At 72.2% G+C, this 57,671-nt stretch carries 45 protein-coding genes and 1 riboswitch (1 of these 46 running past the window's edge); of the genes, 20 read left to right on the forward strand and 25 right to left on the reverse strand.

Annotation, left to right across the window (positions count from 1 at the left end; genetic code table 11):
* On the reverse strand, positions 1 to 783 hold a 783-nt coding region (locus ACGFQC_RS32335), incomplete at its 3' end, for a maltotransferase domain-containing protein (protein ID WP_393289048.1).
* Positions 784 to 1,756: 973 nt separating this feature from the next.
* Between ACGFQC_RS32335 and ACGFQC_RS32340 the strand changes: the two genes are divergently transcribed.
* Positions 1,757 to 4,375, forward strand: a complete 2,619-nt coding sequence (locus ACGFQC_RS32340) for a glycosyltransferase family 1 protein (RefSeq protein ID WP_363091791.1) — start codon at positions 1,757 to 1,759, stop codon at positions 4,373 to 4,375.
* A 142-nt stretch (positions 4,376 to 4,517) separates the two neighbouring features.
* On the opposite strand, the gene ACGFQC_RS32345 is transcribed toward ACGFQC_RS32340, so the two are convergent.
* The 4 genes from ACGFQC_RS32345 to ACGFQC_RS32360 form a co-directional block, all read right to left on the reverse strand.
* Positions 4,518 to 5,126: a YdeI/OmpD-associated family protein gene (locus ACGFQC_RS32345; protein WP_363091792.1), complete on the reverse strand. Its 609-nt coding sequence runs from the start codon at positions 5,124 to 5,126 to the stop codon at positions 4,518 to 4,520.
* Between the two features lie 328 nt (positions 5,127 to 5,454).
* A complete protein-coding gene (locus tag ACGFQC_RS32350) occupies positions 5,455 to 6,060 on the reverse strand; it encodes an SMI1/KNR4 family protein (protein ID WP_363091793.1) in 606 nt (201 codons plus the stop codon).
* Positions 6,061 to 6,259: 199 nt separating this feature from the next.
* Positions 6,260 to 6,454 (reverse strand): DUF397 domain-containing protein, encoded by a 195-nt coding sequence (locus ACGFQC_RS32355; protein WP_363091794.1) that lies wholly within the window; start codon positions 6,452 to 6,454, stop codon positions 6,260 to 6,262.
* An 11-nt stretch (positions 6,455 to 6,465) separates the two neighbouring features.
* On the reverse strand, positions 6,466 to 7,320 hold the full coding sequence (locus tag ACGFQC_RS32360; protein ID WP_363091795.1) for a helix-turn-helix transcriptional regulator: 855 nt from the start codon (positions 7,318 to 7,320) through the stop codon (positions 6,466 to 6,468).
* Positions 7,321 to 7,546: 226 nt separating this feature from the next.
* Between ACGFQC_RS32360 and ACGFQC_RS32365 the strand changes: the two genes are divergently transcribed.
* Both ACGFQC_RS32365 and ACGFQC_RS32370 read left to right on the forward strand, forming a co-directional pair.
* Entirely contained in the window at positions 7,547 to 8,014 is a 468-nt protein-coding gene (locus ACGFQC_RS32365; protein ID WP_363091796.1) for an ATP-binding protein, read from the forward strand.
* A gap of 165 nt (positions 8,015 to 8,179) precedes the next feature.
* On the forward strand, positions 8,180 to 9,778 hold the full coding sequence (locus ACGFQC_RS32370; RefSeq protein WP_363091797.1) for an alpha-1,2-mannosidase: 1,599 nt from the start codon (positions 8,180 to 8,182) through the stop codon (positions 9,776 to 9,778).
* 51 nt (positions 9,779 to 9,829) lie between these two features.
* Here the strand turns inward: ACGFQC_RS32370 and ACGFQC_RS32375 are convergent, their stop codons facing one another.
* Positions 9,830 to 10,072, reverse strand: coding sequence for a type II toxin-antitoxin system VapB family antitoxin (locus ACGFQC_RS32375; protein ID WP_363091798.1), 243 nt, complete (start codon positions 10,070 to 10,072; stop codon positions 9,830 to 9,832).
* Positions 10,073 to 10,357: 285 nt separating this feature from the next.
* Here ACGFQC_RS32375 and ACGFQC_RS32380 point away from each other — a divergent pair, with 285 nt between their 5' ends.
* On the forward strand, positions 10,358 to 10,591 hold the full coding sequence (locus tag ACGFQC_RS32380; protein WP_363091800.1) for a hypothetical protein: 234 nt from the start codon (positions 10,358 to 10,360) through the stop codon (positions 10,589 to 10,591).
* Positions 10,592 to 10,667: 76 nt separating this feature from the next.
* Positions 10,668 to 11,462 carry a DUF2637 domain-containing protein gene (locus tag ACGFQC_RS32385; RefSeq protein WP_363091801.1) on the forward strand — a complete coding sequence of 265 codons (795 nt, stop codon included), beginning with the start codon at positions 10,668 to 10,670 and terminating at the stop codon, positions 11,460 to 11,462.
* A gap of 110 nt (positions 11,463 to 11,572) precedes the next feature.
* Here the strand turns inward: ACGFQC_RS32385 and ACGFQC_RS32390 are convergent, their stop codons facing one another.
* From ACGFQC_RS32390 to ACGFQC_RS32440, 11 genes are all read right to left on the reverse strand, one after another.
* Positions 11,573 to 12,088 (reverse strand): DUF1990 domain-containing protein, encoded by a 516-nt coding sequence (locus tag ACGFQC_RS32390; protein ID WP_363091802.1) that lies wholly within the window; start codon positions 12,086 to 12,088, stop codon positions 11,573 to 11,575.
* A 70-nt stretch (positions 12,089 to 12,158) separates the two neighbouring features.
* Positions 12,159 to 13,823, reverse strand: a complete 1,665-nt coding sequence (locus tag ACGFQC_RS32395; RefSeq protein WP_363091803.1) for a M4 family metallopeptidase — start codon at positions 13,821 to 13,823, stop codon at positions 12,159 to 12,161.
* Between the two features lie 319 nt (positions 13,824 to 14,142).
* A complete protein-coding gene (locus tag ACGFQC_RS32400) occupies positions 14,143 to 16,188 on the reverse strand; it encodes a M4 family metallopeptidase (RefSeq protein ID WP_363091804.1) in 2,046 nt (681 codons plus the stop codon).
* Positions 16,189 to 16,458: 270 nt separating this feature from the next.
* Positions 16,459 to 18,345 (reverse strand): ABC transporter ATP-binding protein, encoded by a 1,887-nt coding sequence (locus tag ACGFQC_RS32405; RefSeq protein ID WP_363091805.1) that lies wholly within the window; start codon positions 18,343 to 18,345, stop codon positions 16,459 to 16,461.
* Entirely contained in the window at positions 18,342 to 20,108 is a 1,767-nt protein-coding gene (locus ACGFQC_RS32410) for an ABC transporter ATP-binding protein (protein WP_363091885.1), read from the reverse strand. Before ACGFQC_RS32410 ends, ACGFQC_RS32405 begins: the two co-directional genes overlap by 4 nt.
* Positions 20,109 to 20,254: 146 nt before the next feature.
* Complete coding sequence (locus ACGFQC_RS32415) at positions 20,255 to 22,114, reverse strand: ABC transporter ATP-binding protein (protein ID WP_363091806.1); 1,860 nt, start codon at positions 22,112 to 22,114, stop codon at positions 20,255 to 20,257.
* On the reverse strand, positions 22,111 to 24,036 hold the full coding sequence (locus ACGFQC_RS32420) for an ABC transporter ATP-binding protein (RefSeq protein WP_363091807.1): 1,926 nt from the start codon (positions 24,034 to 24,036) through the stop codon (positions 22,111 to 22,113). The genes ACGFQC_RS32415 and ACGFQC_RS32420 overlap by 4 nt, the downstream gene beginning before the upstream one ends.
* A gap of 418 nt (positions 24,037 to 24,454) precedes the next feature.
* On the reverse strand, positions 24,455 to 24,958 hold the full coding sequence (locus ACGFQC_RS32425) for an ATP-binding protein (RefSeq protein ID WP_363091808.1): 504 nt from the start codon (positions 24,956 to 24,958) through the stop codon (positions 24,455 to 24,457).
* Between the two features lie 372 nt (positions 24,959 to 25,330).
* Positions 25,331 to 26,098 carry an enoyl-CoA hydratase-related protein gene (locus ACGFQC_RS32430; protein ID WP_363091809.1) on the reverse strand — a complete coding sequence of 256 codons (768 nt, stop codon included), beginning with the start codon at positions 26,096 to 26,098 and terminating at the stop codon, positions 25,331 to 25,333.
* Positions 26,099 to 26,273: 175 nt separating this feature from the next.
* Positions 26,274 to 27,518 carry an Ig-like domain-containing protein gene (locus ACGFQC_RS32435; protein WP_363091810.1) on the reverse strand — a complete coding sequence of 415 codons (1,245 nt, stop codon included), beginning with the start codon at positions 27,516 to 27,518 and terminating at the stop codon, positions 26,274 to 26,276.
* Positions 27,519 to 27,685: 167 nt separating this feature from the next.
* Entirely contained in the window at positions 27,686 to 28,930 is a 1,245-nt protein-coding gene (locus tag ACGFQC_RS32440) for an Ig-like domain-containing protein (RefSeq protein WP_363091811.1), read from the reverse strand.
* Positions 28,931 to 29,082: 152 nt separating this feature from the next.
* Between ACGFQC_RS32440 and glgX the strand changes: the two genes are divergently transcribed.
* The 3 genes from glgX to ACGFQC_RS32455 all read left to right on the forward strand — a co-directional run bounded on the left by glgX (position 29,083) and on the right by ACGFQC_RS32455 (position 32,549).
* A complete protein-coding gene (gene glgX / locus ACGFQC_RS32445; RefSeq protein ID WP_363091812.1) occupies positions 29,083 to 31,317 on the forward strand; it encodes a glycogen debranching protein GlgX in 2,235 nt (744 codons plus the stop codon).
* 196 nt (positions 31,318 to 31,513) lie between these two features.
* The gene (locus ACGFQC_RS32450) at positions 31,514 to 31,726 is read left to right on the forward strand and encodes an EF-hand domain-containing protein (RefSeq protein WP_363091813.1); all 213 of its coding nucleotides are present in this window, start codon (positions 31,514 to 31,516) and stop codon (positions 31,724 to 31,726) included.
* Positions 31,727 to 31,865: 139 nt separating this feature from the next.
* Positions 31,866 to 32,549 carry an NAD(P)-binding domain-containing protein gene (locus ACGFQC_RS32455; protein ID WP_363091886.1) on the forward strand — a complete coding sequence of 228 codons (684 nt, stop codon included), beginning with the start codon at positions 31,866 to 31,868 and terminating at the stop codon, positions 32,547 to 32,549.
* A gap of 5 nt (positions 32,550 to 32,554) precedes the next feature.
* Here the strand turns inward: ACGFQC_RS32455 and ACGFQC_RS32460 are convergent, their stop codons facing one another.
* The 5 genes from ACGFQC_RS32460 to gcvT form a co-directional block, all read right to left on the reverse strand.
* Complete coding sequence (locus ACGFQC_RS32460) at positions 32,555 to 33,112, reverse strand: glycoside hydrolase family 25 protein (protein WP_363091814.1); 558 nt, start codon at positions 33,110 to 33,112, stop codon at positions 32,555 to 32,557.
* Between the two features lie 104 nt (positions 33,113 to 33,216).
* Entirely contained in the window at positions 33,217 to 34,584 is a 1,368-nt protein-coding gene (locus ACGFQC_RS32465) for an L-serine ammonia-lyase (RefSeq protein ID WP_363091815.1), read from the reverse strand.
* Between the two features lie 103 nt (positions 34,585 to 34,687).
* Positions 34,688 to 35,950 carry a serine hydroxymethyltransferase gene (gene glyA, locus ACGFQC_RS32470; RefSeq protein WP_363091816.1) on the reverse strand — a complete coding sequence of 421 codons (1,263 nt, stop codon included), beginning with the start codon at positions 35,948 to 35,950 and terminating at the stop codon, positions 34,688 to 34,690.
* Between the two features lie 15 nt (positions 35,951 to 35,965).
* A complete protein-coding gene (gene gcvH, locus ACGFQC_RS32475) occupies positions 35,966 to 36,343 on the reverse strand; it encodes a glycine cleavage system protein GcvH (RefSeq protein ID WP_363091817.1) in 378 nt (125 codons plus the stop codon).
* A 134-nt stretch (positions 36,344 to 36,477) separates the two neighbouring features.
* On the reverse strand, positions 36,478 to 37,596 hold the full coding sequence (gene gcvT / locus ACGFQC_RS32480; RefSeq protein WP_363091818.1) for a glycine cleavage system aminomethyltransferase GcvT: 1,119 nt from the start codon (positions 37,594 to 37,596) through the stop codon (positions 36,478 to 36,480).
* A gap of 190 nt (positions 37,597 to 37,786) precedes the next feature.
* Positions 37,787 to 37,886, reverse strand: a riboswitch (glycine riboswitch).
* Between the two features lie 176 nt (positions 37,887 to 38,062).
* Between gcvT and ACGFQC_RS32485 the strand changes: the two genes are divergently transcribed.
* The 9 genes from ACGFQC_RS32485 (at position 38,063) to ACGFQC_RS32525 (ending at position 48,601) form a co-directional block, all read left to right on the forward strand.
* On the forward strand, positions 38,063 to 38,749 hold the full coding sequence (locus ACGFQC_RS32485; protein ID WP_363091819.1) for an AAA family ATPase: 687 nt from the start codon (positions 38,063 to 38,065) through the stop codon (positions 38,747 to 38,749).
* Between the two features lie 537 nt (positions 38,750 to 39,286).
* Positions 39,287 to 40,081, forward strand: a complete 795-nt coding sequence (locus ACGFQC_RS32490; protein WP_363091820.1) for an enhanced serine sensitivity protein SseB — start codon at positions 39,287 to 39,289, stop codon at positions 40,079 to 40,081.
* 178 nt (positions 40,082 to 40,259) lie between these two features.
* Positions 40,260 to 41,060: an enhanced serine sensitivity protein SseB C-terminal domain-containing protein gene (locus ACGFQC_RS32495; RefSeq protein ID WP_363091821.1), complete on the forward strand. Its 801-nt coding sequence runs from the start codon at positions 40,260 to 40,262 to the stop codon at positions 41,058 to 41,060.
* A gap of 315 nt (positions 41,061 to 41,375) precedes the next feature.
* Positions 41,376 to 42,383 carry an ABC transporter permease gene (locus ACGFQC_RS32500; RefSeq protein ID WP_363091822.1) on the forward strand — a complete coding sequence of 336 codons (1,008 nt, stop codon included), beginning with the start codon at positions 41,376 to 41,378 and terminating at the stop codon, positions 42,381 to 42,383.
* Between the two features lie 68 nt (positions 42,384 to 42,451).
* Complete coding sequence (locus ACGFQC_RS32505; RefSeq protein WP_363091823.1) at positions 42,452 to 44,251, forward strand: ABC transporter substrate-binding protein; 1,800 nt, start codon at positions 42,452 to 42,454, stop codon at positions 44,249 to 44,251.
* A 110-nt stretch (positions 44,252 to 44,361) separates the two neighbouring features.
* Positions 44,362 to 45,360 carry an ABC transporter permease gene (locus ACGFQC_RS32510; RefSeq protein ID WP_363091824.1) on the forward strand — a complete coding sequence of 333 codons (999 nt, stop codon included), beginning with the start codon at positions 44,362 to 44,364 and terminating at the stop codon, positions 45,358 to 45,360.
* Positions 45,357 to 46,454 carry an ABC transporter ATP-binding protein gene (locus tag ACGFQC_RS32515; protein WP_363091825.1) on the forward strand — a complete coding sequence of 366 codons (1,098 nt, stop codon included), beginning with the start codon at positions 45,357 to 45,359 and terminating at the stop codon, positions 46,452 to 46,454. The genes ACGFQC_RS32510 and ACGFQC_RS32515 overlap by 4 nt, the downstream gene beginning before the upstream one ends.
* Positions 46,451 to 47,872, forward strand: coding sequence for an ABC transporter ATP-binding protein (locus ACGFQC_RS32520; protein ID WP_393289057.1), 1,422 nt, complete (start codon positions 46,451 to 46,453; stop codon positions 47,870 to 47,872). The genes ACGFQC_RS32515 and ACGFQC_RS32520 overlap by 4 nt, the downstream gene beginning before the upstream one ends.
* Positions 47,873 to 47,944: 72 nt before the next feature.
* Positions 47,945 to 48,601, forward strand: coding sequence for a trimeric intracellular cation channel family protein (locus tag ACGFQC_RS32525; protein ID WP_363091826.1), 657 nt, complete (start codon positions 47,945 to 47,947; stop codon positions 48,599 to 48,601).
* Positions 48,602 to 49,145: 544 nt separating this feature from the next.
* On the opposite strand, the gene ACGFQC_RS32530 is transcribed toward ACGFQC_RS32525, so the two are convergent.
* Together ACGFQC_RS32530 and ACGFQC_RS32535 are read right to left on the reverse strand one after the other, a co-directional pair.
* Positions 49,146 to 49,622 carry a hypothetical protein gene (locus ACGFQC_RS32530; protein ID WP_363091827.1) on the reverse strand — a complete coding sequence of 159 codons (477 nt, stop codon included), beginning with the start codon at positions 49,620 to 49,622 and terminating at the stop codon, positions 49,146 to 49,148.
* Positions 49,619 to 50,851, reverse strand: a complete 1,233-nt coding sequence (locus tag ACGFQC_RS32535) for an FAD-dependent monooxygenase (protein ID WP_363091828.1) — start codon at positions 50,849 to 50,851, stop codon at positions 49,619 to 49,621. Before ACGFQC_RS32535 ends, ACGFQC_RS32530 begins: the two co-directional genes overlap by 4 nt.
* A gap of 81 nt (positions 50,852 to 50,932) precedes the next feature.
* Between ACGFQC_RS32535 and ACGFQC_RS32540 the strand changes: the two genes are divergently transcribed.
* Positions 50,933 to 51,532: a TetR family transcriptional regulator gene (locus ACGFQC_RS32540; RefSeq protein WP_363091829.1), complete on the forward strand. Its 600-nt coding sequence runs from the start codon at positions 50,933 to 50,935 to the stop codon at positions 51,530 to 51,532.
* Positions 51,533 to 51,693: 161 nt separating this feature from the next.
* Positions 51,694 to 52,551 carry a thioesterase family protein gene (locus ACGFQC_RS32545; protein WP_363091830.1) on the forward strand — a complete coding sequence of 286 codons (858 nt, stop codon included), beginning with the start codon at positions 51,694 to 51,696 and terminating at the stop codon, positions 52,549 to 52,551.
* Positions 52,552 to 53,586: 1,035 nt separating this feature from the next.
* Here ACGFQC_RS32545 and ACGFQC_RS32550 read toward each other — a convergent pair.
* On the reverse strand, positions 53,587 to 57,477 hold the full coding sequence (locus tag ACGFQC_RS32550; RefSeq protein ID WP_363091831.1) for a HEAT repeat domain-containing protein: 3,891 nt from the start codon (positions 57,475 to 57,477) through the stop codon (positions 53,587 to 53,589).
* A gap of 180 nt (positions 57,478 to 57,657) precedes the next feature.
* Between ACGFQC_RS32550 and ACGFQC_RS32555 the strand changes: the two genes are divergently transcribed.
* Positions 57,658 to 57,671, forward strand: the beginning of a protein-coding gene (locus ACGFQC_RS32555; RefSeq protein ID WP_363091832.1) for a hypothetical protein. 154 nt of this gene lie beyond the right edge of the window; 14 of the gene's 168 nt are visible here — the first part of the coding sequence; it begins with the start codon at positions 57,658 to 57,660; its stop codon lies beyond the right edge, outside the window.

Here is a 57,671-nt window from a genome sequence, read left to right on the forward strand (position 1 = left end):
CGTGCCGTGCGGCCGCTCCGGGGTCCCCTCCGAACGCGGGAAGAACTCGTACCAGGAGCCGTACAGCGCCCGCTCCCGCTCCACCAGCAGGGGCAGCGTCTCGGACTCGGTGACCAGCTCCCGCACCGGATGGCGGGCCAGGACCACGTCCACCTCGGGCGCCAGCGCCGCCGCCAGCCGGGAGGCCGCCGGACGGGCCTCGTCGCGCAGGGCGTCGACCGCGGCGAGCAGGACGTCCCGCTTCGCCCTGACGTCGGCGTCCGCCTCGGGCACCCCGGCGGCGGCGCGCTCGTACAGCCGGGCGCCCTCCTCCAGGACCAGGCCGGTGTCGATGCCCGCGGGGATCTTGATGCGCGCGTGGTGCCGCCAGGTGCTGACCGGGTCGCCCCAGGCCTCCACGGTGTACGTCCAGCGGCCGGGCTCGTCCGGGGTGACGTCGGCGCCCCAGCGGTCGGTGCCGGGGGCCAGCTCGCGCATCGGCGTCCAGGGACCGGGGCGGCCGTCGGGACCGCGCAGCACGACGTTGGCGGCGACGGCGTCGTGGCCCTCGCGGAACACGGTGGCCGAGACCTGGAAGGTCTCTCCGGTGACCGCCTTGGCGGGGCGGCGACCGCGCTGGACGACCGGCCGGACGTCGAGGACGGGTATGCGCCCCACGGCCGTCCCGTCACCCGCGGAGGATCGCTCCGGGGCCGGCGGTCCGGCGGCGGCGGGTCGCACGGGGGGTGGTGCCGCGGTGCGAGGGGGTGTCGGGGGTGCTGACGAGTGGTGCGTGGCGGGCATGACCGCTCCTGTCCGCATCAACGAGGGTGGGCGGATGGATGTGGGGAGGTGGGTCCTGCGACATGCGTGCTGGGTGGTGCCGGGCGGTGCGGGGGCGCGCCGGGAACCGGGCGCGCCGGGGCGCGGTCCGGCAGCCGGGCGCCGGGGTCGGGCACGTCGCACGGCGTGCTCTCGTCGTACGGTGTGCTCTGGTCGTACGGGTCGTAAGGGTCGTACGGGTTCTGTACCGGAGGAGCCTTCCCACCCTATTCGGGTGAGCAATCCGGCAGGTTGCTAACTAGTCGCGCGCATGTATTCATGAAGTTTTGCCTCTTCCGTGGGGGCGGTTCCGGCGAGCGCGGCACTCGCCGGAGTTCGTCCGGTGAAGCGGGAATCCGGCCGGACACCTTGCCGTTCGTGACCCCTGCGACCGGGCCCTTTTCCACCGACGCGGGGGTGTCTCCGGGCGTGCGGCCGTAGACGGCGCGGCCGTGGCCGCGCCGTACGGTGGCGCCGCCGCCGTACGGGAACAGGTCGCGCGTCCCGTGTCGTGCCGTTCGTGTGCCCCGTCGCGCCGGTGAACACTCCGGGGCGTCCCGGGGGAACAGACCGAGGGCCGATCCATGGTCCGGGTTCCCCTCCTCGACTCGGTGCGTGGCGGCGGTGCCGGATGCGCCCCCGCAGCCTCTCGTGCGGCGCGAAGTGTCACAAGGTGGCCCGTGGGGGTGGAACCGGCCATAAAGGGGCGCACGCGGGGGCTCCGGGGCGCCCGCCAGGGCGGCAGCGGGGGCCGGGTGGGTCGACCGCGCCTACCCGGGGGCGTCCGGTGCCGACCCGGGGCGTCCGGCGTGGCGGGAAAAGACCCGTCGGCGGCCGAAAGCACGGGCCCGGCGGCGGCTGCCTCCAGCAAGTCCGGCACCGACGCCGGTACCGTCGTGAGAGACGTTGACGCACACTGCCGTGCGCCACTTCCTCACGCACGCCGAGGTGGAATGTGAAGGCGATCCGTCGATTCACTGTCCGACCCCTTCTCCCCGAACCCCTCCGGCCGCTCAGTGACCTCGCGCGCAACCTGCGCTGGTCATGGCACGCGGAAACCCGTGACCTCTTCCGGCAGGCCGACCCCGAACACTGGGCGGCCTCGGGCGGCGACCCCGTACGGCTGCTCGGAGCCGTGGACGCGGCACGCCTCCAGGAACTGGCCGGGGACGACCGCTTCCTGGGCCGGCTGGCCGCCGCCGCCGACGATCTGCACGCCTACCTGACCGGCGACCGCTGGTACCAGCAGCAGTCCGCCGGGCTGCCCGCCGCCGTCGCCTACTTCTCCCCGGAGTTCGGCGTCACGGCCGCCCTGCCCCAGTACTCCGGCGGCCTCGGCATCCTCGCCGGCGACCACCTCAAGGCCGCCAGCGACCTGGGCGTCCCCCTCATCGGGGTCGGGCTGCTCTACCGGCACGGCTACTTCCGCCAGACCCTCTCCCGCGACGGCTGGCAGCAGGAGCACTATCCCGTCCTCGACCCCAACGAACTGCCGGTGACCCAGCTGAAGGAGGAGGACGGCACCCCCGCCCAGGTCTCCCTCGCCCTCCCCGGCGGAAAACAACTGCACGCCAGGATCTGGCTGGCCCAGGTCGGCCGGGTGCCGCTGCTCATGCTCGACTCCGACACCGAGGACAACGACCCCGGCGAACGCGGGGTGACCGACCGGCTCTACGGCGGCGGCAGCGAGCACCGGCTGCTCCAGGAGATGCTGCTCGGCATAGGAGGTGTCCGTGCGGTCCGCGCGTACTGCCGGCTGACCGGGCACGCCCCGCCCGAGGTGTTCCACACCAACGAGGGGCACGCCGGGTTCCTCGGCCTGGAGCGGATCGCCGAGCTGTGCGACGAGGGGCTCGACTTCGACTCCGCCCTGGAGGCGGTCCGGGCCGGAACCGTCTTCACCACGCACACCCCCGTCCCGGCCGGCATCGACCGCTTCGACCGCGAACTGGTCGCCCGGCACTTCGGCCCCGGCGCCGAACTCCCGCGCATCGACGTCGGCCGCGTCCTCGCCCTGGGCAGGGAGACCTATCCGGGCGGCGGGTCCAACCTCTTCAACATGGCCGTCATGGGCCTGCGCCTCGCCCAGCGCGCCAACGGCGTCTCCCTCCTGCACGGCCAGGTCAGCCGGGAGATGTTCGCCGGCCTGTGGCCCGGCTTCGACCCGGAGGACGTGCCGATCACCTCCGTCACCAACGGCGTGCACGCCCCGACCTGGGTCGCGCCCGAGGTGCTGCGCCTCGGCGCCCGGCAGATCGGCGACCGGCGGGCCGAGGACGCGCTGAGCGTCGGCGGCTCCGACCGCTGGGACTCCGTCGCCGAGATCGCCGACGAGGAGATCTGGAACCTCCGCCGCGACCTGCGCGGGCAGCTCGTCGCGGAGGTACGGGACCGGCTCCGCGCCTCCTGGCGGCAGCGCGGCGCCGGCACGGCCGAGCTGGGCTGGATCGACGGCGTGCTCGACCCCGACGTCCTCACCATCGGGTTCGCCCGCCGCGTCCCGTCGTACAAACGGCTCACGCTGATGCTGCGGGACCGCGACCGGCTGACGGAGCTGCTCCTGCACCCCGAGCGGCCCGTCCAGATCGTCGTGGCCGGCAAGGCGCACCCGGCGGACGACGGCGGCAAACGCCTCATCCAGGAACTGGTGCGCTTCGCCGACGACCCGCGCGTGCGCCACCGCATCGTCTTCCTCCCCGACTACGGCATGGCCATGGCGCAGAAGCTGTACCCCGGCTGCGACATCTGGCTGAACAACCCGCTGCGCCCGCTGGAGGCCTGCGGCACGTCCGGCATGAAAGCGGCCCTCAACGGCTGCCTCAACCTCTCCGTCCTGGACGGCTGGTGGGACGAGTGGTTCCGGCCCGACTTCGGCTGGGCCATCCCCACCGCGGACGGCTCCGGCACCGACACCGACCACCGCGACGACATCGAGGCGGCGGCGCTGTACGACCTGCTGGAGCAGCGCGTCACCCCGCGCTTCTACGAGCGCGGCGCGGGCGGGCTGCCCGACCGCTGGATCGAGATGGTCCGCCAGACCATCACCCACCTCGGCCCCAAGGTGCTGGCCGGCCGCATGGTCCGCGAGTACGTCGAACGGCTCTACACCCCCGCCGCCCAGGCCCACCGGGCCCTGGACCCCGACGCGGCCCGCGACCTCGCCGCCTGGAAGGCGAAGGTGCGCGCGGCCTGGCCCTCGGTCACCGTCGACCACGTCGAGACCTCCGCGGCCACCCCGACCGCCGAACTCGGCACGACCCTCGCCCTGCGGGTCCGCCTGCGCCTGGGCGACCTCACCCCCGACGACGTGGAGGTCCAGGCCGTCTCCGGCCGCGTAGACGCGGAGGACCGCATCACGGACGGCACGGCCGTCCCCCTGAAACCGGTGGGCGGCCCCGACCTGGAGGGCAACTGGCTCTACGAGGGCCCCCTCTCCCTCGACCGCACGGGCCCCTACGGCTACACGGTCCGCATCCTCCCCGACCACCCGCTGACCGCCTCGGGCGCGGAACTGGGCCTGGTGACGGTGCCTTCGGAGGAACTGGTGGAGGGGGCGGGGGTGTTGATGCGGTAGAGGGCTCCCGGTTCCTCGTCTCTTCGTCGCCGGGGCTCGGGGGAGTCCCGGCGACGTCCGTCTCGTGGAGGCGGACGGTTGCGGCGAGGGAGGCGGCTACGGGGACGCGGTCCGGTCCGTGGCTACGGGTACGGGTCGGCGGCTACGGGTACGGCTTCTCGCCCTTCGCCAGCATCGCCACGTACTTCTCGATCCGGCGCGCCCGGGTCTCGGCCCTCTTGGCGTCCTGGATCCGGTACAGGATCGCGTAGCGGTTCTGCCGGTCCAGTGCCTCGAAGAACTCCGCCGCGGCCGGGTCGGCGGCCAGGGCCACCGCGAGGTCGTCGGGCACCGTGGCGGTCCTCGCGCTGTCGTAGGCCGCCTCCCAGCGGCCGTCCGCCTTGGCGCGGTCGACCTCGGCCTGCCCCGGCGGACGCATCCGGCCCTGCTCGATCAGGGCGGTCGCCTTGTCCCGGTTGACCTTGGACCACCTGCTGCGCGGCCTGCGCGGGGTGAACCGCTGGAGCCACCACTGATCGTCGAACGCGGCCTTCTGACCGTCGATCCAGCCGTGGCACAGCGCCACGTCGAGCGCGGCCGCGTAGTCCAGCGCGACGATCCCGGGGCCCTTCTTGCGCAGCTTGAGCCAGATGCCGGGCGAGACGGCGTGGTTCTCATCGAGCCACGCCTCGAACGCCCCGGCGGATGCGAACACGACGATCTCCAAGTCCTGAGTCACCCCGGCAGCGAACCACACCCGGCCGGTCGACATGACGCATTCGGGCTACGCCGTAGTGCGTTCCGGGTATGGCCGTAGACCCCGGTCAGCCCGAAGCCGAACCGCTCCGCGTGCTCGATCAGCGCAGCAGAATCGCGGAGCAGGCCGAGGCGGGGGCGGCCCTGATCGTCACGCGGGACAGCCGGCCGGTCACGGGTGTCCCCGACCTCGACCTGCCCGCGGCCACGGACGAGGAGATCGGCGCGACCCTGCGCGGGTGGGGAGCGGCCTCGACGACTGACGCGTCACGGTGCGTCGGGCTTCGGTTCTCTTTGGAGGCCGACGTGTTCGAGGCTGTCCTCTGCCGATGGATATCGACGTCTCACATCCCGCGGTCTGGGCCGTACCAAGGCTCGCAGCGTTCGTCAGCAGACATCGGGAGGTGCCGCAGTTCCACAGGGCCTGGGGAGAAAGCCGAACTGTTGGGGCCGCTCATGTCTTCGCCGATCAGGTGGCGGTAGAGCCATTCGGCGAAGCTGATGTGGTGCTCCGTCCAGGTTTCGTCATAGGTGACCACGAGCCTGGTGGCGTCGGAGGCGGCGTCAAGGAAGATCGTCTCTCCTCGGTCGGTGCTCGCGATCGGCCAGAGGCCGTCGCGGGTGCCGAATCTCAACTCCTCGAGTCCGAAGAGCCGATGGGGGTCTTCGTCCGCGTCGAGGTCGAGCTCCTCCCAGGGCACCTCGGACCACGCCTGGATGGTGTCCCGCATCCACCGCCCCAGGTTCCAGCGCTCGGTCGCGGGGTGTGAGAGGTACAGGTGGCCGTTGAGTTTGATCGGGGCGTATGTGTCGACGATGGCCCGGTAGTCGGCCGGCAGTTGAATGCCGAGTTCGGTGTGGAGGCGGTCCCATGCCGATGGCTCGGCATAGCGGTTCGGGGCCGGTCCGAGCATGGCCATGGTGGCAGCCAGGTAGTCGATTACGGGCACCTCGTCAGGATGGGCCGGCGCTGGGCAGCACGCAGTGGCAGAGTGATCGTCCGAATCACCTTACGGATCATGCCGGACTGCGGTCCCCGCGGGTCGGGCCGCCGATATGCGACAAGTGAGCACGGCGGCAGCGATACCGGTCATGTGCGGAGCCATTGGCGAAGTACCCAACCGTGATCACGTCAGTTGAGACGACCTCTCACTGTCCGCGCAGCCCTGGTTGATTCTTGAGGCCGGATATCAGGGCACGCAGGCCGGGTGTCGTCGTGGTGAGGACGGTGTCCGGGGCGTCGCTCTCGCGGAGGTGGAGGGTTCCGGTGGGGGTGGCGGCGACGTAGACGCAGTTCGAGCCGTCTCCGCTGAAGGAGGACTTCTGCCAGTTGAGGTCTTGCATGGCTGTTCCTTTCACAAGGACTGAATGCGGTGGTGGATGAAGGAGCGTGACTCGGCTGCTGTCAGGGCGCAGGACTCCATGCGGTCGAGCACGGCTCGGTACTTGTCCAACTGCGCTGCCGCGTCGAGAAACTCGCAGGCGCCGTGGTGTGAGTCCAACTGGACCGTGTCGAGTTGGGGGACCGGTCCCTCCGCATAGTCGAAGGACTGGCCGGTCGTGGGGAAGTCGTTCGTCTCGAAGGGGATCACTCTGATCGTGACGTGGGGAAGTTCGCTCATGTCGATCAGGTGCTTCAGCTGCCCACGAGTGACGACGGGGCCGCCGAAACCCATGCGCAGGGCCGCCTCATGGATGACAGCTGTGTACGGGGGCGGGTTCTCCCTGTGCAGCACACCCTGGCGCTTCATGCGGTGGGTGAGGCGGTGCTCGATCTCGTACTGCCGCATGGGCGGGACCACGGCCTGGAAAAGGGCCCGGGCGTGGTCGGTGGTCTGGAGCAGCGCCGGGATGTGGAAGAGGAGAGCCACGCGCAGTGCGGTGGCGTGGTGCTCCAGTTCGGCCAGATCGACGAGTGCGACCGGCACGTGGTCGCGGTACTCCTCCCACCAACCGCGTGTGCGACGGCCCGTCATGGCGGCAAGGGCGTCGATCAGCCGCTCGTCGGAGCAGTCGTAACTGTGGGCCATGGCGCGGACCCGGTCGGCGCTCACCGGTGTGCGCCCTGTCTCGATCATGCTGATGCGCGCCTGGTTGACGCCGAGGAGTTGGGCGGCACCGGTGGTCGAGAGCCCGGTGCGCTCACGGAGTTTGCGCAGTTCCGCGCCCAGCCTCCGCTGACGGAGCATGGGGCTGTTGGTGGGCGGCACGGCGTCTCCTTCCTGACCGCAAAGCGGCGCTCCATCCCTCACACGAGTGAAGGTTAGAGAATTACTGTTCAGTTTGTTAGAGGTATCTAACCATCTGCTCTACCGTGGTTGTCGCCGCTCAACAGCCCCCGCCCATAAGCCGGAAGCGCACCCACCAGGCACTGCCACCGCCCGGCGCGGGCCATGAGCGAGTCGTTCGGTTCCCCTTTTCCTCGGAGGAGTTCTCATGGTCACCGTAGCCCCGCCCGACACCTGGGTGTACGCCCTTCGGCTGCCGCACGACCCCCGCGCCGCACGGGTCGCACGTATGACCGTGCGGGCGGTGCTCCGCGGGCACGGGAGGGAGGAAGTGCTTGAAGCCGTCGAGCTGTTGGCCTCCGAGCTGGTCGCCAACGCCTACCTGCACACCCGAGGGCCCGCCTCCCTGCGGATGACCGCCCTGAGCGACGGGCGGATCAGGGTCGGCGTGTGCGACAGCCACCCGTACATCCCCGCGCCCTTCGCCAAGCCGCCCGGGGACCGGGTGCCGCCCGCCGACGTGGACCGGGAGGGCGGGCGCGGGCTGTACCTCGTGCAGGAGTACGCGGACTGGTGGGGCGGGTGGCCGCTGGAGGGTGGCCGGCTCGGGCGGGGCGGGGGGAAGTTGCTGTGGTTCGAGGTCGGGGGAGGGGGCGGCCGCCGTCTCGGAGGCTGAGCGTCTTCGGTTACTGGAAGAGCAACTTCCCTGCATCGCAAGTGACTTGAGCGGAACGTTGTCAGTGGCCCTCGATACGTTCTGCATGCGTCGCGGCTTGCGCAGCCCCGCCGCGCACCTCGTGGCCGGTACGACCGGCACGCCCCGGACGACGTAGGGACACCCATGGAACCCGTATTCGCCGACTTCTCCACCGACCCGGCCCAGCTGTCGAACGCCCTGGTCGCCCACCACCGTTGCGGGATCGCACCCTCGCACCTCGCGCTGGGCGCCGGCGGGTACGTCAGGCTGGACTTCACGGTGGGGGAGCGGGAGGAGATCGCCGAGGCCGTCGTCGCGGTGACCGTCGTCGGTACGGGCGCTCCGATGGACGTCCTGCTCAACGGCAAGGCCCTCGCCGAGGAGTTGGCCGTACCGGGGGACGGGGGGCACAGCGACCCGCGGGTCACCGTCCTCAGTGTGCCGGGGGAACTCCTGGCCGCAGGCGACAACCTGCTCGAGATACGCAACCCCGAGGGCGCGGAAGGACTGCTGCGGCTGCGGGCCGTGACCGTGGACCCCGCGCACGACCGGGAGCGGGCGGAGCGTGCCAGGGAGGCGCGGGCGGCCGGGCGGTCCGTCGTCGCCTACACCACCGAGGTCCGTGCCCCCGGCTCCGCCGTCTGGCAGACCGGCCCCCGGCTGCTCTTCCACGTCGACAGCATCCACAGCGGCGACAGCGGCGACCGGGCCCTGCCCGCGCACCTCGCCTGGCGCGGGGTGGACGGGTCGGAGGCGGCGATCGGGCTACGCGTGGACCTGTCCGGTTTCCTGGGCCACCGCACGACCGCCGACGGCGCGGTCACCGAGTACCGCGGCACCCTCGCCGACCGCCGGGCCTACCCCGAGGGCACGGCCGGGGCTCCCCTGCACCGGTTCTCCACCGAGGAGGGGCACGACGGCGCCTGGTCCCCTTCCGGCGAGCTGCGGCTGCTGCTCGACGACGGCGGGGCGCCCGTGGAGCGCGTGTCCTGGACTGACCGGCGGGGCACCACCGCCTCGGTCGTTCTCAGCTCCACCCACAAGCCCGGTGTGCGGGAACCCGCAGGCGAACTGCGGGACATCACCCGTACGGTCGTCGACGTCGAGGCGAGCGACGAGTTCGACGTGGTGGGCGAGGTCGCGGACAACCTGCTCACCAAGTCCTGGAGCAAGTGGCTGGCCAACGACGAGACCGCCGAGCTGGACTTCACCCTCGAACGCCCCGCCGCCGTCGCCGCGTACCGGCTGACCTCGGCGAACGACGCCCCCGAGCGGGACCCGCAGGACTGGGAGCTCCAGGGATCGCACGACGGGGGCCACTGGACGACCGTGGACTCCCGCACCGGCGAACGCTTCCGGCAGCGCCACGAGACGAAGGAGTACGCCGTCGCCTCACCCGCGTCCTACGCCCACTACCGCCTGAGCATCACCTGCAACCAGGGCTCCGACCAGACCCAGCTCTCCCGGGTCCAGTTCCTCGCGGGCGAAACCCCGGCCGCCGGGCCGACGCACGGTGCCGCCGACTTCACCGGCTACCGGGCGCCGAGCGGGGGCGACCCCGTCGGCTACCGGGGCACGCGCGTTCCCGGCCCCTGGTCCGACACTCCCGGCCGCGACGAGGACGAGGGAGCGGGGCAGGCCCTGCAGAAGCTGCTCGCCGGCGACCTCGGCGAGACGGCCCGCGGCCTGGACGACGCCGCCCGGCTCATCGGCAAGCTGGCGGCGTACCTGAAGAACTCCTGAGGCCGTGGCGGCCCGCCACGGACGGGCAGGGAGCGGTGTGCGGGGCGGTCATCAGCACGGCCACGCTCGACGGGCGGCACCACCACGGTACGTGCGCTTGTCGAGAAGGGCTTCGGCGTCGAGGCCGCCGTCCGCCACCAGATCCCGCAGGTCGTTGAGGGCGCGCAGGCGACGGTCGCGCGCCACTGTTTCGCGCAGGGCCGTGTTGATCGTGTCGCGCTTGGTCGTGGTCCCCAGTTCCTTGGCGGCCGCTTCCAGCGCTTCGTCGTCGAGGCCGATCACCGTACGGCTCATGGCCCTCCCCCCTGTATAGACGGGCGTATATCAACGTACCTGAGCGGATGTACACGGGTGGGTCGCGTCCGTCGCAGTCCACGGGGCGCCGTCGGCGCGGCGGTGTGTCCCGAGAGGTGTTCCGGGCCTTCGGTCGCAGGGCGGATGTCGCGCTTCCGCGGCCCCGATCCGCCGCCTCATGTTTTTTTCGGGCAAGTATCTGTTCCGACTCCGGGTATCCCGTTCGGGCGCACATTGCCCCCGAATGCAGCACACCGTCTCTCGCGTGGCGCTCGTTAGGTGGGCGTGACAGAGCAAGAAGAAGGCGGAGAACACGTCCTGCCGTCGGCAGTCGATGGTCGTATGTTCACCAGCGTCGGAGTGCGGTCCCGCACCTCCTCGGAACTGCTGGAAGACTTCCGGAAAACCATTGACGGTCTCGAAAGGGAATACCTGAGGGAGGCTCGGAGGATTCTCGGCGGCGAAACTTCCACGATTTTCATCCCATCAGGTTCTCGTGCGCTCGACATGACATTCTGAAAGAGGGCGCGGAGAACTTCAGATGGACAGGTTCGGCAATAACGGCCACTTTTACAATCAGCCCTACGTTCCGAGGGTGGGAGACGAGCCGAGGGGTCCGTACGACGGCATTCCCTTCCCGGCCCAGCAGTCCTGGGACAGCGCACCGCACACCGCCGCCCGGGACGGCGCACCGCACGCCACCGCCTGGGACAGCTCGTCGCACGCCACCGTCTGGGACGGCGTGCCGTACACCGCCGCCTGGGACAGTGCCCCGCACGCCACCGTCTGGGAGGGCGTGCCGCACACCGCCGTACTGGACGGCTGGGACCCGGACGAGGAGCTGGCCGCGATGCTGGCCCCGGCGCAGACCCAGCAGCCCTCTCCCGAGCCCCCGCCCCTGCCCCCGCCCCACCACAGGGGTGACCGGCGGCGGACGCGTCCGGAGCCGGACCTCCCGCCCGGTCGACGCGTCACCCACGCCACGGTCCTGATCGCCGCGATCTTCGTGTGCGCGGCGTGCCTGCTGGGCTGGTCGGTCGCCTACACCTACGGGCAGCTCCGCGTGATCGCCGAGGGCATGCTGCCCGACGCGGTGGCGCGGTGGTGGCCGCTCGCGGTGTACGGGCCGTGGTTCGTCGCGGCGCTGTCGATCCTGCGGGCCACGGTGCAGCACCGGCGCGCGCGCCGCTCCTGGAGCGTCCTCCTCACGGCCTCGGCCATGGCCGCGGCCTTGTGCGTCGGCCACTCCTCCCGCTCGCTCATGGCGTTCGTGATGTTCGGAATGCCGCCCGTCACCGCCCTGGTGTGCTTCTGGGAACTCATCGGCCAGGTCTCCTCCAAGCAGGGGGCCCGGCCGGGAGCGCATGCGCAGCGGAGTCCCGGGACGTGAGGAACTCCGCCGCCCGACCGGCCGGGCGGCGGCCGGTCACCGTGGTCCGGAACCGGTCGCCGTGGTCCGGGACCAGTGGGGACGGGGCGGCGGCCGACTGGGGACCGGCGTCACGCGTCCTCGCCGCCCGCCAGGCGGCGCAGCACCGTCCCGCACCTGCGCGCGTACGCCTGCTGCAGCTGCCGGGTCGCCGGGCCGCCCGCGCGGGCGTACCACTTGGCCGGGCGGCTGAAGGCCGTGACCGTCAGCCAGACCGTGCCGTCGCCCGTACGGTCGACGACGAAGGACTCCTCGCCGGACTCCGGGTGGCCGGGGAGCGTGCCGTAGGCCCAGCCGGCGCGGCGGCGTTCCTCGACCGTCCAGACGACGCGGCAGGGGGCCTTGACGACGCCCGCCAGGGTGACCGTGACGTCCACGCCCCGGGCCGCGCGGTCGGCGGTCGTCTCGACGCCGACGCCGAGGGCGCGGTGCACCTCCCAGGTGAGGACGGCCTCGGCGGCGCGGCGGAAGACCTCCTCGCCCTCCCCGAGACGCGTGCGCACGTGCAGGGCGTGGAAGCCGGGCGGGCAGAAGCCGGGCTCGCGGGTGGCGCCGACGTCCTCGTACGTGAAGTCCCCAACTGACATGGGACCCAAGAGTAGGGCGGCACCCGGGGAGTCTTCCTCCCGGGTGCCGCCCCGTCTCAGGAGTCCGTCGTCAGGCGACGTTGACGGCCGTCCAGGCGGCCGCGACCGCCTTGTACTCGGTGCTGGTGGAGCCGTACAGGGCCGACGCCGCGCTCAGGGTCGCCGTGCGGGCGCCCGCGTAGTTCGTGGTCGACGTCATGTACGTGGTCAGGGCCTTGTACCAGATCTGGGCGGCCTTGGCGCGGCCGATGCCGGTGACCGTGGAGCCGTTGTAGGTGGGGGAGTTGTAGCTGACCCCGTTGATCGTCTTCGCGCCGCTGCCCTCGGACAGGAGGTAGAAGAAGTGGTTGGCCGGGCCGGACGAGTAGTGCACGTCCAGGTTCTTCAGCGTCGACGACCAGTAGTTGGCCGAGGAGCCGTCCTTGCTCGGCTGGTCCATGTAGCGCAGCGGGGTGCCGTTGCCGTTGATGTTGATCTTCTCGCCGATGAGGTAGTCGCCGACGTCGGAGGAGTTCGCCGCGTAGAACTCGACGGCCGTGCCGAAGATGTCGGAGGTCGCCTCGTTCAGGCCGCCGGACTCGCCGGAGTAGTTCAGGCCCGCGGTGTTGGAGGTGACGCCGTGGGTCATCTCGTGGCCGGCCACGTCCAGCGAGGTCAGCGGCTTGGTGTTGCCCGAGCCGTCGCCGTACGTCATGCAGAAGCAGCTGTCGTCCCAGAACGCGTTGACGTACGCGTTGCCGTAGTGGACGCGGGAGTAGGCGGCGACGCCGTTGTTCTTGATGCCGTTGCGGCCGAAGGTGTTCTTGTAGAAGTCCCAGGTGGTCTGGGCGCCGTAGGCCGCGTCGACGGCGGCCGTCTGGTCCGTGGAGGAGCTGGAGGCGGCGCCGGTGCCCCAGGCGTCGTCCGCGTCGGTGAACAGCGTGCCCGCGGAACTGGTGGTGCTGCGGGCCTTGTTGTACGTCTTGTGACCGCCGCGCGTGGGGTCGTACAGCTGGTACGTCGAGCCCGACAGGTACGTGCCGAGGGTGACCGTGCCGGAGTAGAGGCTCTTGCCGGTGCCGGTCTCGATGCCCTGGTACTCGTACAGCTTCTCGCCGGTCGCCGCGTCGGTGATGACGTGCAGCTCGTTCGGGGTGCCGTCGTCCTGGAAGCCGCCGACGACGGTCTCGTAGGCCAGGACCGGCTTGCTGCCGTTGCCCGCCCAGATCACCTTGCGGGGTGCCTGCGAGGCCTCGGTGTCCTCGGAGCCCGCCGCCTTCGCCAGCGACAGCGCCTGGCTCTCGGCCTTGGCGGCGGCGACGGCCGGGCTGGTCGAGGCGACCTTGATGGTGGCCGTCGTCGCCTTGGTGACGCCCTTGTCCGCGCCGGTGGCCGACTCGTGGACGACCAGGTCGCCGCCGAGGACCGGCAGGCCCGCGTAGGTGCGCTCGTAGCGGGTGTGGACGGTGCCGTCGGCGTCCTTGACGACGTCCCGGACGACCAGCTTCTCCTGGGCGCCGAGGCCTATCTCCTGCGCGGTGGAGGGCGCGTCGGCCTGCTTGTCCTGGATCAGGGCGGTGCGGGCGGCGGGGGCCAGCGGGGTCGGGACGGCGAGGGGCTTGGCGGCCGTCACGTCCGCGGAGGTCTGGGCGGCGGCGCTGCCGGAGGTGAGTCCGGTGGTCACGAGGGCCCCGGCCGCGACGGCGGTGGCGACGGCCAGGGTGGTGCGCTGGTGACGCGCGTAGAGGGAGGACACACAAGCTCCTTGGATGTGGGGGTGCCCGGGCGGCGTGGGGGCCGGCCGTGACGGCTGTGAAGTCGTGCGGCGGGTGACAGGAAGATTGGCATCCAGGTCGCGTACATGTCATGACCCCGAAGTGATGTTGACCGAAAATCGACCAACCGGTGAACATTGCCGTTGTGTGAACGGGCGTGACCTGGGTCAAAGACCAACAGCAGGCGGGCAATCGGATGGCAAAAAGAGGACGCCGCCCCGGGGTCCGAAGCCCCGGAACGGCGTCCTGCGAGTGGGGGGTGGGCCGGTGTGCGGCCCCCTGTCACGGTGCGGCGGCGACCTACGGGAAGGTCAGGGACCAGCCGCTGATGTAGCCCGTGTCCGCGGACGCGTTGTCCTGGACCCGCAACGTCCAGACACCGTTCGCGACTTCGGAGGACGCGTTCACCGTGTAGGTGGTGTTGAGGTTGTCCGCGCTGCCGCCGGTGCCGTACGCCTTCAGCGTGTACACCGTGCCGTCGGGGGCGACCAGCTGCACCCGGAGGTCACCGACGTAGGTGTGGACGATGTCGACCGCCACGGCGAGGTTCGACGGCGCGTTGCCCGTCCGGCCGGAGACGGTGATCGGCGAGTTGACCGCCGCGCCGTTGTCCGGAATCGACACGTCGGTGGTGGACTCGAAGGAGGTGCCGCCACCGCCGCCACCGGGACGCGCGCCGACCGCGATGGCCGCCCACGCGTTCTGCACCGCCGTGTACTCGGCGCTCGTCGTGCCGTACAGCTCACCGGTCGCCGCGAGGGTGCCGGTGCGGGCGCCCGCGTAGTTGGTGGTCGAGGTGAACTTCGTGGTCAGCGCGCGGAACCAGATCTTCTCCGCCTTGTCCCGGCCGATGCCGGTGACCGGCAGCCCGTCCGAGGTGGGCGAGTTGTAGGTGACACCGTTGATGGTCTTGGTGCCGCTGCCCTCGCTCAGCAGGTAGAAGAAGTGGTTTGCCGGGCCCGAGGAGTAGTGCACGTCGATCGAGCCGATGCCGGAGTACCAGCTGTCCTTGGACGAGCCGTCCTTGCTCGGCTTGTCCATGTAGCGCAGCGGCGTGCCGTCGCCGTTGATGTTGATCTCCTCGCCGATGAGGTAGTCGCCGACGTCGGAGGAGTTGTTGGCGTAGAACTCGACGGTCGCGCCGAAGATGTCCGAGGTCGCCTCGTTCAGGCCGCCGGACTCGCCGCTGTAGTTGAGGCCGGCCGTGTTGGAGGTGAGCCCGTGGGTCATCTCGTGCGCGGCCACGTCGATCGATGTCAGCGGGTTGGCGTTGCCGGAGCCGTCGCCGTACGTCATGCAGAAGCAGCTGTCCGACCAGAACGCGTTCACGTAGTTGTTGCCGTAGTGGACGCGGGAGTACGCGCCGACCCCGTCGCCGCGGATGCCGGAACGCCCGTGCACGTTCTTGTAGTAGTCCCAGGTCAGCTGGGCGCCGTAGGCGGCGTCGGCGCCGGCCGACTCCAGGTTCGACGGGCTGCCGTTGCCCCAGACGTCGTCGGGGCCGGAGAAGAGCGTGCCGGTGCCGGAGGTGCCGCGGTTGAGGTTGTACGTCTTGTGGCTGCCGCGGGTGGCGTCGGTGAGGTTGTACGTCGACCCGGACTGCGTGCTGCCGATGGTGACCTGCCCGCTGTACACCGTGTTGCCGGTGCCGGTCTCGATGGCCTCCCACTCGTACAGCTTGGCGCCCGTGGTGGCGTCCGTGACGACGTGCAGCTCCTGCGGGGTGCCGTCGTGCTGGAACCCGCCCACGACCGTCTCGTAGGCCAGGGTCGGCGTGCCGTTCGCGGCCCAGATCACCTTGCGCGGCTCGCGGTTGACGTCGGGGCTCTTGGCGTCCTCCGCCTTCGCCGCCGACAGCGCCTGCGCCTCGGCCTTGGCCGCGGGCACCTTGGCCGTGGTGGTGGCCGGCTTGATGGCGGCGCGGGTCGCCTTGACGACGGACTCCGTCGCGCCGGCCGGGGTGGACTCGACGACCAGGTCGCCGCCGAGGACCGGCAGGCCCGCGTAGGTGCGCTCGTAGCGGGTGTGGACGGTGCCGTCGGCGTCCTTGACGACGTCCCGGACGACGAGCGCCTCCTTGGCGCCGAGGCCCAGTTCCTTGGCCTGCTGCGCCTTGCCGGCGTTCGCGTCGCGGATCAGCTCGGCGCGCTGGGCGGGGGTGAGGCGGACCGACTCGGAGCCCGGTATCGCCTGGCCGGCCGCCCGCGGCGACTGCTCGGGGGCGGCCGTCGCGGCACCGGACTGCACGGCGGCGGCGATGAGCGCGGAGACGCCGACGAGGGCGAGGGCCGCGGCTCTGCGGGAGGGGGTGTGGGAGGTGCGTCTGCGAGAGGGACTGCTGCTCAACACTGACTCCTTCTGCGCGGCCGCGGGTCACGCGGCCGGGGGAGACCGCACGGCGGGTGGGCCGCGCGGGCACAACTAGGGCCGTACGCAGAACGGGTGACACTGTGGGGTTGCTGTGCAGTAGCAGTGGGAAGAGTGGCAGCCGACAGCGCTATCTGTCAGGAGCGCGTCAGGAAGTTGGCTGGAAACGGTTCGTTGTCCGGGAGTTCATGTTCGATATACGGAGAGATCACCACGAGTCACCCGTGGGCCCCGCTGCCGGACGGCGTCCTAGGCGTGCCGCCGCTCCCCGTGCCACGTCCCCCACAGCGCCGCGTACGCCCCGCCCGCCCGCACCAGCTCGTCGTGCGTGCCGAGTTCGGTCAGCCGGCCGTCCTCCATCACGGCGACCCGGTCCGCGTCGTGCGCGGTGTGCAGCCGGTGGGCGATGGCGATGACCGTACGCCCGCGCAGTACGGCGGCCAGGGCGCGCTCGGTGTGCCGGGCGGTCGTCGGGTCCAGCAGGGCCGTCGCCTCGTCCAGGATCAGCGTGTGCGGGTCCGCCAGGACCACCCGTGCCAGGGCGAGCTGCTGCGCCTGCGAGCCGTCGGTGCGGCGCCGGTCCGCGCCCACCTCCGCGTCGAGACCGCCGGGCAGCTCCCGCACCCAGCCGGCGGCACCGACCGCGGCCAGCGCCGCCCACAACTCCTCGTCCGTCGCGGCCGGTTCGGCGATCAGGAGGTTCTCGCGGACCGTGCCGAGGAAGACGTGGTGCTCCTGGGTCACCAGGACGACCTGCCGGCGCAGCGCCTCCGGAGCCAGGTCCGCGACCGGCACCCCGCCCACCGTGACCGAACCCGCCGTCGGCGCGTCCACGCCCGCCAGCAGCCGGCTCAGCGTCGTCTTGCCCGCACCCGAGGGGCCCACCACCGCGAGCCGCTCCCCGGGCCGCACCGTCAGGTCCACCCCGCGCAGCACCTCGCCGCCGCGGTCGTAGGCGTACCGCACGCCCGTCACGTCGATCCGGTCGTCCGCCGGGACCGGCGCGCCCCCCTCCGGCCCGGACCGCGGGGCCCGCGCCAGCCCCTCCACCCGCGCGAACGAGGCCCCGCTGCTCTGGAGTTGCTCGACGCGCATCAGGATCTCGTCGAGCGGCCCGGTGAACTGCCGCAGGTACAGGGCCGCCGCCACCACCGCCCCGAGGCTCAGCGCGCCCCGCGCGTGCAGCGTCCCGCCCACCAGCAGGACCCCCGCGACGGGCAGCGTGTACGACACCTCCACCACCGGGAAGAACACGCTCCGCAGGAACAGCGTGTGGAACCGCGTACGACGCGAGACCTCCAGCGCGTCCCGGCTCGCCGCCGTCCGCCGCTCCTGCAGCCGGAACGCCTCCACCGTGCGGGCCCCGCCCGCGGTCTCCGCGAGGACGTCGGCGACCTCCGAGGTGGCCGCGCCCTCGGCGAGGTACCCGGCGCGCGCCCGCCGCAGGTACCAGTGCAGTGCCCACCAGATCGGCGCCAGCCCGAGCACCCCGACCGCGCCGAGCAGCGGGTCGATCACGAACACCGCGCCCAGCAGCAACGACGCCTGCACGGTGCAGACCAGCAGCTCGGGACCGGCGTCCCGCAGCGTCGTGCCCACGGCCGCCACGTCGGCGGTGCCGCGGGTGGTGAGGTCGCCGGTGCCGGCCCGCTCCACGACGGACGCGGGCAGCGCCAGCGTCCGCTCGACGAAGCCCTCCCGCACCCGCGCCAGCGTCCGCTCCCCGAACCGGTGCCCCGCGTACCGGGCCCAGCGGGCCAGCAGCAACTGCGCCAGCGCGGACCCCAGGATGGCCGCGGCCAGCCGGTCCACCCCCGCGACGCCGCCGCCGGAGCGCACCTCGTCGATGATCCGGCCGAGCAGCCAGGGCCCGGCCAGACCGGCCGCGGCGGCCAGCACGTTGAGCGCCAGGACGGCGGCGAAGGCCCGCCCGTCGGCCCGCACGAGACGGCCGGTGGCCCGCCGCACCTCGGCCGGCGAGGCCACCGGAAGCCGCCCCGACGCCCCCTCGCCGCCCCCGGCCGAGACCTTCCCGTCGGGCTCGGCCGAGACCTTCGCGTCCGACCCGGCCGAGACCTTCCCGTCAGGCTCGGCCGAGACCTTCCCGCCCGCCCCGCCCGAGCCACCTGCCGTCATCGCACAGCCCCCTCTACGGTCCCGTCCCCTGCCCCGCTGCTGCTCCGCGGACCCCGTGCGTCCTGCGTGCCCTGCGCGGCTCGCGTGCCCTGCGCGGCTCGCGGGTCCTGCGGGTCCCGCGCGTCCCGCGCGTCCTCCGCGTCCTCCGCGTCCCGCGCGGCCTCCCCGTTCTCCTCGTCGTCCTCCTCGTCGTCCTCCTCGTCCCGCGCCACCAGCGCCCGGTACCCCGGCTCCGTCTCCAGCAGCACCCGGTGCCGGCCGCTCGCCGCGAGTTTCCCGTCGACCAGGTACAGCACCCGGTCCGCATGGTCGAGCAGCAGCGGGGAGGTGCTCGTCACGACGGTCGTCCGGTCGGCGCGCGCCTCCCGCAGCCGCCGCGCGATCGCCGCCTCGGTGTGCGCGTCGAGCGCCGACGTCGGCTCGACGGCGAGCAGCACCTCGGGGTCGGCGAGCAGCGCCCGCACCAGCCGCACGCGCTGCCGCTGACCACCGGACAGACTGCGGCCCCGCGCCGCCACGGGGGAGTCGAGCCCGTCCGGCAGGCCCTGCACGACGTCCTCGGCGGCAGCCGCCCGCAGCGCCCGGCCGATCTCCGCGGCGGACGCGTCGCGCCGCCCGCCCACCAGCTCGCGCAGGCTGCCGGGGAACAGGTCCGCCTCGTTGTCCGCGACCAGGATCCGCTCCCTCACCCGCGCCAGTCCCACCTCGTCGAGACGTACGCCGCCCCAGGTGACGTCGGTCGGCCCGTACCGGCCCAGCCGGTCGATCAGGGCGGCCGTGTCGGCGGGCCGCGCACCGGCCAGCGCCGTCAGCAGACCGGGCGCGACCCGCACACCGGAGGCGGGGTCGTACAGCACCGCCGGCCCGGCGGGCGCGTCGGCGGTACCCGCGTCGGGGTCCGGCTCCAGCCGCAGCAGCCGTACGACCCGGCGGGCGGCGACCACGCCCCGGCTGAGCTGGTAGCCCATGTCCACGATGAACGCGACCGGGCCGACCAGTACGGCCACGTAGCCGTACACCGCCACCAGCTCGCCGATGGTCAGCTCGCCCCGGGCCGCGAGCCGGGCCGCCAGCCAGGTCACCACGGCGAGGAACACCGTCGGCAGGCCCATACCGAGGGCCTGCATCCAGCTGGTGACCGCGCCGACCCGGTAGCCCTGGGCGCGCAGCCGCTGCGAGTCGCGGTGGAAGGCGTCCGCGATCAGGCCCTTGCCGCCGAGGCCGTTGAGCACCCGCAGCCCGCCCGCGAGGTCGCCGATCCGCGCGGTGAGCACCCCCTGCCGCTCCCGGTACTCGCCCTCGGAGCCCTGGAGCCGGCTCATCAGCGGGCCGACCAGCACGGCGATCACCGGCATCCCCAGCAGCACGACCGCCGCGAGCAGCGGCGAGACCGACAGCAGCACCCCGGCGACGACGACGTAGACGACGACCGAGCCGACGCCCGGCCCGATCATGGTCAGGGACGTGGCGATGGTCTGCACGTCGCCGACGCCGATCGTGACCACCTCCCCGGCCCCGATCCGGCGCGGCAGCGCGGCGCCGAGCCGGACCGTGTGCCCGACGACCACCTTCACCGTGCGGAAGTTGGCGTCCATGCGCACCCGGGTCATGGTGCGGTGCCGCATGATGCTCACCCAGGCGTTGAACGCCCCCACCAGCAGCAACGCGGTCGTCCAGCCCACCAGCGCGGCCGTGTCACCACCCTCGAGACCGTCGTCGACCGCCCTCGCCATCAGGTACGGCGCGACCGCCATCAGCACCATCCAGACGCTGGACAGCACCGCTCCCGCCACCGCCCGCCCCGGCTGGCGGCAGGTCAGCCACCACAGGTACGACCAGCCGCCGCGGCAGTCGGGCGTGCCGGGGTCGGCGTAGGCGTCGATCGGCCGCCGTCCCCTGCGCCGGCCCCTCACGCGAGGCTGTCCCGCCAGGCGCGGTGCAGGTCCGCGAACCGGCCGGTGCCCGCGACGAGTCCGTCCGGGGGGCCGTCCTCGACGATCCGTCCGCGCTCCATGACGAGCACCCGGTCGGCGATCTCCACCGTCGACAGCCGGTGCGCGATCACCACCGCCGTACGGCCCTTCAGGACCGTCGCCATCGCGGCCTGCACGGCCCGCTCGCCGGGCACGTCGAGCGAACTGGTCGCCTCGTCGAGGATCAGCACCGCCGGGTCCGCGAGCAACGCCCTCGCGAACGCGACGAGTTGGCGCTGACCGGCGGAGATGCGACCGCCGCGCCTGCGCACGTCCGTGTCGTAGCCGTCGGGCAGGGCGCTGATGAACTCGTGCGCGCCGATGGCCTCCGCCGCCCGCTCGATGTCCTCCCGGCTCGCGTCCGGCCGCCCGAGCGCGATGTTGTCGGCGACCGTCCCGGAGAACAGGAAGGCCTCCTGCGTCACCATGACCACCCCGCGCCGCAGCTCGGCCGTCGCCAGCTCGCGCAGATCGACGCCGTCGAGCAGCACCCGGCCCGCCGTCGGGTCGTAGAAGCGGGCGAGGAGCTTGGCGAGGGTGGACTTCCCGGCTCCGGTCGAGCCGACCACCGCGACGGTCTGTCCGGCGGGCAGGGTGAGGTCGAAGCGGGGGAGGACCTCGCCACCGGTGCGGTAGCCGAAGCCGACGCCGTCGAAGACGACCTCGCGGCCGGGCATGCCCGACCGGCGGGCCGGCAGCTCCCGGGGCGCGGCCGGCTCGGGCACGGACGGCTCCTGGGCCAGCAGCCCCGCGATCTTCTCCAGGGAGGCGGCCGCCGACTGGTAGGAGTTGAGGAACATGCCGAGCCGGTCGATCGGGTCGTACAGCCGCCGCAGGTACAGCACCGCCGCGGCCAGCACGCCCAGCGCCAGTGAACCGTCCGCCACCCGCTGGGCGCCCCACAGCACGATCAGCGCGACGGCGGTGTTGGCTACCAGCCGGGAACCGGTGACGTAGCGGGCCATCTCCAGCAGGGCGTCGCCGTTGGTCCGCTCGTGCCGCTGGTTCAGGACCCGGAAGTCGGCCTCGTTGACGGCCTCGCGGCGGAACGCGCGCACCGGCCGGATGCCGTTCACCGTCTCCACGAACTTCACGATCACGGCCGCGATGGCCGAGGACCGGGCGGTGAACACCCGGCCCGCGCGCCGCTGGTAGACCCGGACGAGGAGGTACAGCGGCCCGAACGACGCCACAGCCACCGCACCGAGGCCCAGGTCCAGCCAGAGCAGCATCGCCGAGATGTAGAGGAAGGACAGGACGACCGTCACCAGCTCCTGGAGGCCCTCGCTGAGCAGTTCGCGCAGCGACTCCACGTCGGTGGTGGAACGGGAGATGAGCCGGCCCGAGGTGTAGCGCTCGTGGAAGTCGACGCTCAGCGCCTGCGCGTGCCGGAAGATCCGGCCGCGCAGATCCAGCAGCACGTCCTGGTTGACGCGGGCGGAGGCGATCAGGAACGCGTACTGGAGCCCGCCGCCGGCCAGCGCGCACCCCAGGTAGCCGACGCCCACCGCGACCAGCGGCCCCAGGTCGTCCTCCCGGAACGCCGGCACGGCACGGTCGATGGCGTACGCCACCAGCAGCGGACCCGCCTGCACGGCCGCCTGCTGGAGCAGCAGCAGGAACGTGGTGAGGGCGACGCGCGCCCTCATCGGGGCGAGCAGCGAGCGCAGCAGGGTGCCGGTGGCGCCCGGCGGGGTGGGCAGGACGTCCCGGTCGAAGGCGTCGGCGTCCTCCTGGACGGCCGTCGGGTCCCGCTCGTCGGCGGCGGTGGGGGAGGCGGTCGTGGGCGCGGTCATCGGCGGTCGGCCTCCTGGTCCCCGGACATCAGATGGGCGTACTCGGCGTGGGTGCGGAGCAGTTCGTGGTGGGTGCCCACGGCGGTGATCCGGCCGCCCGACAGCAGGGCGACCCGGTCGGCGAGCAGCACGGTGGACGGCCGGTGCGCGACGATCAGCGCGGTCGTGTCGGCGAGGACGCGGCGCAGGGCGGCCTCCACGGCGGCCTCCGTGTGGACGTCCAGCGCGGACAGCGGGTCGTCGAGCACGAGGAACCGGGGACGGCCCACGACCGCCCGCGCCAGCGCGAGGCGCTGCCGCTGCCCGCCGGACAGGCTCAGCCCCTGCTCGCCGACCTGGGTGCGGGTGCCCCGCGGCAGCGCGTGCACGAACTCGGCCTGGGCGACGGCCAGCGCCCGCTCCAGGTCGCCGTCGTCCGCGCTGCCGCCGGCGCCCATCAGCACGTTCTCCCCGACGCTCGCGGAGAACAGCGTCGGCTCCTCGAAGGCGACGGCCACCTTCGCGCGCAGCTCCTCGCGGGACATCGCGGTGATGTCCTCCCCGTCGAGCGTGATCCACCCGGAGGTCACCTCGTGCAGCCGCGGCACGAGCGCGGTGAGCGTGGTCTTCCCGCTGCCGGTGGCGCCCACCAGTGCCATGGACTCGCCGGGCCGGATGTGCAGGTCGATCCGGTCGAGGACGGGCGGGGAGCCGGGCTCGGCGTCGGGGTAGCGGAAGGTGACCCCGTGGAACCGCAGGCCCCCTTCGGGGAGCGGCGCGTACCCGTCGGGGGTTGCCGAAACCGAAACCGAAGCCGAAGCCGGGTCCTCCGTGACGGGGGACGCCGCGGCCGGGCGTTCCTTGGCAGGGGCAGGGGCAGGGGCAGGGGCAGGGGCAGGGGCAGGGGCAGGGGCAGGGGTTGATGTCCGCCCGCCCGGGACCCCGTCGTCCTCCGGCTCCGCGTCCATCACCTCGAAGTACCGTTCCGTGGCCGTCGCCGCCTCCTGGCTCATCGCCAGCAGGAAGCCGATGGAGTCCACCGGCCAGCGCAGGGCGAGGGCCGTGGAGAGGAAGGCGACCAGCGTGCCCGCGGACAGTTCGCCGTCCGCGACCTGCACCGTCCCCAGCACCAGTGCCGCGCCGATCGCCAGCTCGGGCAGGGTCACGATGACCGCCCAGATCGTCGCCAGCAGCCTCGCCTTGTGCAGTTCCGTCCCGCGCAGTGTCGACGACAGCTCGCGGAAGGCCCGCGCCTGGCTGCGGTGCCGGCCGAAGCCCTTGATGACCCGGATGCCGAGGACGCTCTCCTCGACGACCGTCGTCAGGTCGCCGACCTGGTCCTGGGCGCGTCGCGCCACGCGCGCGTACCGGTTCTCGAAGACCACGCACATGACGATCACGGGGATCGCGGGCCCGAGGATGACCAGCCCGAGCGTCCAGTCCTGAAGCAGCATGATGGTCACGCCGACGAGGATCGTCACCCCGTTGACCAGGAGGAACGTCAGCGGGAAGGCGAGGAACATGCGCAGCAGCATCAGGTCGGTGGTGCCCCGGGACAGCAGCTGTCCCGACGCCCACCGGTCGTGGAAGGCCACCGGCAGCCGCTGGAGGTGCCGGTACAGGTCGGCCCGCATCTCCGCCTCGACGTGCGACAGCGGCCGTGCCACCAGCCAGCGCCGCAGCCCGAACAGGAGCGCCTCCGCGACCCCGAGCAGCAGCAGGTACAGCGCGCCCAGCCAGACGCCCGCCGGGTCCCGGTCCGTGACCGGCCCGTCCACCAGCCACTTGAGGACGAGCGGGATCACCAGCCCCGTGCAGGAGGCGATGACCGCGATGGCCGCGGCGGTGAACAACCGCGCCCGAACGGGCCGCACGTACGGCCACAGGCGCAGCAACGTCCGTACGGCGGAACGGTCCTTGGTGGGTGCAGGTGTCCTGGGCATCAGGAACGAGCCTACGGATCGCCACTGACGACGCCCATCGAGTTTCGGCCGGTCCGGGCTCGGCCCTCGGACCTACGACCTGCGCGTTCGGGCCCTCGAGCGGGTCGGGTGGGGGTCCGGCGGCAGGCGGGTGTCACCCGATCGGCCGATGCGGTTCCGAGCCTGTCTCGGGCCGACCGGGACCTGCCGACCGGGACCTGCTGACCGGGACCTGCTGACCGGGACCAGCCGACCGGGACCGGTCGTCAGGGACCAGTCCCGGCCGACAGCGGCGGGCCCGCAAGGCCGACCGGGAAGGCCGGCCTGCAGCGGCCGACCACGAGGGGCAGCCCCGGAGCGGCCTACGGGGAGCGGCCTACGGGGAGCTGTCGACGGAGAGCTGCCGACGGAGAGGGAGCGAAAGGGAGGGCCCGGCCGGTCAGCGGTCGGCGACGCGCATCTCGAACCAGGTCGTCTTGCCGCGCGGCAGCAGGTCGACGCCCCAGCGGTCGGACAGCTTGTCGACGAGGAACAGCCCCCGGCCGCTGACGTCCAGCTCCTGGACCGGCATCAGACAGGGCAGCCCCCGTGAGGGATCCCGGACCTCGACGCGGATCCAGCCCCGCCGCCTGCGCAGGCGCAGCCCGAAGACACGGGCACCGGTGTGGCGTACGGCGTTGCCGACGAGTTCCGAGACGAGCAGGACGGCGTCCTCGGTCATCTTGGGGGTGAGCTGCCAGCGACGGAGGACGATGACCTGGGTGAGGCGCCGGGCCGTGGCGGCGGATTCGGGGCGGGACGGCAGCTGGACCTCCGCGTCCGTGGGGTCACCGAACAACTCCAGTGCCTTGAGCCCCTGTTCGTCCTCGACCGCAGGCGACCAGCGTGCCGCGGCCACACGCCCGTGCCCCCGCGGCTGTTCGATACCCTCCAGCCCCGCCATGCCCCCCATCATGGCGGCCCGGGACCTCGCGCGGGGCCGTTCCGGGGGAATGCGCCCCCCGGAAGCCCCCATTCCGCCCGAATCGGCCGGCGTGCTCCGGAGGCGCTCGGGTGAGGGGCACGCCCCTTCTGACCTGCGAAGACGCCTCGTCGGGAGGTGATCGGCGGGCTTCCTCGACGAGGCGACCCCGAGGTCACCTCACGGCTGCGGCGGAGCGCCCCATCGAGGGACCCGCGGAGAGCCCGGTCGGGCCCCGGGGCGGGGACCCGTCCGCGCCCCGGATGAGACACCCCGTCAATTGCAAGGGTTTTCGCGGGGCTTCGGCGAGACGAGTCTCACATCAGCCTCGTCCCGGAGGCCGACGGAACGGCCTCACAGGAACTTCGCCTTGCCCGGCCCCTCCTCCACGAAGCTGCGCATGCCGATCTCCCGGTCCGGGGTGGCGAACAGGCCCGCGAACCAGTTCCGCTCCACCGCGAGACCCGTCTCGATGTCCGTCTCCAGACCGGTGTCGATCGACTCCTTGGCCGCGCGCAGCGCGAGCGCCGGCCCCTGCGCCAGCTTCGCCGCCCACGCGTGCGCCTGCGCGTACACCTCGTCGGCCGGGACCACCCGGTCCACCAGCCCCAGCGTCAGCGCCTCGTCCGCCTTCACCGTGCGGCCGGTGAAGATCAGGTCCTTCGCCTTGGACGGGCCGATCAGCCGGGACAGCCGCTGGGTGCCCCCCGCGCCCGGGATCAGACCGAGCAGGATCTCCGGCTGGCCCAGCTTCGCGTTGTCCGCGGCGATCCGGAAGTCCGCGCACAGCGCCAGTTCGCAGCCGCCGCCCAGCGCGTATCCGGTCACGGCCGCGACCACCGGCTTGGGGATGCGGGCCACCGCCGTGAAGGCGTCCTGGAGGGCGCGGGCGCGCAGGACCATGGCCGTGTGGTCCATGAGCTGCATCTCCTTGATGTCCGCGCCCGCCGCGAACACCTTCTCGCCGCCGTACACGACGACGGCCCGCACGTCGTCACGGCGGCCCGCCTCCTCGGCGAGTTCCTTCAGCCGGTCCTGCGTGGCGACGTTCAGCGCGTTCATGGGCGGGCGGTCCAGGCGCAGCGTGCCGACGCCCTCGGCGACTTCGAGATTCACGGTCATGCCCAGCAGGTTAACGGGCACTAACGGCCGGGGGCCCGGTGCGGTGGGTCACATGTGTGCGGCCGGGGGGGCGGGGGTCGTCCCCCGGGTGGGGCGGCACGGGCACCGACGGCGGCGGGCCCGGTGCCGTGGGTCACGACACCGGGCCCGCCGCCGCAGGAGAACCGCGGAGGAGCTACTTCGTCCACTCCGCCCACGGGATGTTCCAGCCGTTGAGGCCGTTGGACGGGGAGACCACCGGGTCGGTGGAGTTCTTCACGACCACCACGTCGCCGGTCATCGAGTGGTTGAAGAACCAGGCGGCCGGCGCGCCGCTGTCGTAGCCGCCGCGCACGTCCCGCAGGCCGATGCAGCCGTGGCTGGCGTTGTAGTTGCCGAAGGCGTCGCCGCCCCAGTAGTTGCCGTGCACGAAGGTGCCGGAGTCGGTCAGCCGCATGGCGTGCGGGACGTCCTTGATGTCGTACTCGCCGTCGTAGCCGACCGTGTCGCCGTTCATGCGGGTCACCGTGAACTTCTCACTGATGACCATCTGGCCGTTCCAGGTGGCGTAGCCGGCCTTGCCGGTGGTGACCGGGATGGTCTTGACGACCTTGCCCTCCCGCATGACCTTCATCGTGTGCTTCTTGGCGTCCACGACGGACACCTGGTCGCGGCCGATGGTGAAGGAGACCGTCTTGGACTGCTTGCCGTAGACACCCTTGCGGCCCTCGACGCCGTCGAGGTTCAGCTCGACCGTCACCTTGGTGCCGGCCTTCCAGTACTTCTCGGGCCGGAAGTCGAGGCGGTCGTTGCCGAACCAGTGACCCCGCACGTCGACGGCCGGAACCGTCTTGATCCTGATGGCCTTCTCGACGTCGTCCGGCGCGGTGATGCCCCGCGTGAAGCGGACCGAGAACGGCATGCCGACGCCGACGGTGGAGCCGTCCTCGGGCGTGAAGGTGCCGACGAAGGTGTTCTCGGGCGTCAGCGTGGTGAAGGACGCGTCCTCGGCGGCCGTACGGCCCTCGGCGTCCTTGGCGACCGCGTGCACCTGGTACTTGGTGGCGGCGGCCAGATGGGTGCTCGGCGTCCAGCCGGCGCCGTCCGCGGAGATCTCGCCGTCGACCTTCGCGCCCTCGGCGTCCTTGACGACGACCTCGGTCAGCTTGCCCTTGGCGGCCGTCACCTTCAGGGCGCCGCTGGTGTCGACGGACTTCGCACCGTCCTTCGGGGCGATCGAGACGACCGCCTCCGACTGCCCGCTCGCCGCCGCGGTCGCGTCGCCCGAACCCTTGCCGTCCTTTGTCCTCTCCGCCCCGGAAGCCCCGCCCCCGCAGGCCGTGACGGTCAGCAGCAGTCCTCCGACGAGCAGCGCCAGCCGCCTGTCGCGGCCGCGCCGGCGTCCACCAACCGATGCCCCCGATATCGGTCGCACGTTCAAGTCCGTTCTCCCCTCCCCCGGGCCGGTCGGGCCCGCACGCAGGCACGTCCCCTGCGCTGCGCGCATATTAACCACATGGTCAGCGGCCCCGGTGACCCCGGAATGTCACCGTTCCGTCCCAACTTGGACCAGGGGAGGGGAGGGGGGAGGGAAGTGACGCCCGGACGTCAGTTCACCGCACTGCCGGCGCTCCACTCCCTCCAGTTCATGTTCCAGCCGCCGAGCCCGTTGTCCGGTGCGACCGTCCTGTCCTTGCTGCGGACCACCTCGACGACGTCCCCGACGAGACTGCGGTCGAAGAACCAGCCCGCGGGGGTGTCCGCGCCGCCGCCCTTCACGTCCCTGAGGCCCACGCACCCGTGACTGAGGTTGACCCGCCCGAAGGACTCCGGTGCCGCCCAGTAGTTGCCGTGCAGGAAGGTGCCCGACTCGGTGAGCCGCATCGCGTGCGGCACGTCCGGGATGTCGTACTCGCTCTTGCCGTTCTTCTTCCTGAAGCCGACGGTGGCGCCGTTCATCCGGGTCAGCTCCAGCATCTCCGTGACCACCATCTTGCCGTTGTACGTCGTCGTCTTCGGGGCCCCGGCGGTGATGGGCACGGTGGCGAGCAGCTCGCCCTCACGCCGCACCTGCATGGTGTGGGCGGCGGCGTCGACGAGGGAGACCTGGTGGCGGCCGACGCTGAAGGAGAACGTCCGGTGCTGGAGCCCGTAGACGCCGGGAGCCCCCTCGACGTCACGCAGGCGCAGGGAGACGGTGACGCGGGTGCCGGGCTTCCAGTAGTGCTGGGGGCGGAAGTCGAGCCGGGAGGTGCCGAACCAGTGCGGCCGGACCTCGACGGCCGGCTCGGCGCTCACGCGGACGGCGCGCTCGACGGCGGCACGGTCCTCGATCTCCCGGTTGAACTCCAGGGACACGATCATCCCGGTGCCGACCGTCGAGCGGTTCTCCGGCGTGACGTACCCGATGAACCGCTCCTCGGGGACGTGCGTCGTGAACGTGGTGTGCCGGGCCGATCGGTGCCCGTCGCCGTCCACGGCGACCGCGTCGACCGTGTAGCGGGCGGCGAGCGCGAGCCGGTCGTCCACCGGGCGCCAGCTGCGGCCGTCCGCGGAGATCCGGCCCGGCACCTCGGTCTCCTGCGCGTCCTGCGACTTGAGCACCTTCACCGACTCCAGCCGCCCGTCGGGCACCCGGACCCGCAGCGCCTGGCCGGGGCGCACCTCCCTGGTGCCGTCCAGCGGGGTGACCCGGATGACGTCCTCGGACGCCGGGGGTCTGCCCAGCACGCGGTCGAGCCCGCTTCTGCCGTCCCCGCTGCATCCGGCGGCTCCCGCCAGCAGTCCTGCCCATGTCAGTACGGCGGTCAGTGCGACCCCCGCGCGCCGTGCGCGCCCAGTTACGTGCCTCACGCGCTGGACAACGACGGGGCACGCTCCGGGGAAACGTGAGTGCGAGGCACACGCTGGGCAGAACAGGGGGGAGGACGACGCCGAGGGAGCAGCGGCCGGGACGCCGTACGCCCCGGGCCCGCGTCGTGCCACGAGCCGCGGGAGGCTGAACGGTGTCCAGCGCAGCCGAGCAGGAGGAGGTGGCGGAGGACCGCCCCGCCGTGTCCGCCGTCGTGAACAGGGCACCGCGCAGGACGCCCGGCGTGCCCGTGCGGCCCGGTGCGTCCACGCCGCTCGGCGCCCGCTTCCGGGTCGGCCCCGACGGGGTCGCCGGCACCAACTTCGCCCTGTGGGCGGGTGGCGCGGAGGCCGTCGAGCTGTGCCTCTTCGACGACCGGGGCCGTGAGACCCGCGCCCGGCTGACGGAACTCACGCACGAGATCTGGCACGGCTTCGTGCCCGGTGTGATGCCCGGCCAGCGCTACGGCTACCGGGTGCACGGCCGCTGGGACCCGTGGACCGGCGCCCGCTTCAACCCGGCGAAGCTGCTCCTCGACCCGTACGCCCGTGCCATGGACGGCGAGTTCGGCCTGCCGCCCGAGGTGTACGGGCACGTCCGCGACTGGCCCCAGCAGCAGGTCGCCGACACCGTCCGCGACGAACGGGACTCCGCGCCGTACGTCCCCAAGGGCGTCGTCGTCCACGACGACGACGACTGGGCCGACGACCGCCGCCCCAAGACCCCCTGGGCGGACTCGGTCATCTACGAGCTGCACGTGCGCGGCTTCACCATGCGCCACCCCGGCGTCCCCGAGGAACTGCGCGGCACCTACGCCGGCCTGGCCCACCCGGCCGCCGTCGAGCACCTGGCCGGTCTGGGCGTCACGGCCGTCGAACTGCTCCCGGTCCACCAGTTCGCCCACGAGGACCACCTGCTGCGCAGGGGACTGCGCAACTACTGGGGCTACAACTCCATCGGCTACTTCGCCCCGCACGCCGGCTACGCCTCCGCCGGGACGACGGGTGGACAGGTCGGCGAGTTCAAGCGGATGGTCCGCGCGCTGCACGCGGCGGGCATCGAGGTCATCCTCGACGTGGTCTACAACCACACCGCGGAAGCGGGCGAACTGGGCCCGACGCTGTCCCTCAAGGGCGTCGACAACCGCGGCTACTACCGGCTGCAGCCGGACGCCCGCCGGTACGCCGACTACACGGGCTGCGGCAACACCCTGCACGTGGTCCAGCCGCACGTGCTGCGCCTGATCACGGACTCGCTGCGCTACTGGGTCACGGAGATGGGCGTCGACGGCTTCCGCTTCGACCTGGCCGCCGCCCTCGCCCGCTCCATGCACGACGTGGACATGCTGTCGCCGTTCCTCGCGGTGATCGCGCAGGACCCGGTGCTGCGGCGGGTCAAGCTGATCGCGGAACCCTGGGACGTGGGATCGGGCGGCTACCAGGTGGGCGCCTTCCCCCCGCTGTGGACGGAGTGGAACGACCGCTACCGCGACGCCGTGCGCGACTTCTGGCGGCACGCCCTGCCGGACGTCCGCGAGATGGGCTACCGCCTGTCCGGCTCCAGCGACCTGTACGCCTGGGGCGGCCGGCGCCCCTACGCCTCCGTCAACTTCATCACCGCCCACGACGGGTTCACCCTGCGCGACCTCGTGTCCTACGAGCGCAAGCACAACGAGGCCAACGGCGAGGGCAACCGGGACGGCACGGACGACAACCGCTCCTGGAACTGCGGGACCGAGGGGGAGACGGACGACGAGCGCGTACGCGCGCTGCGGCGGCGGCAGTTGCGCAACCTGATGACCACGCTGTTGCTGTCGACCGGCGTGCCGATGCTGGTCGCGGGCGACGAACTCGGCCGCACCCAGGGCGGCAACAACAACGCGTACTGCCAGGACAACGAGACCGGCTGGCTGGACTGGAGCCTGCTGGAGGACCCCGGCTGGAAGGCCCTGTACGACCTGACCGCCCGCCTGATCGCCCTGCGCCACCGCCATCCCGTGCTGCGCCGCCGGGCGTTCTTCTCCGGCCGGGCCCACTCGGCCGACGGGCTGCGCGACCTGGCCTGGTTCACCGCACGCGGCACGGAGATGACGGAAGGGGACTGGTACGCGCCGGCGGCGACGCTCGGCATGTACCTCTCCGGCCGGGACATCCCCGGCCGCGACGAGCGGGGCGCCCCGATCACGGACGACAGCTTCCTCGCCCTCCTGCACGCCGGCGACCGCCCCGCCCACTTCGTCCTGCCGGGCCCGCCCTGGGCGGAGCGCTACGAGGTCGTGGTCGACACCTCCCGCGAGGACCAGGACACCGCCCCGGCCGTCACCCACCGGGCGGGGACGGGGGTGACGGTCCCGGCCCGGTCGGCACTCCTGCTGCGGGTGTCCTCCTGAGGGCGGCCGCCTCGTGGACCGGACCGCCGGAGACCGGGGCCTGACCGGAGACCTGGGCCTGGCCGGGGGCCGGACGGCCGCGAGCACGGGCGGCCGGGTGGTGGCCGCACGGCGCGCTCACCCGGACCGTTAATCTGACCTGCGTCAGAACGACGGCAACACAGCACCGCAAGGTATGGCGAAGAGGGGCGGACCGGTGGCGGACATCGAAGAAGCACGCAAGCAGTTCCAGCGGATCGACGCGGACGGTGACGGATTCATCACCGCGACCGAGTTCAAGACCGCCCTGGCGCAGGGGGGCGACTGGCACGTCACCGACACGGTCGCCGAGGCCGTCATCAGGACCCGCGACCTGGACGGCGACAAGGTCCTGTCGTTCGACGAGTTCTGGGCCTACCTGGGCAAGTGACGCGCGGGCAAAGGGGTGTCCCGTGCGAGCCGCGGGGCACCCCTTTGCCATCCGTCCGTCATCCGTCCGTACGACGGCGGAGCGGAACAGCCGGCGACCGCCCGCGGTTGGACCCTCCCGAAAGCATGCGCATGCATGGATCCTTCGGGAAGGGCCTGACATGAAGATCGGCATCATCGGCGCGGGCAACATCGGCGGCAATCTCACCCGGCGGCTCACCGCCCTCGGTCACGACGTCTCCGTGGCCAACTCCCGTGGCCCGCAGACGCTCACGGAGCTGGCGAAGGAGACGGGCGCGACGCCCGTCGAGGTCACCGAGGCGGCGCGCGGCGCCGAGATCGTCGTCGTCACGATCCCGCTCAAGGCGGTCCCGGACCTGCCCTCCGGCATCCTCGACGGCGCGGCCGAGGGCGTGGCCGTCATCGACACGGGCAACTACTACCCGCAGCAGCGCGACGGACGGATCGACGCCATCGAGGACGAGGGCATCACCGAGAGCCGCTGGACGGAGCGCCAGATCGGCCAGCCGGTGGTCAAGGCGTTCAACGGCACCTACGCCCAGGACATCCTGGACCGCCCGCTCCCGGCCGGCGCCCCCGGCCGCATGGCCCTGCCCGTCGCGGGCGACGACGAGGCCGCCAAGGCGAAGGTCCGGTCCCTGATCGACGAACTCGGCTTCGACACCGTCGACGCGGGCGGCATCGACGACTCCTGGCGCCAGCAGCCCGACACCCCGGTGTACGGCCTGCGCGGCGGGGTCGAGGAGGTCACCCGGGCCCTGGCGGCGGCGTCCCCGGAGCGCCCTGAGGCCTTCCGCGGCTGAGCCGTTCAGTCCACCGTCGCCCACGCCCGCAGCGCCGCCCGGTCCGCGAACCTCGCCACGTTCGTGTCGAGGGGCTCGTCGGTGTACTGGTGGAAGCGCCACTTCGCCTTGATCCGGGGCTTGCCCGCGGTGACGTAGTCGGCTATCCAGAGGCCGTCGCCGGCGTACGAGGTGTCGTCGACGTTCAGCCAGTAGTTCCTGTTGCAGTACAGGACGACCCGGTTGCGCGGCCGCAGCGCCTTGAGCTTCCTGATGAAACGGTCCTTCTCGGCGTTGCTCGCGTGGGTGCCCGCGCCCGTCGTCTCCCAGTCGACGGCGAGGACGTCGCCGGGGCGCTCCGGCGCCTTCGCCAGGAAGTGTTCCGCCTGGGCGGTCAGGTTGCCCGGCCACAGGAAGTGGTAGAAGCCGACGACCAGACCGGCGTCCCGCGCCCGCTTCGTCTGGGCGGCGAGCTTCGGGTTGACGTAGGTACGGCCCTCCGTCGCCTTGACGAAGACGAAGGAGAGACCTTCCGTCGAGTAGGCGGAGGACTGGTAGGCGCTGACGTCGACACCACGGAGCATGGGGCAACTCCCGGAAGTGCAGGAGAACGGAGGGGAGTTGTGTTATGCCCCGACACGCCGAGCCCGGAACCTCGGCTTCCGTCCCCCGGTGCGGCGGCGGGACCTCAGCACTCGATGATGTTCACCGCCAGCCCGCCGCGGGCCGTCTCCTTGTACTTGACCGACATGTCCGCGCCGGTCTCCTTCATCGTCTTGATGACCTTGTCGAGGGACACCTTGTGCGTGCCGTCGCCGCGCATGGCCATGCGGGCCGCCGTGACCGCCTTCACCGCGGCCATGCCGTTGCGCTCGATGCAGGGGATCTGGACCAGGCCGCCCACGGGGTCGCAGGTGAGGCCGAGGTTGTGCTCCATGCCGATCTCCGCGGCGTTCTCGACCTGTTCGGGGGAGCCGCCGAGGACCTCCGCCAGCGCGCCGGCCGCCATGGAGCAGGCGGAGCCGACCTCGCCCTGGCAGCCGACCTCGGCCCCGGAGATCGAGGCGTTCTCCTTGAAGAGCATGCCGATCGCACCGGCGGCGAGCAGGAAGCGGACGACACCCTCCTCGTCGGCGCCGGGGACGAAGTTGACGTAGTAGTGCAGGACGGCGGGGATGATGCCTGCCGCGCCGTTCGTGGGGGCGGTGACCACCCTGCCGCCCGCCGCGTTCTCCTCGTTCACCGCCATCGCGTACAGCGTGATCCACTCCATGGAGTGGGCCAACGCGTCGCCGTCCGCCCGGAGCTGGCGGGCCGTCATGGCGGCGCGGCGGCGCACCCGCAGACCGCCCGGCAGGATGCCCTCGCGGGACATGCCGCGGGCCACACAGGCCTGCATCACCCGCCAGATCTCCAGCAGGCCCTCGTGGATCTCCTCCTCGGTGCGCCAGGCCCGCTCGTTCTCCAGCATCAGCGAGGAGATCGACAGCCCCGTCTCCCGCGTCAGGCGCAGCAGTTCGTCGCCCGTGCGGAAGGGGTACTTCAGGACCGTGTCGTCCAGCTTGATCCGGTCCGCGCCGACCGCGTCCTCGTCGACGACGAACCCGCCGCCCACCGAGTAGTACGTCTTCGACAGCAGCTCCGCGCCCTCGGCGTCATGCGCCCACAGCGTCATGCCGTTCGCGTGGTACGGGAGGGTCTCGCGGCGGTGCAGGACGAGGTCGTCGTCGAAGGAGAACGGGATCTCGTGCTCGCCGAGCAGCCGGAGACGGCCCGAGTCCTTGATCCGCTCCACCCGCGCGTCCGCCGTCTCCACGTCCACCGTGCGCGGCGAGTCGCCCTCCAGGCCGAGCAGGACGGCCTTGGGGGTGCCGTGGCCGTGGCCGGTCGCGCCCAGGGAGCCGTACAGCTCCGCGCGCACGGACGCGACGGAGCCCAGCAGGTCCTCGTTGCGCAGACGCCGCGCGAAGATGCGCGCCGCCCGCATCGGGCCGACCGTGTGGGAGCTGGACGGGCCGATGCCGATCGAGAACAGGTCGAAGACCGAGATGGCCACGGGGACTCCTCAAGACGGGGTGGTGCAGGAGGTTTCCGGTGGGGTGTCCCGCCCACTGACCAGTGTGCGGGACACCCTTCGAAAACCTGTCGGAAAACGGGGACTACTTGTCCAGACCGGGGTAGAGCGGGTGCTTCTCGGCGAGCGCCACGACCCGGGCCTTCAGGGTCTCCACGTCGTGGGTCGGCTTGAGCGCCTCCGCGATCACGTCCGCGACCTCGGCGAAGTCCTCGGCCGTGAAGCCGCGGGTGGCGAGGGCGGGCGTGCCGATGCGCAGGCCCGAGGTGACCATCGGGGGCCGCGGGTCGTTCGGGACCGCGTTGCGGTTGACCGTGATGCCGACCTCGTGGAGACGGTCCTCGGCCTGCTGCCCGTCCAGCTCGGACTCGCGCAGGTCGACCAGGATCAGGTGCACGTCGGTGCCGCCGGACAGGACGTTGATCCCGGCCTCCCGGGCGTCCGGCGCGGTCAGCCGCTCGGCGAGGATCCGCGCGCCGTCGACCGTGCGGCGCTGGCGCTCCTTGAAGTCGTCCGAGGCCGCGACCTTGAAGGACACCGCCTTCGCCGCGATGACGTGCTCCAGGGGGCCGCCCTGGAAGCCCGGGAACACGGACGAGTTCAGCTTCTTCGCGAAGGCCTGCTTGGCGAGGATGATGCCGCCGCGCGGGCCGCCCAGCGTCTTGTGGGTCGTGGAGGTGACCACGTCCGCGTACGGCACCGGGTTCGGGTGCAGGCCCGCCGCGACCAGACCGGCGAAGTGCGCCATGTCCACCCACAGGTACGCCTCGACCTCGTCGGCGATCCGGCGGAACTCGGCGAAGTCCAGCTGCCGCGGGTACGCCGACCAGCCCGCGATGATCACCTTCGGCCGGTGCTCCTTGGCGAGCCGCTCGACCTCGGCCATGTCGACCAGGCCGGCCTCGTCCACGTGGTAGGCGACCACGTCGAACTGCTTGCCGGAGAAGTTCAGCCGCATCCCGTGGGTCAGGTGACCGCCGTGCGCCAGGTCCAGGCCCAGGATGGTGTCGCCGGGCTGGGCCAGCGCGAACAGGGCGGCCTGGTTGGCGGAGGCGCCCGAGTGCGGCTGGACGTTGGCGTACTCGGCGCCGAACAGCTCCTTGACCCGGTCGATCGCGATCTGCTCGGCGACGTCGACGTGCTCGCAGCCGCCGTAGTAGCGGCGGCCGGGGTAGCCCTCGGCGTACTTGTTGGTCAGGACCGAGCCCTGCGCCTCCATGACGGCGAGCGGAGCGAAGTTCTCCGAGGCGATCATCTCGAGCGTGGACTGCTGGCGGCGCAGCTCGCCGTCGACCGCCGCGGCGATCTCCGGGTCGAGCTCGTGCAGGGGCGTGTTCAGGACAGACATGCGTCTTTCGACCTCTCAGCCGGCGATGAAGGCGGTGTACTCGTCGGCGGAGAGCAGCTCGGCCGGCTCGTCCGTGACGCGTACCTTGAACAGCCAGCCGCCCTCGAAGGGGGCGGAGTTCACCAGCGACGGGTCGTCCACGACGTCCTGGTTGACCTCGGCGATCTCGCCGGTGACCGGCGCGTACAGCTCACTGACCGACTTGGTCGACTCCAGCTCGCCGCAGGACTCGCCCGCGGTCACCGTGGCACCGACCTCGGGGAGCTGGACGAAGACCACGTCGCCGAGCGCGTTGGCCGCGTGCTCCGTGATGCCGACCGTCGAGACGCCGTCCTCGGCGCCCGACAGCCACTCGTGCTCCTTGCTGTAGCGCAGCTGCTGGGGGTTGCTCATGGCCTGAATTCTCCTGTACGCGAGGGAGTGCTGATGAAGGGGGGACTGCTGGAGACGCGCGTGAGCAGCGCGGATGTGCGCAGGGTCACGCGCGGGGCCGGCCGGGGCCCGGTTTGTCGGCCGTGCGCCAGTCTCTACTTCCGGCGCTTGTAGAACGGCAGCGCCACGACCTCGTACGGCTCGTGGCTGCCCCGGATGTCCACGCCGACACCCGGCGTGCCCAGTGCCGCGTGCGCGGCGTCGACGTAGGCCATCGCGATCGGCTTGCCCAGCGTGGGGGAGGGGGCGCCGGAGGTGACCTCGCCGACCACCTCGCCGCCCGCGACCACGGCGTACCCGGCGCGCGGGACGCGGCGGCCCTCGGCGACCAGGCCGACCAGGACCCGCGGCGGGTTCGTCGCGGCGCGCTCGGCGGCCGCGGCGAGCGCCTCGCGGCCCACGAAGTCGCCGTCCTTGCCGAACTTCACGACCCGGCCGAGCCCGGCGTCGAAGGGGGTCAGCGCGGTCGACAGCTCGTGCCCGTACAGCGGCATGCCCGCCTCCAGGCGGAGCGTGTCCCGGCAGGACAGGCCGCAGGGGATCAGACCGGCGCCCTCGCCGGCCTTCGTCAGGGCCTGCCACAGCTCGACGGCGTGCTCCGGCTTCACGAACAGCTCGAAGCCGTCCTCGCCGGTGTAGCCGGTGCGGGCGATGAGCGCGGGGACGCCGGCGACGGTGCCGGGCAGGCCGGCGTAGTACTTCAGGCCGTCGAGGTCGGCGTCGGTGAGCGACTTCAGGATGCCGGGGGACTCCGGTCCCTGGACGGCGAGCAGCGCGTAGGCGTCGCGGTCGTCGCGCACCTCGGCGTCGAAGCCGCCGGCGCGCGCGGTCAGCGCGTCCAGGACGACCTGGGCGTTGGAGGCGTTGGCGACGACCATGAACTCGGTGTCGGCGAGCCGGTACACGATGAGGTCGTCGAGGATGCCGCCGTCGGTGTCGCAGATCATGGTGTAGCGGGCCCGGCCCACGCCCACGGCCGCGATGTCGCCGACCAGCGCGAAGTTCAGCAGGGCGCCCGCCTGCGGGCCGGTTACGGTGATCTCGCCCATGTGCGAGAGGTCGAAGAGGCCGGCCCGGGTCCGTACGGCGTTGTGCTCGTCGCGCTCGGAGCCGTAGCGCAGGGGCATGTCCCAGCCGGCGAAGTCGGTCATGGTCGCGCCCAGCGAACGGTGCAGGGCGTCGAGGGCGGTGTGGCGGAGCGGGGTACTGCTCATCGGACGTTCGTCTCCCAGGGCGACGGGGATCCCTCCCACGCGAGCGAAGCCGGGCGTGGGGGAAGCGAGGGCGTTCCTCCCCATCTGTCATCGGAACCTGAGAGGTTCGCCATGACCGCCCGCACACGGGTCGGTCACGGCTTGCACCTTGGGTGGGGCCACCGGAGGGCGACCCGCTTTTCAGATGTGCCTCGCCCGCGCGGTAACGGGGCCTGAGAGATTCAAGGGAGGGACTTGCTCCTTCGGCGCCCCAGCGATGCTGCCGGTGGGGACTCTCCCGCGCGGATTCAAACGGCCGGTATGCAGTTGGCGCGGCCATCATTGCACGCCCCGTCCGATCGCGGCAGGCCGCATCTGTAACCGGCCTGTGGCGTTAAGCGCATGAAAACGCGAGACGGAGCGGATTACCTTCTCTTTACGCTCGACGGGGAGAAGACTTGTCTGACCCCAGGGGAGGACGAACACGGTGAACAGGACCACGGCACTCGCGACGGGACCGGCGCTCGCGACCGGTCAGGCGCTCGCACTGCCAGCGCAGCCGCAGACCTCCGTCCGGGAGGCGGCCGGCGCACCGCCCGCCCCGGTCGTCCGTGACCTGCGCGACCGCGCCGGCCACAGCCCGCACGGCCTGCTGTTCGCGTCCCGCGACCTGGTCGTGGTCACGGGACTGCCCGGCAGCGGCAAGTCGACGCTGATGAAGCGCGCGGTCACGGGCGTACGCATCGACTCCCAGGACACCCGAGACCGCTGGGACGCCCGCATGCCGCGCGCCCTGCCCTACGCCCTCTACCGCCCTCTCGTCCGCCTCGCCCACTACATCGGGCTGCGCCGCGCCCTGCGTACCGGCGAGGGCGTCGTCGTCCACGACTGCGGCACGCAGGCCTGGGTGCGCGCCTGGCTGGCCCGCGAGGCCCGCCGCCGCGGCGGCAGCCTGCACCTGGTGCTGCTCGACGTCACCGTGGACACCGCGCTGGAGGGCCAGCGCGAGCGCGGCCGGGGTGTCTCCCGGTACGCCTTCCGCCGTCACCGCCGGGCCGCCTCCCGCCTGCTGCGCGCGGCGGAGCGGGGCCGTCTTCCCGAGGGCTGCGGCTCGACGGTCCTCCTGGACCGCGCCGCGGCCGACACCCTCCGCCGCATCACCTTCACGGGCTGACCGGGGCGGGGGCGGGGGCGGGGGCTTCGGCCGTCGGGCCGTCGGGCCGGCACACGGAGCCGGGGTGCGCGGTCGCCGGGCCCTCACGCGGGCTCCGGGAGCGCGGCCTTCGGACCGTGGCGCGGCTGCGGGGCGCGCGGCCGCCGGCCGCCGCGGACTCGGGCTTTCTGCCGGCGGACCGGCACACGGGCGTACCGGCACACGGGGCCGGGGCCCGTGGTCGCGGGGGTGGCGTAGGGGGCACCGGTCGCTGCTCGCCGGTCGCCGGTCGCCGGTCGCCGCTCGCAGGGAGGGTTCGGTGCTTTCGGCCGTCAAGCTGCCGTGCAGGCCCCCGGTCGCCGTACGAACCCGCCCCCGCCGCCGATCCGGTCCGCCCCCGCCGATCCGGTCCGCCCCCGGAGCCGCAGGTTCCGCCGCGCGGGTCCAGGCTCCCGGATCCGGCCCCGCCCGCCGGGACGCCCGGTGGACGTGGGGACGGGCCCGGTACCCGATAGCCTTTCGAGCCACACCCAGTGGTTCCCAGCAGGCGGTAGGCAGATGGACTTCCCCCCGGCGGACTTCCCCGCGGACTTCCCGGCACAGGCGCACCCCCATCCGCACGGCGGATGGCCCGGCAACGAGCTGGAGGAGGTGCTCTCCGCCTCCCTCGGCGTGCCCGGGGCCGGTGGACGGATCGTCGAGGTGCTCGGCCGCAGCCTCGTGTGGGTGCCGCTGCCCGCCGGGGGCGGCCCGCACAGCGGCCCCCTGGACCTGCCCACCCTGGAACTGGAGGGCCAGGCGTACGTGCCCGTGTTCAGCTCGGAGGAACAGTTCCGGCAGGTCGTCGGCGCGCACATGTCGTACACCGTCGCCCCGGCCGTCGAGTTCGCCCGCGGACTGCCCCCGCAGGTCGGCATCCTGGTGAACCCGGACGGCACGGTCGGCATCCCGCTGCCCCCGATGGCCGTCGCCGAGCTGTGCCGGGCCGGCCGCACCCCGCTGGACGGTCCCGCCGGCGGCGGCCGGGTCCGTCTCTACGAGCCCGACTGGCAGGACGACCCGGTGGACTTCCTGTCCGCCGCCACCGCCGAGTTCGAGGCGACCGGCGTCGTCCTGACCGCACGCCGCTGCCTCGCCGCGATCGAGACGGCCGACCCCGTGCTGTTCGTCGGTGTCGAACTCTCCCAGCGGGAGGGCGATCTGCGGGCGCTGCCCCTGGAGGCCCTCGGCAAGGCGCTCGGCAGGGCCCAGGCGCCCTGGCCGGTCAACCTCGTCCTGCTCGACGTGACGGAGGACCCGGTGGCCCGGTGGCTGAAGGAGCACGTGCGGCCCTTCTACTCCCGGATCCACTGAACGCGTCCCGCAGGAGGGCGTCCGTGCCGGTGGGCGTCCGCGCGGCACGCCCCCGGCGGACGACCCGGCGCGGCCCCGCCGGCGGCGGACGCCCGCACCCTCGGGGGGACCCGTTGTCGGCGAAGAGACCTAAGCTGGTCTCCCGAAAGCGGGGCAACTTATCGAAGGGGCGGTACAGGTGAGCGCCAGCGGCATCGCGGCCGGGCAGGTCGAGCACATGCTGCGCCAGGTGACCCCCGGGCGCTACGACGCCTACGAGGCACTCCTGCGCGCCCTCGCGACCCCGGGCACCGGCCAGGTGTGGATGCTGCTGTGGCAGGGTCAGGCCGGTTCCGCCGACGCCCAGTACGGCACGATGGACGTCGAGGGACACGGCTACGCCCCCTGTGTCACCTCCGCCCAGGAACTGTCCGCGAGCGGCTGGAACCGGTCGTACGAGGTGGTCGACGGGCTGGACGCGGCCCGCACCCTCTACCCCGACCACTACGGCCTCTGGCTGAACCCGCACGCCCCCGGCGGCGGCGTCGGCATCCCCTGGCTCGACCTGCGGCGGATCGCCACCGGCCTGGACCGCCAGCCGGCCGGGCCGCTGCGGCTGTCCGAGCCGGCCATCGAGATCCCGCAGTTCTACGCCCTGCTCGCGCAGAACGCCCACCGCACCCCGGCCCTGCGCTCCCTGCGCCGCGCCTGGGTCCAGCCGGCCGTCGGCGCGCCCTACCTCGCCCTCGGACTCGACGTGTACGACACCTCCCCGCAGGCCGTGGACGCGGTGCGGGCGATGATGCAGCAGTCCGTCGGCGCGGTGCCGGAGGGCCTGCCGGTGTCCACGGTCACCATGAGCGACGACTACGACCCGGTGGTCCTCTGGATGCGCGCCCACGCCCGCCCCTTCTACGACCGCGAGGCGCACGCGCCCGCCGCGCCGGCCGCACAGGCCCCCGCGGGCGGTTACGGCTTCCCGCCGACCGGTCGCCACTGATGCGTCCCGCCGTCCGCCCCCACGTGTCGGCCCAGTGGATCTCCGCGCGTAGATCGGTGCGGTAAGTCCATTTGTCGGTGGCTATGTCACAACTCGTAGGCGTCCGCCCCCCGTTACCCACCGTCCGGATAACGGAATCCTCCTGAGAGCATCACGTTTACGCATCCTTTCCCCGCCAAGTCTGGCTACAGATCGCCAAAGCGTTGAAGACTCGCGCATCGGGGGTGCTTTCGCCCCTGTGTACGACGGACTGATCACGCCGCTACAGCGGCAAGTGTGGGCCGGTTACCGCCGGTTGAGAGGGGTCCCTGCCAGATGACGGCACCATTGCACGAGCCGACCGCGGAAGCGGCCCCGAGCCCGGCCGAGGAAGCGGCGGTGGCCACCGCCGACGCGAAGGCCGTACAGGGCCGTTCCCTGGGTCGGATCGCCTGGGAGCGCCTGAAGCGGGACAAGCTCGCCCTGACCGGCGGCATCGTGGTGCTCCTCCTCGTCGTGGTCGCACTGTTCGCCCCGGTGATCACCTCGATCCTGGGCCAGGACCCGAACGAGTACCACGAGAACCTCATCGACCCGCTGTTCGGCACCCCCACGGGCTCCCTCGGCGGCATCAGCGGGGAGCACCTGCTGGGCGTCGAGCCGGTCAACGGCCGCGACATCTTCGCCCGCATCCTCTACGGGGCCCGGATCTCCCTGCTGGTCGGCTTCCTGTCGGCCGTCGTCGCCGTGATCCTCGGCACCGTCCTGGGCATCCTCGCCGGCTTCTTCGGCGGCTGGGTCGACTCGGTCGTCAGCCGGGTCATGGACGGTCTGCTCGCCTTCCCCCAGCTGCTGTTCATCATCGCGCTGGTCTCCGTCATGCCGAGCGACCTGCTGGGCCTCACCGGCTCCAACGTGCGCGTCTTCGTGATGATCCTGGTCATCGGCTTCTTCGGCTGGCCCTACATCGGGCGTGTGGTGCGCGGCCAGACCATCTCCCTGCGAGAGCGCGAGTACGTGGAGGCCGCCCGATCGCTGGGCGCCGGGCGGCTGTACATCCTGTTCAAGGAGCTGCTGCCCAACCTCGTCGCCCCGATCGTCGTCTACACCACGATGATGATCCCCACCAACATCCTCACCGAGGCGGCACTCAGCTTCCTGGGCGTGGGCGTCAAGCCGCCCACGGCCTCATGGGGACAGATGCTCTCGAGCGCGATCGACTACTACGAGTCCGACCCCATGTACATGGTGGTCCCGGGCCTGGCGATCTTCATCACCGTTCTCGCCTTCAACCTCTTCGGCGACGGCGTGCGGGACGCGCTGGACCCGAAGGCCTCTCGCTGAGCCGCCGTACCTCAACTGTCCCGTGGCATCTACACGGGGTCTCTCATCTATCCGGAGGATCCGAGATCGTGACTACCCAACGCACCTCAGGGCGGCGGAAGCAGGCAATTGCCGCTGCTGCCGCGGTCGCCGCGCTGCTGACCACGGCTGCGTGCGGCGGCGGTTCGGACGACGGCGACAACGGTTCGAAGACCGGTGCCGCCGGCTTCGACGCCGCGAACAACAAGGTCGCCCAGGCGTCCGCCGCCAAGAAGGGCGGCACGCTGAAGTTCGGTGCCGCGCAGGACGCCGACTCGTGGGACACCACGCGCGGCTACTACGGCATGATGTGGAACTTCGCGCGCTACTACAGCCGCCAGCTCGTCACGAACAAGACCGAGCCGGGTGCCGCGGGCGCCCAGATCACTCCGGACCTCGCCACCTCGACCGCGAAGATCACGGACGACGGCAAGACCTACACGTACACCCTGCGTGACGGCATCACGTGGGAGGACGGCAAGCCGATCACGTCCAAGGACGTGAAGTACGGCATCGAGCGCGTGTGGGCACAGGACGTCCTGTCCGGCGGTCCGACGTACCTGAAGGACGTGCTCGACCCCAAGGGCGAGTACAAGGGTCCCTACAAGGACACCTCCGCCGACAAGCTCGGCCTGAAGGCCATCGAGACGCCGGACGACAAGACCATCGTCTTCAAGCTCCCGCAGGCCAACTCCGACTTCGAGGAGATGCTGGCCCTCGTCTCGGCCTCGCCGGTCCGCCAGGACAAGGACACCAAGGCCAAGTACGGCCTGAAGCCGTTCTCCTCCGGCCCGTACAAGTTCCAGTCGTACAGCCCGGCCAAGGAGCTGACGCTGGTCCGCAACACCGAGTGGAAGCAGGCCTCGGACCCGGTCCGCAAGGCCTACCCGGACAAGATCACGATTCAGTTCTTCTCGGACGCCAACCAGCTCGACCAGCGCCTGCTCAACGGTGACCTGGACCTCGACCTGAACCAGACCGGCATGTCGCCGCAGGGCCGCACCACCGCCCTGAAGCAGCACAAGGCCAACCTGGACAACCCGGTCTCCGGCTACGTGCGTTACGCGGTCTTCCCGCAGAGCGTCGCGCCGTTCGACAAGCTCGAGTGCCGCAAGGCCGTCATCCTGGGCGCCGACCACGTGTCGCTCCAGACCGCGCGCGGCGGCCCGATCGCCGGTGGCGACATCGGCACCAACATGCTGCCGCCGTCCGTCCCGGGCGCCGAGGGCCAGAAGTACGACCCGTACAAGCTCGCCGGTGACAACAAGAACGGCAACGTGGCCGAGGCCAAGGCGGCCCTGAAGGCCTGCGGTCAGCCGAACGGCTTCAAGACCACCATCGCGGTCCGCAACAACAAGCCGGTCGAGGTGGCCACGGCCCAGTCCCTCCAGGCCTCGCTGAAGAAGATCGGCATCACCGCCGAGATCGACCAGTACGACGGTGCGCAGACCTCCGGCATCATCGGCAGCCCCTCGAACGTGAAGAAGAAGGGCTACGGCATCATCATCATGGGCTGGGGTCCGGACTTCCCGTCCGTCCAGGGCTACGGTCTGCCGCTGTGGAACAGCAAGTACATCGCGGAGAGCGGTAACAACAACTACGCGCTCATCAAGGACAAGACCATCGACGGTCTGTTCGCCCAGTACGTCACCACCCTGGACGACGCCGGCAAGACCAAGATCGCCACGGAGATCAACCACAAGGTGATGGAGGGCGCGTACTACCTGCCCTTCGTCTTCGAGAAGTTCATCAACTGGCGCTCGGACAACCTGGCGAACGTCTACACCACCGACGGTTACAGCGGTCAGTACGACTTCGTGAACCTCGGTCTGAAGAACCCGAAGAAGTAGTCCCGGCACACCCGCCGAACGGCACGAAAGGCAGGTGAAGGCCGGCGCAGCGTGAGCGCGGGCCACCGGAAGACCTCCGGTGGCCCGCGGTCCGCGGCGGGCCGAGAGCTGTGCTCGCTTACCTCATCAGGCGGTTGTTCGCCGCCGCAGTGATGCTCGTGGTCATCGTCATGGTGGTCTTCGGCATCTTCTTCCTCATCCCCAAGTGGGCCGGCGTCGACATCGCCTTGAGCTTCGTGGGCAAGCAGGCCGACCCGGCCGCGGTCGAGGGTGTGCGCGAGAAGCTGGGTCTGGGCGACCCGATCTACGCCCAGGTCTGGGAGTTCTTCAAGGGGATCTTCGCCGGACGCACGTACACCGGCGGAGGCGACTCCATCAACTGCGCCGCGCCGTGCTTCGGCTACTCCTTCCGCACCGAGCAGGCCGTCTGGCCGGTGCTGACCGACCGCTTCCCGGTGACGCTGGCCCTCGCGCTCGGCGCCGCCGTGCTGTGGCTGATCCTCGGCGTCTCGGCGGGTGTGCTCTCCGCGCTCAAGCGGGGCAGCCTGTGGGACCGCGGCGCGATGGTCATCGCGCTGTCGGGCGTCTCCCTCCCGATCTACTTCACCGGCATGGTCGCGCTGTCGGTCTTCGTGTACGGACTGGACCTGTTCGACGGTCAGTTCGTGCCGCTGGAGGACAGCTTCTCCGCCTGGTTCGGCGGAATGATCCTGCCCTGGGTCACCCTGGCGTTCCTGTACGCGGCGATGTACGCGCGCATCACCAGGGCCACCATGCTGGAGATCCTCGGCGAGGACTACATCCGCACCGCCCGCGCCAAGGGCCTCAAGGAGCATGTCGTCATCGGCAAGCACGCCATGCGCTCCACGATGACGCCGCTGCTGACCATGCTGGGCATGGACCTCGGCGCCCTCATCGGCGGCGCGATCCTGACCGAGACGGCGTTCAACCTGCCCGGTCTCGGCCAGGCGGTCCTCAACGCCATCAAGAACCAGGACCTGCCCGTCATCCTGGGCGTCACCCTGATCACTTCCCTCGCGGTGCTCGTCGCCAACCTCGTGGTGGACATCCTGTACGCCGTGATCGACCCCCGAGTGAGGCTCGCATGACCGACCTCAGCAAGAGCGGAGCGGCCGTGGGCGAACCCACCGCCGCCTCGCCCGCGCCGAGCGCCTTCCTCGAAGTGCGCGACCTGAAGGTGCACTTCCCGACCGACGACGGCCTGGTGAAGTCCGTCGACGGGCTCAGCTTCCAGCTGGAGAAGGGCAAGACCCTCGGCATCGTGGGCGAGTCGGGCTCCGGCAAGTCGGTGACCTCGCTGGGCATCATGGGCCTGCACACCGCCGGCCAGTACGGCAAGCGCAAGGCCCAGATCTCCGGCGAGATCTGGCTGGACGGCACCGAGCTGCTCTCCGCCGACCCGGACCACGTGCGCAAGCTGCGCGGCCGCCACATGGCGATGATCTTCCAGGACCCGCTGTCGGCGCTGCACCCGTACTACACGATCGGCCAGCAGATCGTGGAGGCGTACCGCATCCACCACAAGGTGGACAAGAAGACCGCCAAGCGCCGCGCGGTCGAGATGCTCGACCGGGTCGGCATCCCGCAGCCGGACAAGCGGGTGGACAACTACCCGCACGAGTTCTCCGGCGGCATGCGCCAGCGCGCGATGATCGCGATGTCGCTGGTGAACAACCCCGAGCTGCTCATCGCGGACGAGCCGACGACCGCCCTGGACGTGACCGTCCAGGCGCAGATCCTCGACCTGATCCGCGATCTGCAGAAGGAGTTCGGCTCCGCGGTCATCGTCATCACCCACGACCTGGGCGTCGTCGCCGAACTGGCCGACGACCTGCTGGTGATGTACGGCGGCCGGTGCGTCGAGCGCGGCCCGGCCGAGAAGGTGTTCTACGAGCCCCGCCACCCCTACACCTGGGGTCTGCTCGGTTCGATGCCGCGACTCGACCGCGAACAGCAGGAGCGCCTGATCCCGGTCAAGGGCTCCCCGCCCTCCCTGATCAACGTCCCGTCCGGCTGCGCCTTCAACCCGCGCTGCCCGTACGCGGACCTCCCGAAGGACAACGTCACCCGCACGGTCCGCCCGGAGCTGGCCGAGGTCGGCAGCCGGCACTGGGCCGCCTGCCACCTGGGCAAGGAGCAGCGGGAGCGTATCTGGACCGAAGAGATTGCGCCGAAGCTGTGAGTGACGAGAAAGCGGTGAAGATCCCCGCGCAGACCGACGGTGAGCCGAGCGGCGGCGCCGCCACCCTCACCAAGGACGCCGCCCCCGGCGAGGTCCTGCTGAAGGTGACCGGGCTGCAGAAGCACTTCCCGATCAAGAAGGGCCTGCTCCAGCGGCAGGTCGGCGCCGTGCACGCGGTGGACGGCCTGGACTTCGAGGTCCGCTCCGGCGAGACCCTCGGCGTGGTGGGCGAGTCCGGCTGCGGCAAGTCGACGATGGGCCGGCTGATCACCCGGCTGCTCGAACCGACCGGCGGCACGATCGAGTTCGAGGGCAGGGACATCACGCACCTCGGTGTCGGCGGCATGCGTCCGCTGCGCCGCGACGTGCAGATGATCTTCCAGGACCCGTACTCGTCGCTGAACCCGCGGCACACCATCGGCACGATCATCGGCGCTCCCTTCAAGCTCCAGGGCGTCACGCCCGAGGGCGGCATCAAGAAGGAAGTGCAGCGGCTGCTGTCGGTCGTGGGTCTCAACCCCGAGCACTACAACCGCTACCCGCACGAGTTCTCCGGCGGTCAGCGCCAGCGCATCGGCATCGCCCGCGCGCTCGCGCTGAACCCGAAGCTGGTGGTGGCGGACGAGCCGGTCTCGGCGCTCGACGTGTCGATCCAGGCCCAGGTGGTGAACCTGCTCGACGACCTCCAGCAGGAGCTGGGGCTGACGTACGTGATCATCGCGCACGACCTCTCGGTCGTCCGGCACGTCTCGGACCGGATCGCGGTGATGTACCTCGGCAAGATCGTCGAGCTGGCGGACCGCGACCTGCTGTACAAGACGCCGATGCACCCGTACACCAAGGCGCTCATGTCGGCGGTGCCGATCCCGGACCCGAGCCGCAAGAACACCAAGAGCGAGCGCATCCTGCTCAAGGGCGACGTGCCCTCGCCGATCTCCCCGCCCACCGGCTGCCGGTTCCACACCCGGTGCTGGAAGGCGACGGAGATCTGCAGGACGACCGAGCCGAAGCTCGTGGAGCTGCGGCCGGGCCAGCAGGTCGCCTGCCACCACCCGGAGAGCTTCGAGGACCAGGCTCCGCAGGACACCGTCCTGCTGACGGCCGCGAAGGAAGCGGCGGAGCTGGTGGCCGACGAGGTGCTCGCGGAGTCGGCCCTGACGTCGGCGGCCGTGGCGGCGGAGGTCGAGGCGGAGGCCGTGGCGGCGGAGGCCGAGGCGGCGGAGGCGGAGGCCGAGGCTGCGGAAGCGGCTGCGGAAGCGGTGGCGGAAGCCGGAGCTGCGGCCACCGAGGCGGCTGCGGCTGCGGCGCCCGAAGCGGACGCTCCCGAGTCTCCAGAGGCTCCCGAGACGGACGCCCCCAAGGCCGTGGCCCCCGAGGCCGCCGCCTCCGAAGAGGAGCCTCCCGCCAAGGAGAAGTAGAGAAGTAAGAAGCGCACGAGCCCCTGCCTTGCAATGTAAGGCAGGGGCTCTGTGTTGGGTGAGAATAGTAGGGTGCTCCAGCAACTCTTCAGCCCATCCGTCCAGCACACGCTCGACCTGATCGGCATCTTCGTCTTCGCGATCTCGGGCGCGCTGCTGGCCGTGCGCAAGAACTTCGACGTCTTCGGCATCGCCGTGCTCGCCGAGGTGACCGCGCTCGGCGGCGGCATCTTCCGGGACGTGATCATCGGGGCGGTGCCGCCCGCCGCCTTCACGGACCTGGGCTACTTCCTCACCCCGCTGCTCGCCGCCCTCCTCGTCTTCTTCCTGCACCCGCACGTGGAGCGCATCCAGTCCGGCGTGAACGTCTTCGACGCGGCCGGCCTCGGCCTGTTCTGCGTCTCGGGCACCGTGAAGGCGTACGACCACGGCCTGGGCCTCACCGCGTCCGCGGCTCTCGGGCTGGCCACCGCCGTCGGCGGCGGTGTGCTGCGCGACGTCCTCGCCAACGAGGTGCCCTCACTGCTGCGCTGGGACCGCGACCTCTACGCGGTCCCGGCGATCGTCGGCGCCACCATGGTGGCGGTCTGCCTCCACTACGACGTCCTCACCCCGGCCGCCGGCGGACTGGCCGCGCTCACGGCCTTCGTCCTGCGGCTGTTCGCGATGCGGTTCCACTGGCGGGCGCCGCGCGCGTGGAACCGCCGCTCGACGGTGCGGGAGGATTAGGGCCCGCCGTTCGGATCACGCCGCGGACGCGGGGTCCGGCACGCGCTTCCCCGGAGGGGGCGCCCCCGGCGTCGTCGTCGGTCGCCGACGTCCCCCGGCTTCGGCCGGGAGGTGCCCCCACCGCGTCGACGCCCTCCTCCGCCTTGCGGCTGCACGCACCGGACCCCGCTCACCCGGACTGCAGGATGCCGCAGGTTTCCTGCGACCTGATCCAGACGACAGGCCCGCGCCGCGCCGCCGGGCCGCGCCGCGCCGCCGGGCCGCGCCGCGCCGCCGGGCCGCGCCGCGCCGCGGGGCCCCGCCGCAGGGCCGCGTCGTCAGTCGGCGGAAGGCGGGCGCCGCCTGCGGCCGCCAGAGCGCCGTGCGGTGACCGCCCGCGCTCTTCTGGGCGCGGACGACGTGCACGGCCGTCGGGCCCTTCGCCACCCGCCGGAGGGCCGGGCCCGCCTCACAGCCGCCGCGCGGCCGGCCGGAGACGTGGACGGTGGCCGGGAGCGGAAAGCGGACTTGGACCGCCCGGACGCTCCTCATGGCCTGCGTCGCCTCACCGGCCCGCGCGGGCGGCGGGAACCGCCCTGCGCAGGGACAGGGCGAAAGCGCAGCTGGTGAGGGTGAGGACGGCGATCGGCGGCGCGGGCAGCAGGAGGACGGATGTCGCCAGGGCGGTCAGGGAGAGCGCGAGGGCGATCCATCCGAAGGCGGTGCGGCGCTCGACGAGGGCGGGGGCGTGGCGGACGGCGGCGAGGATCAGGAGGCCGCAGGTGACGGCGAAGAGGGCCATCGCGATGCTGATGCCGTTGGAGACGTCGAGGACCGTGCGCTCCAGGCCCAGCAGGGTGAAGGTGGACTCCCGCATGGCGGTGTCGGCCGCACGCTGTTGCGGGGTCCGGGTGGCCGCCGTCGAGGCGGCGGAGAGGGCGAGGTGGCCGATGCCGAGGAAGACGAAACCGTAGGCGCCGACCGCGAAGGGCCGGACGGAGTCCGCCCGGGGGAGGGCGTGGGCCGTGACCGTGGTGTTCACCGTTGCTCCGTGACGTTGACGTTGACATTGGTGTTGACGGGGGCGGCTGGTGGCTGCCAGTCCAGGACCGTGTCCAGGGCTCTCAGTGACAGCGCCTGCGGCGTGGCCCGTACGGCCAGGTTCCGGAGGGACACGGCGAGTGGGTGGGAGAGCCGGGCGAGTTCGCCGACGCGCCGGGAGCGGCGGCTGATCCGGGTGGTCCGCCGGTGTCTGGCCCTCGTGTAGGCGGCGAGCGAGGCCGGCACGTCGTCGGCGGACGCGAGGAGATGCGCCGCGACCACGGCGTCCTCGATGGCCTGGCAGCCGCCTTGGCCCAGGTTGGGGGTCATCGCGTGGGCGGCGTCGCCGAGCAGGGCCACCCGGCCGAGGTGCATCCGGGGCAGAGGCGCGGCCAGTTCGTGGAAATCATGGCGGAGTATGCCGACCGGGTCCGGGCCCCGCTGGCCCAGCCGGTCCAGCAGCGCGGGTATCGGATCGTGCCACGCGCCGAAGCGCCGGGTCAGTTCCGCGTGATGGTCGGTTTCCTCCGGCCTCGCGCCGGGGCCGGAAACGGTGGTGGCGGTGGTGACGGTGGTGGCGTAGACGTAGACACGGCCGTCCGCGAGGGGAACGACGCCGAACCGCTCGCCTCGCCCCCAGGTTTCGGCAGCCTGCTGGGGCGGCAGGCCCGCACCGGGAAGCACCGCTCGCCACCCGGCTTCACCGGCGTGACGCAGCCCGCGGTGAGCGGGGAAGAGCTGCCCGCGGAGCACGCTGCGGATGCCGTCCGCCGCCAGGACGACGTCGGCGCGCAGGTCGCCCGCCGACGTACGCACGACCACGGTGTCCCCCGTGTCTGCCACGCCGGTCACCGATACGCCGAGGCGCACGACGTCGGGCGGCAGGGCGGCCGCGAGAGTGCCGATCAGGAAGCCGCGGTGCACGGCGCGCGCGGGCAGCCCGTAGCGGGCGGACACCGTGCCGCCGTCGGGCCGACTCAGCCACGTGCCGTCGGGCGTACGCAGCCCGACCTGACCGGGCAGGGCGTCACCCGCCCACAGGCCGGGACCCAGGCCGATCGAATCCAGGGCGCGCAGTGCGTTCGGGGCGAGCACGATGCCGGCGCCGGTGCCCGTGAGCACGGGGGCCCGTTCGCACACGGTGACGCGCCATCCGCGGCGGCTCAGGCCCACCGCCGCGGTCAGGCCCCCGATTCCGCCTCCGGCCACAACGGCATGACGGACCCTCATCTCGACTGCCTCCCTCCACCCATGTCGCCTCTACACCTGTAGAGGCGACATGCCCGCACTCTACATCTGTAGAGTGCGGGCATGTCCATCCCTGATCGCCGGGACCTGATCGCCGATGTCGCCATCGGCATCGTGGCCGCCGCCGGGCTGCGCGGCCTGACCCACCGTGCGGTCGACGCCGCCGCGGGCCTGCCGGCCGGCAGCACGTCGTACTACTTCCGCACCCGCAGCGCTCTGATCGGCGCCTGCTACCTCCGCCTGGCCGAACTCTCGGTCGCCGACGCGGATCGCTGGGACGAGGGCCGCTGGGACGCGGACCACGGGCGCCCGGACCCGGACTCCGCCGCGGGTGCGCTGGCCGCACTGCTGCACCACTGGCTGACGGCGGCGCGCGACCGCCAGCTCGCCCGCTTCGAACTCACCCTGGAGGCGACCCGGCGGCCGGAGCTGCGCGCCGACCTGCGGGCCGCCGACCTCGCCGTGCGGTCCAGGGTCACCGCCCTGCTGGCGGCGCTCGGGGCTCCCCGTCCGGCGCCGGCGGCGGATCTGCTCGTCGCCTGGACCGACGGTCTGCTGTACGACCTGCTCGCCGGTGCGCCGGCCGCGACCCGCCCGCCGCCCGACGTGGCCGAGCTGACCGTAATGGTCCGGCGCATGCTCGAAGCTGTGCTCTCCACCTGACCGAAGCCGCGCTCTCCACCTGGCCGAAGCCGACGGCCCCGCCGGTGCGAGGCCGTGTCCGGCCGGCGCGAGGCCGTGTCCGGCCGGTGGGCGGGGCGGGGGCACGAGAGGAGGGAAGGGGAAAGCTACCGCTTAGTATCTAGCTGTTGTACCGTTCACGCATGTCTGAAGCAGCCATCGCCCCCGCCGCCCTCGGCGACAGCGAGTTCGACCGGGACACCGCCGTCACCCTCCGCGAGCCCGGTGTGTACGACACGGAACTCTCGGCCGGCTGGACCATCTTCGGCGCCGTCAACGGCGGCTACCTGCTCGCCGTCCTCGGCCGCGCGCTCGCCGACGCGCTGCCGCACGGCGACCCGTTCACGGTCACCGCCCACTACCTGAGCGCCTCCCGCCCCGGCCCGGCGGTCGTCCGCACCGAGACGGTCCGCGCCGGCCGCACCGTCTCCACCGGCCAGGCCTCCCTCTTCCAGTACGACGACAACGGCCGCGAAGTCGAACGGATCCGCGTCCTCGCCTCCTACGGCGACCTCGGCGCCCTCCCCGACGACGTCCGCACCTCCGCCCGGCCGCCCGCCTTCCCCCCGATCGGCCGGTGCTTCGGCCCCGAGGACGGGCCCGCCCCCGCTCCCGACGCCGACCAGCAGCCCATCGCCGAGCGGCTGATGCTCAAGCTCGACCCGTCGACCGTCGGCTGGGCGCTCGGACAGCCCTCCGGCAAGGGCGAGATGCGGGCCTGGTTCGGACTCGCCGACGGCCGGGACGCCGACCCGCTCTCCCTGCTGCTCGCGGTGGACGCCCTGCCGCCCACCGCCTTCGACCTCGGCATCGCCGGCTGGGTCCCGACGATCGAGCTGACCGTCCACGTCCGCTGCCGTCCGGCCCCCGGCCCCCTGCGCGTCTCCCTCACCACCCGCAACCTCGCGGGCGGGTTCCTGGAGGAGGACGGCGAAGTCTGGGACAGCGAGGACCGGTTGGTGGCGCAGTCGCGGCAACTGGCCCGCGTACGCCTCGCGTGACGACGTTCCCGGTCAACGGCGGGCCCGGGGAGGCGACTTGAGCCGGGCTTTGCCTGATTGACAGGAAACGGACAGAGGGGTCCCAAGGAAGGCCCAAACGCCGTTGGTTGAGTGGCGGTCTCAGGCCTTCCTCATCCCTTCTGGAGCTGTCTCTCATGAAGCGTGTGCCGACGATGCCGGTACGTCTCCTCCCCGCGGCCGCCCTGCTGGCGCTCACGCCGTTCGCCCTGGTGGCCTGCGGATCGGGCGACTCGACCTCCTCCGGCGACGGCACGTCCGGGCAGGAGGCGTGTCAGCGGCCGAGCGGGATGCCGAGCGGAGCGCCGTCGGGCGCTCCCACGGGGGCCGCGGCTTCGGGGTCCGCCTCGGCGGCTCCGACGGGTGCCCCCACCGGAACCCCGACGGGTGTGCCGACCGGCTTCCCCTCCGGCATGCCGAGCGGCGGGCCCGGCGGGGGCGGACAGGGTGGCCCCGGTGGGGGACAGGGCGGCTGCGGCGGCGGGCCCGGCGGCGGGCAGGCCGGTGGCGGGCAGGGGCAGCCGACACGACAGGCGCAGTAGACGCAGCAGGCCCAGCAGACGCAGCAGACCCAGCAGACGCAGCAACAGGGCCGAAGGCGCGGACGTGGGCGTGTTCGCGTCCGCGCGGGCAGGACGGGAAGGGCAGGCACGGGTGCCGCCGGCGCGCACGGAGGCGAACACCTGGTCCAGGCCCGGCCGGTTGCGGCGGCCGCCGGTCGGTCCGCGGTCGAGACGCATCGCTCTTCGGGGACGCCGAAGCCGATCAGGATCCCCCGACGGGCGATGAGGTCCCGGGCATCGGTCGGGCAGCGGGCACACCCGTGAGGAGCCCGGTCACAGCCGGGGAGCGTACGGACGCCCCCCCCGCTGACCGTACAGATCACCGGACACCCTGAACGGGACGCCGTCTGCTGGGACGGGAGGACTCATCGCCCCCAGGCCCGGGGTCTCCCGCGGGACGCTCGAACGCGTCCTCGGCACCGTGCCGAACCGACGGCCCGCTGGGTCCTGACTCCTACCACTCGTCGGAGAAGCGGTCGGCGAGCGCCTGGATCTCCGGGTCGTACGGCCAGCGTTCGGCGAGTGTCTCCACGGCCACCTGTTGCAGGCCCCAGTCGGAGTCGTCGGCGGCCCGCTCGCGTAGCAGCGCCTCGGTGGCGGGGTCGTCGCGCCGGCCGCCTGCGAGGGCGCGGATCGCCGCGCGGCGGCTCATCACGTCGGTTCGGCCGGCGACGATCCGCCGGAGCAGCGCGCCGGTCTCCGGGTCGGTGCGCCAGCCCGCCGCCAGGTGGTGCACGGCACCCGCGCGCAGGTGTTCGTCGGGGTCGTCGACGGCGAGCCGGCGCAACAGGACGGCGGTCTGCGGGGTTCGGAAGTTCCTGACGAGGGCCTGGACGGCGGCCTCACGGACGTAGGGTTCGGGGTCGTTCCCGGCCCTGTCGTGCAACAGCGCGACGGTGTCGGGGTGGTCACGCCAGCCGGCCCCGAGCGTCCGCACCGCCGTCGCGCGTACGAACTCGGCGTTTTCGGCGACTGCGACCGCGATTTCACGCAGCAGCGGCCTGGTTTCCGGGTCGTCGCGCCATCCGGCGGCCAGGGCGAGGACGGCCACCTCGCGGGCCTGCGAGTCGTCCTTGCCGTTGGCGACGCCGCGTAGCAGTGCCCCAGCGTCGGGATGGCCGGGCCAGACGGAGTAGGCGGCCCACAGCGCGGCCTGCCGCACCGGCTCGCCGGCCTCGGAGGCGGCGAGCTCGCACAGCCACGGCAGCGTTCGCCGATCGGTGTGCCAGCCCGCGGCCAGCGCCCGCACCGCGGCCACCCGGACCCTGTCGTCGGAGTGGGTCTCGGCCCGCTCGCGCAGCAGCATGGGGGTCTTCGCATCGGTGCGCCGGTCCACGACGAGGTGCTTCAGCGCGGCATGCCGCGGGTCCTCCGCGGGAGGCGGGAGCGCCGTCCGGGTGGCGCCAGGACCGACGGGGCGGGTCTCGACGCGGCCGAGCGCCCGCCTCGCGGCCTCTTGCACCCATGCCTCGCCACCCGAGTCGGCGGCGACCGAACGCAGCAGTGCCACGGTCTGCGGATCGTCGGGCCAGCCCCCGACGAGGATGCCGAAGACGGAGGTCCGCAGGTCCGGGTCCGGATCGCGGGCGGCACGCTCGCGCACCACGGCCGCGGCGTCCGGGTCGCCCGGCCAGCCGGCCGCGATGCATTTCACCGCGGTGAGGCGGACCCACCGGTCCCGGTCACCGTTCGCGCATCGGCGTAACTCGGCGAACGTCTCAGGTTCGTTGCGCCAGCCGTCGGCGAGCGCGGCCAGCGCCCCCTGCCGGAGGTACCGGTCGTCGTCGGTGAGGCAGGTCCGCAGCCAGTCCCGGGTGGATCGGTCCGGGTGGCCGATCATCGCGAACAGCTGTACCGAGCCGCGCCTCACGTTTCCGTCGGGGTCTGTCTCGGCGAACTCGCGCACCAGTCCGGCGACCTGCGGATCGTCGGGCCATTCCTGGATGAGCGCGCGCAGCGCCTCCTCCCTGCCGGCGGGCGCGGAGCCGAAGACCGCCTGACCGACCAGGCTCTCGCGGAACTCGCTGTTGTCGCGCAACAGCGCGGCGCCGACCCGCGCGGCTGGTGGTACCTCGGACCAGGCGAAGTTCTCTCCCTCCCGCATGACGCTCAGGAACTGGCCGCGCGCCAGGTACCAGTCGTGGTACCGCCGACGGATGGTGGAGTCGCGTGCGCCGAGCCGGCCCAGCACGGGCGGTAGCGTCTCCACGACCACGCGGGTGACCGGGGAACCGGGCAACGCCCGTTCCGCGGCCATGTGCTCGATCAGCGCGATCACCGCGTTGACGACGGCGGAACACTGGACGGGCAGCACGCCGGGGTCACGGACCTCGGCGAGGCACCGGGCGGCGAGCACGATGTGGTGGGGCGTCCCGCCCGAGGACGACCCGGGCCGCCGCACGAACCACAGCGGATCGGCTGCGAGGAGGTGGTCGACGATCCGGCCCGCGAGGTGCGGTTCGACCATTCCCGCGACAAGGACGAGGGTTTCGTGCCGGGCGGGGTCGGCCCAGTGCTCGCCGTACTCCTGCTGGATGAGGGCGTCCCCGGTCAGGCTGCGCTCGACGGTGAGCCGGTGCTGGATTTCCGCCGCGGCGAGGTACTCGAGGAGCGCGCGGTGGGGAAAGCCGTACATTCGTTCACCGAAGTGGCTGAGGATGCTGTTCCGCGCGCGGAACTCATCGAGCATCGCGCAGGCGAGCGCCATGGCCCGATCGGGTGGGTAGTGTTCGCGCAGGCAGCCATTGAGCTCCGCCACCAACTCCCTTTCGTGCAGAAGGGTTCCGCCTGCCGCGACTTGGCCTTCCTGCATCCGGTGGGCTACGCGACGCAGCAGCTCGAGCCGGTCGCACTCACGAAGGCGGCGGGCGTCCTCGGCCACCCGCTCGTCGTCGGAGTACCGGCTTGGATCCCACTGTGCGAGGAAGGCACTCACGGCATGCTCGTACACCCCGCGCCTGTCCCGCGGCAGATCCTGGTGCTCGCCACGTAGCGCCAGCATGGTGAGCATCATCGGGTTGCCGGCCAGTTCACCCGCTGCCGGCGAACCGTCGATCGCCGTCAGCAGCCGGTCGCGCAGGCGGGCCGCCTCGACCGGGTCCGCCGGGAACGCCAACCGGTACCAGCCGGTCACGAACGCGTCGATCCGTGCTCGATCGAAGTCCTGCAGCGTGTATGCGCGGAAGCCCTCGCGTTCGAGTACCGCCCGCTGGTACTCGATCACGCGGGACGTCACCACGACACGGACGCTCGGGTAACGCCACGCGAAGCCGGCGATCTCGCCGGAGACCTCCTCGCGCAGCCGTGGGTCCGACAACTCGTCGAGCCCGTCGAAAATCACCACCGCGCGGCCACCGGCGCGCAGGTACGCCTCGAGCACGTCTCTCGGCAGGCCCCGCCCGTTGGTCTCGTGCAGACGGGCAACGAGATCGAGGAGGGTGCACGTGCGCCACCGCGGGTTGGCGTACGCGCGCAGTTCCACCAGGAGGGGCAGCGCCCCGGCGAGCGGGGCCAGGTCCGAGTCGATGTCGACGTCCGGGTCGGTGTCCATCGCCCCCGCGAGCGCGAGCGCGAGGTACCGGGCGAGCGTCGACTTGCCCGCGCCCGGGTTGCCCAGGAGCACGATCCGCTGGGCGGACTCTTGGGCCAGCACCTGCAGGACCCGGCCGGCCGGGCGGTCACCGTAGGCCCGCCCGACGCGGTCCAGCGATGCGACGTCGCCGACCGCGGGCGGGCCGTCCCGGCCGGCCTCGCCCGCAGCGGCCGGGTGCTGCATCAGGTCGTACGGCAGCGCGCCCGCCGACGGATCCGTGCGAACCGACGGGGCGACGAACACGTCACCCAGCCGAGGCCGCGGCCGGCCGGCCGGATCGCTCCCGGAGGCCAGGACGTCGACCCGCGCGTACCGCCGGCGCAGCGCCGCGAAGTACGCCTGGCGCGCGGCGCCGAACCCGTGCGGTTCGGAACCGGCCCGACCGGGGGAACGGGAACTCCTGGCCTGCCGGTACCGGGTCTGCCACACCTCCCTGGCGCCCTTCCACCAGGCCACCGCCTTGACGCGGTCCGAACCGCTGAGGCCATCGGGCCGAGGATGCCCGGACCACTCCAGCAGGACCTCGACCAGGGCCCACAGGTTCTCGAAGTCCTTGGCCGGCGTGCCCTCTTCGAACCAGCCGCCGACGGTGGTCTCCCGCAGTGGCGGAAGCTCGTTCTTCTCCCGGCGGCCGGTGGCCTCTTTGATCGCGGCCTTCCGGTCCCTGCCCCTGAGCGCTGTCGCCTCCAGCTTCCGCAGTTCCTCACGAAGCCTCTGCCGTTCGGCGCTCAGGCCCCCCGTAGTGCTCACCATGTCCTCCCCCGCGCGCCCCGGATCCGGCGGCTCCTGCCGACGGCCGACGCGTCAAGCCTTTGAACTGGGCCTTTCCTGCTGCTCTCCGTCCGCTCCGGTAAAGGTTTCCCATCCCAGGGCGGTCTTGTGGGATGGGCCTGGCGCGGTTCGACGGACGGCCGCGCGGACGGAGGGACTGCCATGGATGTCACTGC

It is taken from the genome of Streptomyces sp. NPDC048734, from assembly GCF_043198675.1.
Classification (GTDB): Bacteria; Actinomycetota; Actinomycetes; order Streptomycetales; family Streptomycetaceae; genus Streptomyces.

What these genes read in the sequence shown, in the direction of transcription:
- ACGFQC_RS32345 (WP_363091792.1), bottom strand. Translation starts at nt 5,126, where the DNA reads ATGTCGACCGGCCGGGTGTGGTTCGCTGCCGGGGTGACTCAGGACTTG.
- ACGFQC_RS32355 (WP_363091794.1), bottom strand. Translation starts at nt 6,454, where the DNA reads ATGCAAGACCTCAACTGGCAGAAGTCCTCCTTCAGCGGAGACGGCTCG.
- ACGFQC_RS32365 (WP_363091796.1), top strand. Translation starts at nt 7,547, where the DNA reads ATGGTCACCGTAGCCCCGCCCGACACCTGGGTGTACGCCCTTCGGCTG.
- ACGFQC_RS32370 (WP_363091797.1), top strand. Translation starts at nt 8,180, where the DNA reads ATGGAACCCGTATTCGCCGACTTCTCCACCGACCCGGCCCAGCTGTCG.
- ACGFQC_RS32375 (WP_363091798.1), bottom strand. Translation starts at nt 10,072, where the DNA reads ATGAGCCGTACGGTGATCGGCCTCGACGACGAAGCGCTGGAAGCGGCC.
- ACGFQC_RS32390 (WP_363091802.1), bottom strand. Translation starts at nt 12,088, where the DNA reads ATGTCAGTTGGGGACTTCACGTACGAGGACGTCGGCGCCACCCGCGAG.
- ACGFQC_RS32405 (WP_363091805.1), bottom strand. Translation starts at nt 18,345, where the DNA reads ATGACGGCAGGTGGCTCGGGCGGGGCGGGCGGGAAGGTCTCGGCCGAG.
- ACGFQC_RS32410 (WP_363091885.1), bottom strand. Translation starts at nt 20,108, where the DNA reads ATGGTGCTGATGGCGGTCGCGCCGTACCTGATGGCGAGGGCGGTCGAC.
- ACGFQC_RS32415 (WP_363091806.1), bottom strand. Translation starts at nt 22,114, where the DNA reads ATGACCGCGCCCACGACCGCCTCCCCCACCGCCGCCGACGAGCGGGAC.
- ACGFQC_RS32420 (WP_363091807.1), bottom strand. Translation starts at nt 24,036, where the DNA reads ATGCCCAGGACACCTGCACCCACCAAGGACCGTTCCGCCGTACGGACG.
- ACGFQC_RS32425 (WP_363091808.1), bottom strand. Translation starts at nt 24,958, where the DNA reads ATGGCGGGGCTGGAGGGTATCGAACAGCCGCGGGGGCACGGGCGTGTG.
- ACGFQC_RS32430 (WP_363091809.1), bottom strand. Translation starts at nt 26,098, where the DNA reads ATGACCGTGAATCTCGAAGTCGCCGAGGGCGTCGGCACGCTGCGCCTG.
- ACGFQC_RS32460 (WP_363091814.1), bottom strand. Translation starts at nt 33,112, where the DNA reads ATGCTCCGTGGTGTCGACGTCAGCGCCTACCAGTCCTCCGCCTACTCG.
- glyA (WP_363091816.1), bottom strand. Translation starts at nt 35,950, where the DNA reads ATGTCTGTCCTGAACACGCCCCTGCACGAGCTCGACCCGGAGATCGCC.
- gcvH (WP_363091817.1), bottom strand. Translation starts at nt 36,343, where the DNA reads ATGAGCAACCCCCAGCAGCTGCGCTACAGCAAGGAGCACGAGTGGCTG.
- gcvT (WP_363091818.1), bottom strand. Translation starts at nt 37,596, where the DNA reads ATGAGCAGTACCCCGCTCCGCCACACCGCCCTCGACGCCCTGCACCGT.
- ACGFQC_RS32490 (WP_363091820.1), top strand. Translation starts at nt 39,287, where the DNA reads ATGGACTTCCCCCCGGCGGACTTCCCCGCGGACTTCCCGGCACAGGCG.
- ACGFQC_RS32500 (WP_363091822.1), top strand. Translation starts at nt 41,376, where the DNA reads ATGACGGCACCATTGCACGAGCCGACCGCGGAAGCGGCCCCGAGCCCG.
- ACGFQC_RS32515 (WP_363091825.1), top strand. Translation starts at nt 45,357, where the DNA reads ATGACCGACCTCAGCAAGAGCGGAGCGGCCGTGGGCGAACCCACCGCC.
- ACGFQC_RS32535 (WP_363091828.1), bottom strand. Translation starts at nt 50,851, where the DNA reads ATGAGGGTCCGTCATGCCGTTGTGGCCGGAGGCGGAATCGGGGGCCTG.
- ACGFQC_RS32540 (WP_363091829.1), top strand. Translation starts at nt 50,933, where the DNA reads ATGTCCATCCCTGATCGCCGGGACCTGATCGCCGATGTCGCCATCGGC.
- ACGFQC_RS32545 (WP_363091830.1), top strand. Translation starts at nt 51,694, where the DNA reads ATGTCTGAAGCAGCCATCGCCCCCGCCGCCCTCGGCGACAGCGAGTTC.
- ACGFQC_RS32550 (WP_363091831.1), bottom strand. Translation starts at nt 57,477, where the DNA reads ATGGTGAGCACTACGGGGGGCCTGAGCGCCGAACGGCAGAGGCTTCGT.